Source organism: Halocatena pleomorpha, from assembly GCF_003862495.1.
GTDB classification, from domain to species: Archaea; Halobacteriota; Halobacteria; order Halobacteriales; family Haloarculaceae; genus Halocatena; species Halocatena pleomorpha.
In genome coordinates, this window is record NZ_RRCH01000022.1 from 110,218 (window position 1) to 161,765 (window position 51,548).

General features: G+C 59.6%; 54 protein-coding genes and 1 tRNA gene (1 of these 55 running past the window's edge). 27 read left to right on the forward strand and 28 right to left on the reverse strand.

The window, feature by feature from the left end:
* Positions 1-2,343, forward strand: partial view of a dihydropteroate synthase gene (gene folP / locus EIK79_RS10465; protein WP_124955068.1) — the 3' portion only. It extends 81 nt beyond the left edge of the window; 2,343 of the gene's 2,424 nt are visible here — the last part of the coding sequence; its start codon lies beyond the left edge, outside the window; it ends in the stop codon at positions 2,341-2,343.
* A gap of 36 nt (positions 2,344-2,379) precedes the next feature.
* On the opposite strand, the gene EIK79_RS10470 is transcribed toward folP, so the two are convergent.
* A complete protein-coding gene (locus tag EIK79_RS10470; RefSeq protein WP_124955069.1) occupies positions 2,380-3,798 on the reverse strand; it encodes an aryl-sulfate sulfotransferase in 1,419 nt (472 codons plus the stop codon).
* A 163-nt stretch (positions 3,799-3,961) separates the two neighbouring features.
* Between EIK79_RS10470 and EIK79_RS10475 the strand changes: the two genes are divergently transcribed.
* Positions 3,962-4,975, forward strand: coding sequence for a lysylphosphatidylglycerol synthase transmembrane domain-containing protein (locus EIK79_RS10475; RefSeq protein ID WP_124955070.1), 1,014 nt, complete (start codon positions 3,962-3,964; stop codon positions 4,973-4,975).
* Between the two features lie 4 nt (positions 4,976-4,979).
* Here the strand turns inward: EIK79_RS10475 and EIK79_RS10480 are convergent, their stop codons facing one another.
* Positions 4,980-5,969, reverse strand: coding sequence for a TackOD1 domain-containing metal-binding protein (locus tag EIK79_RS10480; protein ID WP_124955071.1), 990 nt, complete (start codon positions 5,967-5,969; stop codon positions 4,980-4,982).
* 154 nt (positions 5,970-6,123) lie between these two features.
* On the opposite strand from EIK79_RS10480, the gene EIK79_RS10485 reads away from it, so the two are divergent.
* Complete coding sequence (locus tag EIK79_RS10485) at positions 6,124-7,125, forward strand: glycosyltransferase (protein ID WP_233738092.1); 1,002 nt, start codon at positions 6,124-6,126, stop codon at positions 7,123-7,125.
* 11 nt (positions 7,126-7,136) lie between these two features.
* Here EIK79_RS10485 and EIK79_RS10490 read toward each other — a convergent pair whose 3' ends face one another.
* The gene (locus tag EIK79_RS10490) at positions 7,137-8,348 is read right to left on the reverse strand and encodes a glycosyltransferase family 4 protein (RefSeq protein ID WP_124955073.1); all 1,212 of its coding nucleotides are present in this window, start codon (positions 8,346-8,348) and stop codon (positions 7,137-7,139) included.
* On the opposite strand from EIK79_RS10490, the gene EIK79_RS10495 reads away from it, so the two are divergent.
* The 4 genes from EIK79_RS10495 to EIK79_RS10510 all read left to right on the forward strand — a co-directional run bounded on the left by EIK79_RS10495 (position 8,239) and on the right by EIK79_RS10510 (position 16,065).
* Entirely contained in the window at positions 8,239-9,774 is a 1,536-nt protein-coding gene (locus tag EIK79_RS10495) for a flippase (RefSeq protein ID WP_124955074.1), read from the forward strand. The two genes, EIK79_RS10490 and EIK79_RS10495, sit on opposite strands and share 110 nt — an antisense overlap.
* Before the next feature lie 50 nt (positions 9,775-9,824).
* A complete protein-coding gene (locus EIK79_RS10500; protein ID WP_124955075.1) occupies positions 9,825-10,856 on the forward strand; it encodes an AIR synthase family protein in 1,032 nt (343 codons plus the stop codon).
* A complete protein-coding gene (gene thiD, locus EIK79_RS10505) occupies positions 10,853-12,220 on the forward strand; it encodes a bifunctional hydroxymethylpyrimidine kinase/phosphomethylpyrimidine kinase (RefSeq protein ID WP_124955076.1) in 1,368 nt (455 codons plus the stop codon). The genes EIK79_RS10500 and thiD overlap by 4 nt, the downstream gene beginning before the upstream one ends.
* Before the next feature lie 281 nt (positions 12,221-12,501).
* Positions 12,502-16,065 carry a HEAT repeat domain-containing protein gene (locus tag EIK79_RS10510; protein ID WP_185715587.1) on the forward strand — a complete coding sequence of 1,188 codons (3,564 nt, stop codon included), beginning with the start codon at positions 12,502-12,504 and terminating at the stop codon, positions 16,063-16,065.
* A 49-nt stretch (positions 16,066-16,114) separates the two neighbouring features.
* On the opposite strand, the gene psmB is transcribed toward EIK79_RS10510, so the two are convergent.
* Positions 16,115-16,846, reverse strand: a complete 732-nt coding sequence (psmB, locus tag EIK79_RS10515) for an archaeal proteasome endopeptidase complex subunit beta (RefSeq protein WP_124955078.1) — start codon at positions 16,844-16,846, stop codon at positions 16,115-16,117.
* 50 nt (positions 16,847-16,896) lie between these two features.
* Positions 16,897-17,118, reverse strand: coding sequence for a hypothetical protein (locus EIK79_RS10520; protein ID WP_124955079.1), 222 nt, complete (start codon positions 17,116-17,118; stop codon positions 16,897-16,899).
* A gap of 365 nt (positions 17,119-17,483) precedes the next feature.
* Between EIK79_RS10520 and EIK79_RS10525 the strand changes: the two genes are divergently transcribed.
* Positions 17,484-17,852, forward strand: coding sequence for a DUF555 domain-containing protein (locus EIK79_RS10525; protein WP_124955080.1), 369 nt, complete (start codon positions 17,484-17,486; stop codon positions 17,850-17,852).
* 53 nt (positions 17,853-17,905) lie between these two features.
* The gene (locus EIK79_RS10530) at positions 17,906-18,451 is read left to right on the forward strand and encodes a CBS domain-containing protein (RefSeq protein ID WP_124955081.1); all 546 of its coding nucleotides are present in this window, start codon (positions 17,906-17,908) and stop codon (positions 18,449-18,451) included.
* A gap of 37 nt (positions 18,452-18,488) precedes the next feature.
* Here EIK79_RS10530 and purM read toward each other — a convergent pair whose 3' ends face one another.
* From purM to EIK79_RS10550, 4 genes are all read right to left on the reverse strand, one after another.
* A complete protein-coding gene (gene purM / locus EIK79_RS10535; RefSeq protein ID WP_124955082.1) occupies positions 18,489-19,502 on the reverse strand; it encodes a phosphoribosylformylglycinamidine cyclo-ligase in 1,014 nt (337 codons plus the stop codon).
* A 138-nt stretch (positions 19,503-19,640) separates the two neighbouring features.
* Positions 19,641-20,297, reverse strand: a complete 657-nt coding sequence (locus EIK79_RS10540; RefSeq protein WP_185715588.1) for a zinc metalloprotease — start codon at positions 20,295-20,297, stop codon at positions 19,641-19,643.
* A complete protein-coding gene (locus tag EIK79_RS10545; RefSeq protein WP_233738094.1) occupies positions 20,297-21,778 on the reverse strand; it encodes a TraB/GumN family protein in 1,482 nt (493 codons plus the stop codon). The genes EIK79_RS10540 and EIK79_RS10545 overlap by 1 nt, the downstream gene beginning before the upstream one ends.
* 171 nt (positions 21,779-21,949) lie before the next feature.
* Entirely contained in the window at positions 21,950-23,236 is a 1,287-nt protein-coding gene (locus EIK79_RS10550; protein ID WP_233738100.1) for a hemolysin family protein, read from the reverse strand.
* A gap of 191 nt (positions 23,237-23,427) precedes the next feature.
* Between EIK79_RS10550 and EIK79_RS10555 the strand changes: the two genes are divergently transcribed.
* From EIK79_RS10555 to EIK79_RS10565, 3 genes are read left to right on the forward strand one after another with little or no spacing between them, the layout of a single operon-like run.
* Positions 23,428-23,697 (forward strand): glutathione S-transferase N-terminal domain-containing protein, encoded by a 270-nt coding sequence (locus EIK79_RS10555; RefSeq protein WP_124955084.1) that lies wholly within the window; start codon positions 23,428-23,430, stop codon positions 23,695-23,697.
* Positions 23,698-23,699: 2 nt separating this feature from the next.
* A complete protein-coding gene (locus EIK79_RS10560; RefSeq protein WP_124955085.1) occupies positions 23,700-24,212 on the forward strand; it encodes a peroxiredoxin family protein in 513 nt (170 codons plus the stop codon).
* Positions 24,209-24,796 (forward strand): L-threonylcarbamoyladenylate synthase, encoded by a 588-nt coding sequence (locus EIK79_RS10565; protein ID WP_124955086.1) that lies wholly within the window; start codon positions 24,209-24,211, stop codon positions 24,794-24,796. The genes EIK79_RS10560 and EIK79_RS10565 overlap by 4 nt, the downstream gene beginning before the upstream one ends.
* On the opposite strand, the gene EIK79_RS10570 is transcribed toward EIK79_RS10565, so the two are convergent.
* The 4 genes from EIK79_RS10570 to EIK79_RS10585 form a co-directional block, all read right to left on the reverse strand.
* The gene (locus tag EIK79_RS10570; protein ID WP_124955087.1) at positions 24,779-25,429 is read right to left on the reverse strand and encodes a CRISPR-associated protein Cas4; all 651 of its coding nucleotides are present in this window, start codon (positions 25,427-25,429) and stop codon (positions 24,779-24,781) included. The genes EIK79_RS10565 and EIK79_RS10570 overlap by 18 nt on opposite strands.
* A gap of 58 nt (positions 25,430-25,487) precedes the next feature.
* Positions 25,488-25,784, reverse strand: a complete 297-nt coding sequence (locus tag EIK79_RS10575) for a hypothetical protein (protein WP_124955088.1) — start codon at positions 25,782-25,784, stop codon at positions 25,488-25,490.
* A gap of 77 nt (positions 25,785-25,861) precedes the next feature.
* Positions 25,862-26,458 carry a helix-turn-helix domain-containing protein gene (locus EIK79_RS10580; RefSeq protein WP_124955089.1) on the reverse strand — a complete coding sequence of 199 codons (597 nt, stop codon included), beginning with the start codon at positions 26,456-26,458 and terminating at the stop codon, positions 25,862-25,864.
* A gap of 142 nt (positions 26,459-26,600) precedes the next feature.
* Complete coding sequence (locus EIK79_RS10585) at positions 26,601-26,795, reverse strand: hypothetical protein (RefSeq protein WP_124955090.1); 195 nt, start codon at positions 26,793-26,795, stop codon at positions 26,601-26,603.
* Between the two features lie 62 nt (positions 26,796-26,857).
* On the opposite strand from EIK79_RS10585, the gene EIK79_RS10590 reads away from it, so the two are divergent.
* The 3 genes from EIK79_RS10590 to EIK79_RS10600 all read left to right on the forward strand — a co-directional run bounded on the left by EIK79_RS10590 (position 26,858) and on the right by EIK79_RS10600 (position 30,309).
* Positions 26,858-27,535, forward strand: a complete 678-nt coding sequence (locus EIK79_RS10590) for a helix-turn-helix domain-containing protein (protein WP_124955091.1) — start codon at positions 26,858-26,860, stop codon at positions 27,533-27,535.
* A gap of 93 nt (positions 27,536-27,628) precedes the next feature.
* A complete protein-coding gene (locus EIK79_RS10595; RefSeq protein WP_124955092.1) occupies positions 27,629-29,770 on the forward strand; it encodes a heterodisulfide reductase-related iron-sulfur binding cluster in 2,142 nt (713 codons plus the stop codon).
* Positions 29,771-29,883: 113 nt separating this feature from the next.
* A complete protein-coding gene (locus tag EIK79_RS10600; RefSeq protein WP_124955093.1) occupies positions 29,884-30,309 on the forward strand; it encodes a hypothetical protein in 426 nt (141 codons plus the stop codon).
* Here EIK79_RS10600 and EIK79_RS10605 read toward each other — a convergent pair whose 3' ends face one another.
* Positions 30,310-31,137 (reverse strand): sulfurtransferase, encoded by an 828-nt coding sequence (locus EIK79_RS10605; protein WP_124955094.1) that lies wholly within the window; start codon positions 31,135-31,137, stop codon positions 30,310-30,312.
* Between the two features lie 240 nt (positions 31,138-31,377).
* On the opposite strand from EIK79_RS10605, the gene EIK79_RS10610 reads away from it, so the two are divergent.
* On the forward strand, positions 31,378-32,232 hold the full coding sequence (locus EIK79_RS10610) for a sulfurtransferase (protein ID WP_124955095.1): 855 nt from the start codon (positions 31,378-31,380) through the stop codon (positions 32,230-32,232).
* Positions 32,233-32,289: 57 nt separating this feature from the next.
* Here the strand turns inward: EIK79_RS10610 and EIK79_RS10615 are convergent, their stop codons facing one another.
* The gene (locus tag EIK79_RS10615; protein ID WP_124955096.1) at positions 32,290-32,940 is read right to left on the reverse strand and encodes a DUF7095 family protein; all 651 of its coding nucleotides are present in this window, start codon (positions 32,938-32,940) and stop codon (positions 32,290-32,292) included.
* A gap of 157 nt (positions 32,941-33,097) precedes the next feature.
* Here EIK79_RS10615 and tuf point away from each other — a divergent pair, with 157 nt between their 5' ends.
* Positions 33,098-34,363 (forward strand): translation elongation factor EF-1 subunit alpha, encoded by a 1,266-nt coding sequence (gene tuf / locus EIK79_RS10620; RefSeq protein WP_124955097.1) that lies wholly within the window; start codon positions 33,098-33,100, stop codon positions 34,361-34,363.
* Between the two features lie 57 nt (positions 34,364-34,420).
* On the opposite strand, the gene gdhB is transcribed toward tuf, so the two are convergent.
* Positions 34,421-35,713 carry a glutamate dehydrogenase GdhB gene (gene gdhB, locus EIK79_RS10625; protein WP_124955098.1) on the reverse strand — a complete coding sequence of 431 codons (1,293 nt, stop codon included), beginning with the start codon at positions 35,711-35,713 and terminating at the stop codon, positions 34,421-34,423.
* A 2-nt stretch (positions 35,714-35,715) separates the two neighbouring features.
* Complete coding sequence (locus tag EIK79_RS10630; RefSeq protein WP_124955099.1) at positions 35,716-35,859, reverse strand: rubrerythrin-like domain-containing protein; 144 nt, start codon at positions 35,857-35,859, stop codon at positions 35,716-35,718.
* 238 nt (positions 35,860-36,097) lie between these two features.
* On the opposite strand from EIK79_RS10630, the gene EIK79_RS10635 reads away from it, so the two are divergent.
* Positions 36,098-36,385: a DUF5779 family protein gene (locus tag EIK79_RS10635; protein WP_124955100.1), complete on the forward strand. Its 288-nt coding sequence runs from the start codon at positions 36,098-36,100 to the stop codon at positions 36,383-36,385.
* 97 nt (positions 36,386-36,482) lie between these two features.
* Here the strand turns inward: EIK79_RS10635 and EIK79_RS10640 are convergent, their stop codons facing one another.
* Both EIK79_RS10640 and EIK79_RS10645 read right to left on the reverse strand, forming a co-directional pair.
* The gene (locus EIK79_RS10640; protein ID WP_124955101.1) at positions 36,483-37,169 is read right to left on the reverse strand and encodes a VOC family protein; all 687 of its coding nucleotides are present in this window, start codon (positions 37,167-37,169) and stop codon (positions 36,483-36,485) included.
* A gap of 312 nt (positions 37,170-37,481) precedes the next feature.
* Positions 37,482-38,186, reverse strand: a complete 705-nt coding sequence (locus EIK79_RS10645) for an SOS response-associated peptidase (RefSeq protein ID WP_124955102.1) — start codon at positions 38,184-38,186, stop codon at positions 37,482-37,484.
* A gap of 121 nt (positions 38,187-38,307) precedes the next feature.
* On the opposite strand from EIK79_RS10645, the gene EIK79_RS10650 reads away from it, so the two are divergent.
* The 3 genes from EIK79_RS10650 (at position 38,308) to EIK79_RS10660 (ending at position 40,970) form a co-directional block, all read left to right on the forward strand.
* Positions 38,308-38,682: a hypothetical protein gene (locus tag EIK79_RS10650; protein WP_124955103.1), complete on the forward strand. Its 375-nt coding sequence runs from the start codon at positions 38,308-38,310 to the stop codon at positions 38,680-38,682.
* 82 nt (positions 38,683-38,764) lie between these two features.
* Positions 38,765-40,003 carry an ornithine cyclodeaminase gene (locus EIK79_RS10655; protein WP_124955104.1) on the forward strand — a complete coding sequence of 413 codons (1,239 nt, stop codon included), beginning with the start codon at positions 38,765-38,767 and terminating at the stop codon, positions 40,001-40,003.
* A 103-nt stretch (positions 40,004-40,106) separates the two neighbouring features.
* Positions 40,107-40,970 carry a ZIP family metal transporter gene (locus EIK79_RS10660; RefSeq protein ID WP_124955105.1) on the forward strand — a complete coding sequence of 288 codons (864 nt, stop codon included), beginning with the start codon at positions 40,107-40,109 and terminating at the stop codon, positions 40,968-40,970.
* 40 nt (positions 40,971-41,010) lie between these two features.
* Here EIK79_RS10660 and EIK79_RS10665 read toward each other — a convergent pair whose 3' ends face one another.
* The 8 genes from EIK79_RS10665 to EIK79_RS10700 all read right to left on the reverse strand — a co-directional run bounded on the left by EIK79_RS10665 (position 41,011) and on the right by EIK79_RS10700 (position 46,561).
* Complete coding sequence (locus EIK79_RS10665; protein ID WP_124955106.1) at positions 41,011-41,520, reverse strand: hypothetical protein; 510 nt, start codon at positions 41,518-41,520, stop codon at positions 41,011-41,013.
* Positions 41,521-41,575: 55 nt separating this feature from the next.
* Entirely contained in the window at positions 41,576-41,902 is a 327-nt protein-coding gene (locus tag EIK79_RS10670; protein ID WP_124955107.1) for a transcription factor S, read from the reverse strand.
* A 43-nt stretch (positions 41,903-41,945) separates the two neighbouring features.
* The gene (locus tag EIK79_RS10675; RefSeq protein WP_124955108.1) at positions 41,946-42,905 is read right to left on the reverse strand and encodes a beta-ribofuranosylaminobenzene 5'-phosphate synthase family protein; all 960 of its coding nucleotides are present in this window, start codon (positions 42,903-42,905) and stop codon (positions 41,946-41,948) included.
* 87 nt (positions 42,906-42,992) lie between these two features.
* Positions 42,993-43,196 carry a hypothetical protein gene (locus EIK79_RS10680; protein ID WP_124955109.1) on the reverse strand — a complete coding sequence of 68 codons (204 nt, stop codon included), beginning with the start codon at positions 43,194-43,196 and terminating at the stop codon, positions 42,993-42,995.
* A complete protein-coding gene (locus EIK79_RS10685; protein ID WP_124955110.1) occupies positions 43,193-44,725 on the reverse strand; it encodes a TrkH family potassium uptake protein in 1,533 nt (510 codons plus the stop codon). The genes EIK79_RS10680 and EIK79_RS10685 overlap by 4 nt, the downstream gene beginning before the upstream one ends.
* 103 nt (positions 44,726-44,828) lie before the next feature.
* Entirely contained in the window at positions 44,829-45,530 is a 702-nt protein-coding gene (locus EIK79_RS10690) for a potassium channel family protein (RefSeq protein WP_124955111.1), read from the reverse strand.
* 38 nt (positions 45,531-45,568) lie between these two features.
* Positions 45,569-45,940 (reverse strand): hypothetical protein, encoded by a 372-nt coding sequence (locus EIK79_RS10695; protein ID WP_124955112.1) that lies wholly within the window; start codon positions 45,938-45,940, stop codon positions 45,569-45,571.
* Positions 45,941-45,976: 36 nt separating this feature from the next.
* Entirely contained in the window at positions 45,977-46,561 is a 585-nt protein-coding gene (locus EIK79_RS10700) for a class I SAM-dependent methyltransferase (protein WP_124955113.1), read from the reverse strand.
* 72 nt (positions 46,562-46,633) lie between these two features.
* On the opposite strand from EIK79_RS10700, the gene EIK79_RS10705 reads away from it, so the two are divergent.
* From EIK79_RS10705 to EIK79_RS10730, 6 genes are all read left to right on the forward strand, one after another.
* A complete protein-coding gene (locus tag EIK79_RS10705; RefSeq protein WP_124955114.1) occupies positions 46,634-47,275 on the forward strand; it encodes an adenylate kinase in 642 nt (213 codons plus the stop codon).
* A 103-nt stretch (positions 47,276-47,378) separates the two neighbouring features.
* Positions 47,379-48,293: a DUF106 domain-containing protein gene (locus EIK79_RS10710; RefSeq protein ID WP_124955115.1), complete on the forward strand. Its 915-nt coding sequence runs from the start codon at positions 47,379-47,381 to the stop codon at positions 48,291-48,293.
* A 39-nt stretch (positions 48,294-48,332) separates the two neighbouring features.
* Positions 48,333-48,911 carry a (d)CMP kinase gene (cmk, locus tag EIK79_RS10715; protein WP_124955116.1) on the forward strand — a complete coding sequence of 193 codons (579 nt, stop codon included), beginning with the start codon at positions 48,333-48,335 and terminating at the stop codon, positions 48,909-48,911.
* A gap of 4 nt (positions 48,912-48,915) precedes the next feature.
* A complete protein-coding gene (locus EIK79_RS10720) occupies positions 48,916-49,773 on the forward strand; it encodes an RNA-guided pseudouridylation complex pseudouridine synthase subunit Cbf5 (protein WP_124955117.1) in 858 nt (285 codons plus the stop codon).
* 88 nt (positions 49,774-49,861) lie between these two features.
* Positions 49,862-49,932: transfer RNA gene (locus EIK79_RS10725), tRNA-Pro, on the forward strand.
* Positions 49,933-50,350: 418 nt separating this feature from the next.
* Positions 50,351-50,635, forward strand: a complete 285-nt coding sequence (locus EIK79_RS10730) for a hypothetical protein (RefSeq protein WP_124955118.1) — start codon at positions 50,351-50,353, stop codon at positions 50,633-50,635.
* Between the two features lie 491 nt (positions 50,636-51,126).
* Here EIK79_RS10730 and EIK79_RS10735 read toward each other — a convergent pair whose 3' ends face one another.
* A complete protein-coding gene (locus tag EIK79_RS10735) occupies positions 51,127-51,309 on the reverse strand; it encodes a hypothetical protein (RefSeq protein ID WP_124955119.1) in 183 nt (60 codons plus the stop codon).
* Positions 51,310-51,548: the final 239 nt, after the last annotated feature.

A 51,548-nucleotide genomic window follows, 5' to 3' on the forward strand; every position in this document is an offset into this window, starting at 1 on the left:
CTGTTGGCCGCGATGGACGATCCCCACGAGGAACTCACGTGCGTACAGATCGCGGGATCGAACGGGAAGGGGAGCACCGCACGGATGGTCGAGCGAGTGCTCCGGGAAGCCGGTCTTTCGGTCGGTCTGTTCACGTCGCCGCACCTCACCGACGTGCGAGAGCGGGTCCGGGTGAACGGTCGCAAGATCAGAAAACAGGCGGTTACGGCGTTCGTTTCGGAGATCCGCGAATACGTCCTCGATGCTTCAAGCCAAGGAGCGGCACCGACGTTTTTTGAGACACAGACGGCGCTGGCGTTATGGGAATTCGCCCGCCAAGACGTGGACATCGCCGTATTGGAGGTTGGTATCGGTGGCCACCACGACGCGACGAGCGTCGTCGATCCCCTGACCAGTGCCGTCACGTCGGTGACGCTCGAACACACAGCGCTGCTCGGTGACACGCGGGCGGAAATCGCCCGTGACAAGGCCCACGTCGCTGGTGAGTTGCCCCTCGTAACCGGTGAATCGGAGGAAACACTAGCGGCGATACGGTCGGTCGCGGGCGAGGTCCACACCGTCGGCTCAGGAAGCGACACCGATGTTCAGGCGCGGTATGAGGGACGGGATGGACTGACCGGAACCGTGACGCTCACCGGATCAGACTGGTCGGTTGCGGCGTCGTTGCCCCAGCTTGGCGCGCATCAGGCAGTGAACGCCGGGATTGCCGCAGCACTGTGTCGGCAGGTGGCCGACGTCACCGAGCAGGCGATCGTTCGCGGACTGGAAACAGCGTACTGGCCGGGACGGTTCGAGATCATGAGTCAGGAGCCACTCCTCGTGTTAGACGGGGCGCACAATCCCGGGAGCTGTGCGACGACGGCCGAGACGCTCGACTCGTTCGACTACGACGAGCTTCATCTCGTGTTCGGGGCGCTGAGTGATAAGGACCACAGGGGAATGGCCGAGACGCTCCCGGAGGCGGCGACGGTGTACGCCTGCGAGCCGTCGATCGATCGCGCGGAGGACGCCGACGCGCTCGTCCGTGCGTTTGATACCGATAGCACCCGCGTTGTTCGATCGGTCGTTTCCGCGGTTGAATCCGCGCTTGACGCCGCTGCTCCCGAGGACTGCGTACTCGTGGTGGGATCGCTGTACACCGTATCGGAAGCCCGCCAGCGGTGGGTGGGAACCCAAACGCCAAAGCGCGTCTCCAGCATCGCAGACGCACGCGCTGCGCTCACCGAAGCGGATGTCACACAGGCCGGCGTCTGGCGAATGCGAGGCAAAGGCGTCCACCGAGTCGTGAAGCTACGGCTGCAGCCGCGTCAGGCCCGGTTTCTCAAAGAGGAGTTACTCAGTCTCGGCGGTGAGTGTGCGATCTCGGGCTGTTCCTCGCACACGCACGAACCACGGTATTTGGACGTGGTTGCGATGGGGACGCTCGCGCAGTTCAAGCGACTCATCGAGAAACTCGACGGACAGCCCCACGGACTGGCAGTAGTCGGGGACGATCTCAAACAGACGCTCGACATCGGGACCGCCCCCGAGAAACATGGGTATCCGTGGGATGACCGAGTGGCGGTGATGGGAATCGTCAACGTCACTCCAGACAGCTTCCACGACGGTGGTGCGTACGACACAGTCGAGGCTGCTGTCGCCCGTGCTGAGGAGCTAATCGAGGACGGGGCGGATATCCTTGATATCGGTGGGGAGAGCACTCGCCCCGGCGCGGATCCCGTTCCGACTGAGACCGAAATCGAACGCGTCGTTCCGGTGATTGAGCGACTCGCTGATCGCAACGCACTGGTGTCGGTTGACACGCGCAAGGCAGCGGTGGCGCGTGCAGCACTCGAAGCCGGCGCGGACATACTCAACGACGTTTCGGGACTGGCCGATCCCGATATGCGTCATGTGGCGGCCGACTACAACGTGCCGACTGTCGTTATGCACAGTATCGAGGCACCGGTCGATCCTGAAACCGATGTGACGTACGACGACGTGGTCTCGGACACGATCGACGAACTCGCTGAGCGCGTACTGCTCGCGGAAAAAGCCGGGCTTGACCGTGACCAGATTATCGTCGATCCCGGGATCGGGTTCGGGACATCGGCAACAGAAAGCTTCGAACTCCTCGGTCGCGTCGGGGAATTCCACGCGCTCGGCTGTCCCGTGCTCGTCGGCCACTCCCACAAATCGATGTACGACCGCGTCGACCGCGCTGCCGGGGAGCGACTCCATGCGACCGTTGCCGCGACCGCCATCGCGGCCGAACGCGGCGCAGACATCGTCCGCGTTCACGACGTGAAAGAGAACGTTGCCGCCGTTCGGACCCAACGAGCGGCGTCCGATCCGGACGCCTGAACGCGTCGAACGACGATCACCTTCCACTGCTCGTTTCTAATACAGCCGATCGCCCCGGAGCCACCCGATAACGAACTGCCAGAGCAACCCGAGACTGGCGAGACTGCCACACAGGATTGCGATCAGTTCCTCCAGCCGTACCCACCCCGGAAAGACGAAGCCTGCCCACGATTCGAGCGACTGGATCCGGTTGATGAGCGGGTGTGTCCGATCGATAGTGGTGTTGTTTCGGTGCGTGAGATCCCTGACCGATTCTTCCGGAACGCCGAGCCGATCGGCCTCGTATACGATCCCACGGCTGTCGCGGAGTGAATATCGCCACACGATCGTTCCGTTGGGGTTGATTTCGAGGACGCGGAAGTTCCGAGAATCAGTGACGAGGGTGTTTCCGTTCGGGAGCCGATCTGCGTCCCGTGGCCATTGGAGTCCGCGATCGGCCGGTCCGTCGTACAGCCAGTGAATCTCTTCGGTGTCAGTATCGAGTTCAATCACGCGGTTGTTCTCGCTGTCAGCGACGAGCATCGTATCGTTGTCGAGGCGCTGGGGATTGTGTTGCTGGTTGAGAAGATCGGTGTTGCCGGGCTTGCCGATAACATCTACGATGTCGTTCGTTCGGGGATCGACTTCGAGTACTGCGTCGAAGTTCCGTATCGAGAGTTGGAAATTGCCGTTCGGACGCTTGTCGATGTCGTTCATGTGGGTCCAATCCGCCTCCGGATGCTCCTGAGGCGGTCCCCCATACTGTTCTTGGAACGCGCTTCCAGCACTGAGATGATCAGTTGCGTTCCACGACCACGTGATGTCACCGTCCTGATCGACCGTGAACGCACGACTGTTCCCCATATCGATGATCGCTGTCTGGCCGTCGTCGAGTCGATCCGCGTCGTGGACTTCGTGATGAGCGATGAACGCGTCGTACCAGTCGTACTCCCACACGACGGTGTTGTCCGCTGGATCCAACTCGACGACGCGGTTGTGAACACAGCTTTCCTCGGCACCGGATCGGTAGGCTTCTGGACAGTCATCACCGGTCACTTCTGTCGCAACCGACATGAGCACCGTATCGTTGTCCGTCACCTCCCCGTCGAACACCCGGGAATTCGGCTGATCGTACGTCCACACCGTCGTCCCGTTCGGAGCGACGATCCGCGCCGCGCCGCTGTTCGAACCGAACCAGTCGTGTGTCTGGATAGTGATCAGCGTGTTTCCAGGCGACAGTATCCCGGTCGTGTCGTTGTCAAAGGCGTAGCCGATGTCAGTGTCGGTGTTGCCAAGGGACGCGTTCGCCTCTCCCGGCGGTGAGGGTGATCGCTCACCACTAACAGCTCCGAGAACGACGACGACCGCACAGAGGAGAATGATCGTTCCGAGTAAAACCATGCGCGGGCGGCGGTCAACGGGCTCCGACGACGGATCGGGGCGTCCGCGACTGGGCAACAAACGTTTCGGCTCCATACCAGAGATCGACCAGTGTCAGCACCTTCCTTATTTCGACGGTAGAGACAGAGAAACGTAAAGTGTGGTACTATTACACTGGATCCTCACTTGTTCGAGCGAGGCGTGAAGAGGGACTAGAGACCGAGATGTTCATTGGTGTGGTCTGGATCTGTATAGTCGTATGCTCAGGGAGAACGCCCGGTCGATCATCGCTGGATTCGTTGGTTCACTGCTTGTGCTCGCAGCGATATACTGGTTCGTCGGTATCAACCAGACCGTCTCGAAGCTCTCGATGGCCGACACCGGGGTTCTTGTGCTCGTGTTTGTGGGTGCGGTCTGTTGGATCGTTTCGTGGGGGTTAGCGCTCCGAACCGTGCTCGGAGTGCTCGGCTCGACGATTTCGCCATTGAAGGCGACAGCGATCTTCTCGGGCGTCCTGTTTGCGAACAACGTAACGCCGTTCGGGCAGGCGGGTGGAGAACCGATCAGCGGGCTGTTGATCTCGCGAGCCACTGATCGACGCTACGAAACGGGGCTTGCGGCCATTGCAAGCGTTGATGCGCTCAATTTCATTCCGTCGATCGTCCTTGCGGTGTGTGGCGTGGGCTATTTCTTCGTGACCACGACGTTCGTCGGAGATCTCCGGTACGCCGCAGGCACGGTAGTCGTGCTGGCGCTGCTGGTTCCGATGGGGTTCTATCTGGGGTGGCAGCATCGATATCGACTCGAACGCGCTACTGTCGGCGCTCTCACGCCGGTCGTGCGGTTCGTCCGGCACACGCTGCTACGGCGCGAACCGCTCGGACAAGCGGCGATCGAGCGCCGCATCGAGGGGTTTTTCACCGCCATCGAGCGCGTCGGCTCGACCCCCCGGAAACTGGCGCTCGCACTCGGCCTGTCCGCACTCGGCTGGCTTGCCCAAGCCGCCTGTCTGTGGCTGTCGCTGTTCGCACTCGACCACTCCGTTTCTCTGAGCGTTGTGCTCATCGCTGTCCCGCTCGGCGCGATCGCTGGCGTCACACCCCTTCCCGGCGGACTCGGTGGTGTTGACCTCGTGCTCATCGGAGTCATTAGCGCGCTCGTTACAATCAACCAACCGACTATTGTGGCTGCGGTTCTCATCCACCGGGCTGCGGTCTATCTGTTTCCGACGATCGTCGGCGGCGGTATCACGGCTGCGATCGCAAGTCGGTGAGCGATCAGTTGAGCTGCCGTCGGACGCTGGATGTGAGACGCTGAAGCATAGAAGATGAGTGTTCGGTGCGCGTCGCCGTGGTGTACTCCCGCTCCAGAGAGCCATCCTGTTGGTAGCTCAACAGTCCGATGTCGTGGTTCTGGGCGAGTTCTTCGGCTTGTTTGGTGACCGTTCCAGATGTCGAGACGAGTACGGATCTGGCATCTACCGCCGCTGCGGCCGTGTGGAGCCGCTCAACGTCTTCTTGCTCCGGTCGTTCGTGAACGGCACCAATGACGCGGTCGCCCAACAGGTCGTCCTCTCCGTACAGATGGACCGGCGTCTCCGTGCTGTCGTTTCGAATGTACGCGTCCACTTCCACCGTGAATCCTCGCTCGTCGAGCATCTCCGCCAGTGCCTGACGTGCCGACAGTTGTGTCGTGAGCCATTGCCGTCCGTACTGTTCGAAGCCGTAGCTGTAAAGCACCCACTCGATCGCTTTGTGTGGCTCGCACACCGACAGACACTCCCGACACCGGAGCGCTCCCACTGAACCGGCCGCAGACTCGCCACACGTCTGACAAACGTGTTGCTGTAACACTTCCATCTGTTCCGGACGGACGGCGAGCTGACAGTCCGGACAGGCGTATTCGCCCTCGCCCACCCGAAACTGCTCTTCTGGCGCAAGACAACCGCACTCGACGTGTTTGTACAGTTCCTGCTCGATCGTGTTCTGTGAACCGCACTCTGCGCAGACGGTCGTATACCGCATCCCGTCGCGCCCACACTCGGGGCAGACGTAGGCTTTCTCTCGAAACTCTCGATACAGTATGTCTCGTCGCGCCAGCGATTCTAACACTGAATAGGCATCTGGATCATTCGCGTCGAGGTGTTGCTCCACGTCCGGATAGCTCACCTCCCCCTCCTCGTTGATTACTGGTGAAAACTCCTCGACTGTCCCGTCTGCCAACGTCTCCAACAGACGAAGTACCCCTGGTGTGGCCATGCGTTTCATTATTCGATAGCTCTCCAACCTATTAACTCCTATTCCATGTCCGTTGGTAGAATTTTACGACCCTTCTAGAGCGGGATTGATGCTATCACTGCGGGTGTGAAACGGCTTCGAGCTATCGGCGGGTTTTCCTTACCTGCGCTCGACGCGAGTGATGATGGGGGACGAAAGTAGGGCACGAGTGCTTTGGTTCACTCCAGACAAGCCCGAACATATCAGTGTCGGTCGTCGTCGGATCGCGCAGCGTCTCGAAGCGGATGGCTACCGGGTAACGGTGTGTGGGACGACGCTCGGGACAGTGCGGTCGGCAGTAGGCCACCGGAAGCGGTACGACGCGGTGATCGGAACGACGCGAGCGGGTGCCGTGGCAGGGATGTTTCTGTCGGCTCTCGGTGGGCCGCCACTCGTCGTCGACCACGTTGATCCGATCGAACAGTTTGAGACCACCCATCCGTGGTGGGTAGCCGTTCCCGTACGGTGGCTCGAACGGGTTGCGTTCGCCGTCGCCGCCCATGTGCTGTACGTGTACAGCGAGGAGCGCGAGCGGGTGCGTCGATCGTCTGAATCGGTTTCGAACACCGATCTTCCGGTCGATTACGATCGCTTTGCTGATCCGTCCCAAGAGCGCGTCGCAGTCGCTCATGAGCGGCTTTCGTCGCTCGACGCGGAGCGAACCCTCATCTACGTCGGTGGTCTCGAACCCATCTACCACATCTCTGCGTTACTCGACGCGATGTCGTCGCTGCCGGCATGGACGCTCGTCGTGCTCGGAACCGGTTCGCTCGAACCCGAGGTTCGACGCGCGGCAACCGAACGGTCGAACGTCGTGTATCTCGGCACCGTTCCCCACGAAGACGTACCGGGCTATCTCCACGCCGCCGATGTCGGCGTCTGTCTGGTCGACGATCCACACACGCTGAAGGTGCTCGAATACGGGGCTGCTGGCCTGCCAGTCGTCCAGCTTGCTGGACGAGCGGAGTCGCGTCTGGATGGGCTGGTTACCTTCTGTGAACCCACGCCGGCGGACATCGCGCGCGCTGTTCAGTCCGCCGCTGATACTCCCCGATCAGGGGCGCTGCAGACGTTCGTCCGACAGTTCGACGTGGAGACCGTCGCTGACGACTACGCGAACGCACTCGAAACGGTGATCACGGCGTAATGTCGACCGATTCATCGGTTCAGGAGATCGTCCCACGCGTCGAGATACTGCTGGGCCGCACGCTCGGTGTAGTCAGTCATCCGCTCCCTACTCGCGATCGAACGGGCGGCTCGGTGGCGTGGCTCTGAGAGCAGTTCACTCACAGCGTCTTCGATTCCGGCCGGCGTCGGCGGACAGAGCTGTCCCGCGGTTCCGACCGCCTCGGCGGGACCGCCTGTCGCCCCACAGACGACCGGTAACCCAGCGGCCTCTGCTTCGAGGACGGCCATCGGCAGCGCGTCGAGGTAGCTGACGTAGACGAACAGATCGGCGCTCCCGAGCAGTTGCGGAACGTCGTCCCGGTGTCCCAGCAGCTCGACACGATCGCGGTGAGGGTACGACGCGACGAAATCAGCGACCGTGTCGAACTCCTGTCCGTCGCCAGCGATCACGTACCGGAGATCGTCGATCGTCTCAAAGACGGCGCGCAACCCTGCTAGAATCGTCGTAACGCCCCTAGCTTTCTGTGGATATCTAAGATTCGTAACTGTCAGTATCGTCGTCTCCGAATCGTCTGCGGACGTGGTGTTACGAAATCGCGCTACGTCGAACGGTCGATCGACCACCCGATTCGGACCGATGGCGTAGTGCCGACGCATCGCTTCCCGACAGGTCCGGCTCACAAACAAGGTACAGTCCGCATTGCCAATCACCTGCCTCGTGCGGTGTTTGATCGACTGGTGTTCGATCCAGCTGTGCTGGCCGTGTGCGTTCGTGTAATCATCCCACCCTCGGATGCAGACCACCAACGGCGTTCCGTACACTCGTTTCGTGAGCAGGCCCAGCAGTCCGTTCCGTACCGTCTCGTCGGCTTGGAGCAGATCGTACCGACCAGACAGCGTCCGGGCCACGCGGCTCGGAACCGATCGTGATTGTGAGAGCACATCAATCTCGTAGGCGGGATCGAGTCGCTCGGCGGTCGCCGCGAGCGCCGCCGCAAAATCCTGTTGGGCGTGGAGCAAGGCGATCCGTGGCATTGCTCGGGTATGGGCTGTTCGTCGTGAAACGACCACCGGTTCACCTGATCGCAACGGATCCACAACGACTACCACAGGGTGGTGCCTATCGACGGTCGTGTCTTCGGATTCGGACGATGCGCTCACACGGGTGGCTTCTGGTGGGGGGATCGTACTACTCGGTGTGGTTCTGGAGCTTGGGATCTCCTTTCTCGCCAAACTCCTCATCGCCCGCGTCCTCGGTCCGGTCAACTACGGCGTGGTTTCGCTGGGCGTCACCACGATGGTCGTCGTCTCGACGCTCGTGTTGCTCGGGTTGCACACGGGGGTTGGTCGGTATCTCCCCCGGTTCGAGGGTACCGCCGACCGTAGGGGGGTGGTGGTATCGGCGTTCCAGACTGCGGTGCCCCTTGCCGTCGCTGCCGGTGGCCTTGTCTATGTGTTCGCACCGGTAATCGCCACTGCCGGATTCAGTGATCCCGCAGTGACGCCGGTTCTCCGCGTGTTCGGGCTGGTGATCCCGCTCGCTGCCGTGATGAAACTCGCCATCGGAACCAGTCGCGGACTACAGCAGGTGTTTCCGAAGGTGTCCATCCGGAACATCGTGCTGCCAGTCGTGCGGTTCACGGCGGTGATCGTCGTTCTGTGGCTCGGGTTCGACGCGCTCGGGGTGGCGTGGGCCTACGCGATCGCCTATACGGGAGCGATGGGTGTCGGTCTCTACTTCCTGTGGCGAGACACCGATCTGTTCGCGTGGGGATCTCCGGCCACGCCTGTGCGTCGGGAACTGTTGGCGTTCTCCGCGCCGTTAGTGATCTCCACAGCGATGACGTTCGTGTTCTCTGATATTGACACGTTCATGCTCGGGTACTTCTCTTCGACAGGCGACGTCGGTATCTACAACACGGTGTATCCGCTCGCCCATCTGCTCGCCGTTCCGATGAGTTCGTTCGGATTCATCGTGATGCCCGTCGTCTCCAAACTCCACGAACGCGGCGAGCACGGCACCGTGCGACAGCTCTACCAGACCACTTCGAAGTGGATCTTCCTCGCGTCGTTTCCAGTGTTCGCCGTCATCGTGCTCTTTCCAACACACGCAATCAGCCTCACGTTCGGTCCGGCGTACGCGGACGGCTCACTCGCACTCGTCGTGCTTGCCGGCGCGTTTTTCACGCACGCGATCGCCGGTCCCAACTTCGATCTGCTCACGTCGATCGGCCGAACGCGGCTCATCATGTACGATGACACGTTCGTCGCGCTTCTTAACGTCGGTCTCAATCTCCTGTTGATCCCCCGGTATTCATTTCTCGGCGCGGCGATCGCAACCACGATCGCGTACGTCCTGATGAACGTCCTGTACAGTCTCCAACTGTACTTCGAAACCGGCATTCAGCCGCTCACACCGGCACTCCTCCGAACCGCACTCCTCGGCACGACGACGATTGCAGTTCTGTACGGGATCGTCCAAACCCTGTTTACGGTGACAGTGTCCGTCTTCCTCGGAACGGTCGTCGTGTTCGGTCTGGTGTACCTCATCGTCGTCGTCCGTGTTGCGATCGAACCACAAGAGGTCGAACTCCTGTTGGACTTCGAAGAACGGTTCGATCTGAATCTCGGCGTGTTCAAACAACTCGTGAGTCGGCTCCGGAGCTGAGCCACCCGTCAAACCGTCCCACCTAATACCACTCGGTCATACAACCGGGTATGGCCGAGTTTGGAAAGATCGATCGGTCGTTTTTCGACGCGTACATCCAGCCGAACCTCGGAGCTGAGCGCGAGGACGTGACGCTCTGGCCCGACCACGGGGTGGATTTCGGAGTGATCGACGTTGATGGGACGGCTGTCGTCATGGCGACTGATCCCGTCTTCATCATGCCGTCGCTGGGCATGGAGCGCGCGGCGTGGTTCGCGTTTCACATCCTCATGAGCGACGTAGCGGTCTCGGGACTCCCACCGAGCCATCTGAGCATCGATTTTAACCTCCCGTCCGACATCACTGATGAGGCGTTTGAGACGGTATGGACGACGATGGACGCCGAGGCGACCGAGTTGGGAGTGAGCGTCGTCACCGGTCACACCGCTCGGTATGAGGGCTGTAACTACCCGATGATCGGCGGCGGAACGACTGTCGCAGTCGGTGATCACGACGACGTGATCCGCCCTGACGGCGCGCAGGTCGGTGACCGCGTCGTGATCACCAACGGTCCCGCTATCGAAGCGACGGGACTGCTATCGGTCCAGTTCGAGTCGCGGATGCGCGCGGAGCTGGACGAAACGACCGTTGACAAGGCGAACGAGCGGTTTTACGACATGAGTCCCGTCCGTGACGCGCTGACGGCGGCTGACGCGGGACCGGTGACCGCGATGCACGACGCGACCGAGTGCGGCGTGTACGGCGGACTGTACGAATTCGCGCGTGCAGCGGGCGTCGGACTCGATGTCGATCGGAGCGCTATTCCGGTGGCTCCGGGCGTCGAGGAGACGTGTGCCTTCTTCGATATCGATCCGTGGTCAGCGATCAGTGAGGGCACACTCATCGCGTCGGTGCGCCCCGACGGCGTCGACGACGTGCTCGGCGCGCTCGAAGCCGACGGTATTCCGGCCGCTGTCGTCGGCAGCGTCGTCGAGGACAGCGGCGTCGTCGTGGACGGCGAGCCGATCGACCACCCCGGAAAGGATCCGTTCTGGGCGGCGATGGCGGAGTACGCCGCGAAAGAGGAGGCGAGCAACGAATGAGCCGAACGGACGCGCCGACTACCCTGCCAGTCACGCTGACGATCGCCGGAAGCGATTCCGGTGGTGGGGCAGGGATTCAAGCCGATCTCAAGACGATGGCCGCGTGTGGGACGTTCGGGACCTCGGTCCTCACGGCGGTGACCGCCCAGAACACCCAGGGAGTCAACTCCTCCTTCGCCGTCCCCACAGCGGAAATCGACGCCCAGCTCCGGGCCATCCGCTCGGATTTCGATATCGCTGCTATCAAAACAGGGATGTTGGCGACGGCCGAGACCGTCGACCTCGTCGCCGAACACGCGCGTTCGTTCGACTGCCCGCTCGTCGTCGATCCGGTGATGGTCGCAACGTCGGGCGACCGCCTGCTGGCCGAGAACGCGATGGACGCCTACGACGATCTTATTGCGCACGCAACGCTCGTCACGCCCAACACCGACGAGGTGGCGATGCTCACGGGAATCGAGCCGGAGAACGAGCGCGACATGCGCGACGCTGGCGAGCGACTGCTTGACCGTGGATGTGACGCTGCCCTCCTCACTGGAGGCCATCTCCCGACAGACGACGTGCGCGACGTGCTTGTTACGCTTGAACACGTTCACACTGTCACCCACTCGCGGATCGACACGGTGGCGACACACGGTGCGGGCTGTACGCTCTCCAGTGCTATCACTGCCTACCTCGGACGGCAGTCCGACGGCGACGATGGAGATCTCCGCACAGCAGTCGAGGCGTCCACCGCGTTCCTCGAACGGGCGATCCGGTACCACCACGACGTGGGGGCAGGACCGGGAGCCGTCCACCACGCGGTCTCACTGCGCGAACGCGCAGCCAGACAGCCCGTACAAGAAGCAATCGCGGCGCTTGTCGACTCGCTCACTGCGGAAAACGTTCGGGCATTGGTTCCGGAAGTCGGGATGAACGTCGTCGGAGCCACGCCCTACGCAGAGACGACCGACGAAATCGCTGCTGTCGAAGGTCGGATCACGAAAACGATCGATGGGATGCAACCGAACCGAGGCGTGCGCTTCGGTGCGTCGAGTCACATGGCCCGATTCCTGCTCTCGTTGCGCGAACACGATCCCACCGTCCGTTTCGGTGTGAACTGTCGGCTCGGAGACGACACCGACGCCGCGCTCGACACGCTTCAGTGGCCTGTCGGTGCGTACGATCGGAGCGAGGAACCCACTGCCGACGTGGAGGACTCGACTATGGGGTGGGGCGCACAGCAGGCGTTCAACTCCGTCGCTGGGACACCCGTCGCCGTCGTTGATGGCGGTGCGCACGGCAAAGAGCCGATCGTGAAACTCCTCGCCCGCGATCCAGAGACGCTGCTCGATAGGATCACGACGCTCCACGACAAACTGTGATAAAAATGGGGGAACAGCACGTGGTGGGATACACCATCTCCGGTCTGTACGACAGCGCCGGGGATATCAGTGTGGGTATGCGAGTGTGATACGTCAGCCGCTCCCCCGTTTGCACTACGATGGATGACAGTAAGTGCCTTCTGGTATATAGACAAAATATTGATAACATCATCTCTAGTATGCGTCATGAAATGTTATCGGATGGACGCATCTCCCGACAATGCTTACTCCGTTCGGGCCGTTTCCCAAACGGTTATCACATGTCTCTAATAGTAGGATGTATGGATCCGGAATCCCACTCCGGTGAATTCGACATCTCCCTCGATCAGATTTACGCCGACCCAGACGATATTGCAGATACGGAAATTCCCTCCCTCGTCTCGGTTCTCGACGGCGAAACGGAGATGGAACGGCCCGTGAGTGAGACCGGACACACAGCACAGCTGCTCGACACCGATCCTGAAGAAACGGATCCCGAGCGGCTTATTGCTGCTTCGCGCTTGCGACTGTTCGTCAGTGCTGGTTACCGGGACGCCGTTGCGACGCACGCGGAGACGATCATCGCCGGGATGACTGCGGACAGCAACAGTGTTTCCCTCCGACAACAGGCCGCCCACATCGTGATCACGATCTTTGCGGACGAGCGCGTGGACATTTCACCGGTGTCGAACGAGTTCATCGAACACACAGACGCACTCATCGAACTTCTGGAGGCTGATCTTCCGCGTGTTCGTCGGGCAGCAGTGTACGCGATCGCAGCGGTCGCAAAACAGTCGCCGGGATCCGCCGCTCCCGCCGTAGACGCGCTCATCCCGCTGTTGGACGAGGGGTCGTCCGATCTCGATCAGAGGATCGTAGCGGCACTCACTGCGATCGCGGAGAGTTCACCGACGGCCGCTGTCCCTGCCATCGGTCCACTCATGTCACTCCTTGAAGCCGACACGCAGACGACTCGGGTGCGAGCCGAGTACGCGATCAAGCTCCTCATCGAAAACGCACCATCAGCGCCCGAAACAGCCGTCGACCACCTCATTCCACTGCTCGACAGCGACAGTTCGTTCGCTCAAAACGCCGCACTGGAGGTACTCGCCGGAATCACGCTCACTACTCCGGAATCCGTGGCGTCCGTGGTCGAGGAGATCACACCGTTTCTCACTGGAGACACCTATCAGCAAAAGATCGCGGTGTGTACGCTCTGTGAGATCGCTGAAGCGTCGCCGGCGGCGGTCGTTCCTGCTGTCGATGACATCGTTCCGCTGCTCGATGCTGAGGATCAGATCGTCAAAAGCGCGGCGGTGCATACCATCGTCGCCATCGCAGAGGAGTCACCGTCGGATGTCACCGAGGCGTACGATTCGCTGTTTTCCCTTCTTAACGCCAAAGAGACGAATGTACAGAAGGCTGCCATCCACGCTATTATCGTTATCACGAGCAACGTCCCGGAAACAGTCGGTCCCGTCATCGAGTCGTTGCTTTCCCCCCTCGATACCGATGAATCGTTCGTCCGCGAACAGGCTGCGCGCACGATTGCAGCGCTCACCCAAGGTGAGACACAGCCGGCCGTTCCCGCTGTCGACGCGCTCACGACGCTTTTGAACGCCGACGAATCCGTGGGGCGAAAGCTGGCAGTGCGCTCGATCGTCGAGATCGCGTCCGACGTTCCCGACACCGCTGTGCCGGCAGTCGATCCATTGTTGTTTCTTCTCGATTCGGATCAACCAGTAGTTCAAAAGTACGTGGCGGCAGCGATCATGGTCGTCGCTGCTTCCTCTCCACAGGCAGCAGCACCCGCAGTCAGGCCTCTCATTTCGTTGCTCGGGCAGGACAACGACGTTGACGGTCTCGTCGCGCGCTCGCTCGCTGAAATAAGCGTCGATGATCCCGATGCGGTGGTCCCTGCCGCCCAAGCGATGATTCCGTTGCTCGACGCCGAACGGATGTCCGTCCGAACGAATGCGGTGCGCGTGCTCGCTAGCGTCGCTGAAGTGGACCCGACCGCCGTGGTACCGGCAGTCGACTCGCTCAGTCGACTGCTCGACAGCGATGAGCGTCTCATCCGGTGGAAAGCGGCGTGTGCGCTTTGTGATGTTGCCCTCGAATCCCCGCGAGCGGTCGCCCCCGCGATCGAAGCACTCACGCCGCTGCTCGACAGCGAGTGGACGTCTCTCCGGAAGAAAACCGTTAGCATCGCCGCTGAGGTCGCTCGCGTTTCACCGTCCGCAGTGGCTCCTGCCGTGGAACCGCTTTCGATGTGCTTGGACGCAGACGAGGCGGCGATCCGACGGTACGGGGCGTGTGCGCTCGCGGAGTTAGCGAGCGAGCACCCCGAGAGGGCAACCCCCGCAGTGGATCGGTTGGTGGCCCAACTCGCCGGAGAGACAGACCAACAGTACGTCCAGGAGTGTGCAGTGCAGGCACTCGCAGAGATCGCCACGACGACACCGAGGGAAGTAGTACCGGCGATCGACACGTTGGCCGATCTGTACGACGCCGACTCGGTCACACTCAAAGAGAACGCGCTGTACGCAACCGCCGAGATCGCCACCTCCATGCCTGAATCCGTGGTTCCGGTCGTCGACTCGCTCCTCCCTCACCTCACCGCCGAAACGGTTCCTGTTCAAAAAGCCGCGATCCGATCGGTCGTGTTAGTTGCAAAACACCTTCCGCCGACGATGGTTCCGGGTATCGACTCGCTGCTTCCCCGTTTTGGGGCCGATGAGATCCGTGACCAGCGGACGACCGTGGAGGCACTCACTGCGATCGCCTCGATTCCGCCGGAGAACGAGGACCAGCGCGTCGAGACCGAGCGTGAGAACGCCGTCGCTACCCTTGGTCGGTTGCTTGAGACCGGTGACACGCTCGGACGGAAGTTCGCGGTGACTGCGTTGGCAGTGATCGCTGAGAGTGCGCCCACGGCTGCTGGGACCGCGATCGACTCGCTCGTTCCCCTGTTGAATGACGACGATCCGTACGCCAAAGAGCTGGCAGTGCAAGCGACTGTGCTGATCGCGTACGGTTCGCCCGCGTCAGCCATGCCTGCCGTGGACGAACTGATCACCCTGCTTGAAGACGACAACGTCTATCTCCAGCACGGGGCGGTGATCGGTATCGGCTGGATCGCCAAAGGCTCGCCAGCGGCAGCAGTTCCGGCTACTGACGCCCTCGTTTCCTTTCTGTACAGTCACGAGAAACTCGTCCGGAAGACCGCGGTGTACGCGATCGCACAGATTGCAGACAACGATCCGGAGGCGGCACTGCCAGCCACAGACGCGCTGGAACACTGTCTTACTGCGGACGATTCGTACGTCCGCACGCACGCTGTCGGAGCACTCGAATCGATCGCGCTCGCTCCCGCCGGTGACACGATGCCACCGATCTGTTCGCTGGCGGCACTCGTTGACGACACCGATCACGCTATCCAGAAACAGGCTGCGCGCGCAACCGCCGCGATCGCAACGACCCAACCGGGAACTGCCGCCCCCGCGGTTGACGTGCTCGTGGGGCATCTCGACGCCGACCGAACCACACAGGAGCTTGCAGTCCGGACGATCATGGAGATCACGAAACACGCGCCCAATGCGGCGGTGTCGGCCGTCGATCCGCTCGTTTCGTTGCTCGAAACCGGCGATCAGATCATCCAAAAGAACGCCGTGGCTGCTATCGCTGCGGTCGCTGAGGCCGCACCGAACGCGGTCGCAGACGCGGTTGAGCAGCTCGTTCCGCTGCTCGATACTGACGATGAGTTCCTCAGAGCGACAACCATGCGAGCGATCATGCCAAATACTGACGCGACTCGAAAGCGCTTGAGCGTCGGTCATCCGAGACCGAGTGAACGAGCCTTGTGACCACACAATTAGCCCCACGATCGAGCAACAGAAAACAGTCCGGAGCAGGTTACAGAACGTCGTCGAACTCTTTGTGGCCTTGGATCGCAACGCCGTCCTCGGAGATCTCAGCGAGGAACACGCCGTTGCCCGAGCCAGTATCACGCTCGACAGCAGCCTTGATGCCGCTCGCAGCGACGGATTTGGCCTCTTCGATCGAGAGATCGTCGCTGTACTCCCGTTCGAGCGTGCCGTACGCCACGGTGAGTCCCGAGCCAGTAACCGTGTAGTCGTCTTCCATCACGCCACCGGCGGGGTCGATGGAGTAGACGTGTGTGCCCTCTTCGTCGATGCCGCCGAGAACGGGATTGATAGCGAAAAACGGACCGCCGCGGGCGTAGTTACCCGCGATGGTCGAGAGCGCGTGAATCGACATCTCTTCGTCACGGCGCACTTCGTACAGGTTCACTTCCGCGCGAATGTTGCGGATGAACGACTGGGCGCCGCCGACGCTGCCGACGAGCGTCATAGCGGCTCGTGGGTGGATCTGTTCGACCTTCTGAACGTTCTTGTTCGACACGAACCGGCCACCGAGACTCGCACGCATATCCGTCGCGATGACGACGCCGTCCTCGGCCGTGATGCCGATCGTGGTCGTCCCCGTCTTGTTGACCTGCTCTACGTCGGCCTCCGACACGTCCGGCAACGATCCGAGCTCCGGCTCGTAGATCGGTGGTTCGTAATCGCGCCGGTCATGGACCGATCCACGCCCCACGCCCTGTGTGAACTGTTGTTCGCGCATTACCACGAGGTACCCGCCGTGTGCTGATAAAAGCACCCCTTCGAACACCGCTACTCCTCATGGGAGGGAGCAACCCGACCGAGCGCCCGGTGGAACGGAAACGGAATCCCGACCGCCTGCGCGAGCATCCCGACTGGTAACAGCAGGATTCCCGCAACGATGAGCACCTGATACAGCGCGAATAGGACTTTCGACCGAAGCCGTTCAAACATGTCCTTATTGCTCGCAAGCCGATCGCACGTATATATGCGTTTCGTCGTCTCTGCATTCACGATCAGGCTTCCGTCATGCGGTTTTCTGTTGAATACCGCCAACCGGGACGGTGATCCAGTTGCTCCAGCGTGACCGAATCAATCGTGGATGAATCACGAGAGCGATAGAACTGATCGAAATAACGTATGCACCCCATCGGTGTGACGTGCGCGCTCCCGTCTGCTATTACGGGATACGCACTGGTTACTATCAGTTACTAACCAAACGCATGATATTACAGATAGATATCTACTATATCATTACCATATCAGTATTGTTTACATATATACCCGGATGGAATGATATCCAATATCCTCAATCAAGTCAGAATCAAATCACAATGTCGAACCACAAAGATGGATACGGTCGAATTCTAAGCGGGGGCATGAGCAACTATCTCGTCGCTGTCGAGGCAGCGTGGCTCGTGCGAGACGTGGAAAGTATCGACGACGCGATCGGTGTGGCAGTCAGTGAAGCTGGGAAGCGTCTCAACGAGACCGATATGGATTACGTGGAAGTGGAGATCGGCGCAACGGAGTGTCCGGTGTGCGGTGAACCGTTCGACTCGGCGTACATCGCTGCCGACACTGCGCTCGTGGGGTTGGTCCTCGAAATGGACGTGTTCAACGTCGACAGCAAACAGCACGCACAGCGCGTCGCAAAGAGCGAGATCGGCGGTGCGCTCAGGAACGTCCCGCTCAAAGTAATCCACACCGTCGAGTTAGAATCCGACTCCGATGAAAACACCCAATGAGACGACAACATCCCATCGACAACACTTTTGAATAACTAGTGGTTATCTCGGGTATGGAACTTCCGACGCCGGAGGACCTCCGAGAATACCGCAACGACTTGGATCTCACCCAGAGTGAACTCGCTGACATGGCAGAGGTGTCCCAGCCGCTCATCGCCCGCATCGAGGGGGGTGATGTCGATCCGCGGCTCTCGACGCTCGGGCGGATCGTTACGGCTCTCAACGAGGCAGGGGGATCGCTCCGCCGGGCAGAAGACATCATGCACAGCCCGGTCGTGGGGATCGCGCCCGACGACAGTGTCCGAGAGTCGATCGAGCGGATGAGCGAGGAGGGTTATTCACAGCTCCCCGTGATCCGCGACGGCTACCCGGTTGGCATCGTCAGCAACACCGATATTCGGCGCATCGGTGATGACGCCTCACCCGGTGATCTCCCAATCGCGGACGTGATGCGCGAGTCGATCACGACCGTCACGACCGACGCGACGCTCAACGAGATCGACACGCACCTCAATCATCACGACGCGATCATCGTCATCGATAACGGCGAGATGGCCGGTATCATTACCGAAGCCGACATCGCCGTTCACATGTCGTAGTCGGTTTGCGTACCACTACCGTTCAGCTGTGGACGAATCAGGAGTTGTTTTCTTCTATCGTCAGCCCACGAATCTCAACACTGCCAGTTTCCGTATTGTCTTCCTCGATGTGGCCAATGATCCGTCCGTCGGTGTTCTCGACAATCGACTCGGCGTCGTCGGAAGGGAGCGCGGCGACGAACCCGGTGCCCATGTTGAACGTGCGGTGCATCTCCTCGTCGGTGACGTTGCCTTCCGTTTGGATGAGTTCGAAGATCGGCTGGCACTCGAAGGGAGCAGTGATGACGTATCGGAACGCTCCCATCCGGAGGAGATTCGTCCAGCCGCCGCCGGTAACGTGTGCAGCCGCGTGGGTGTCGTGGCTCCACAACGGTTCGAGTAGATCGGTGTAGATCCGTGTCGGCTCTAATAATTCCTCTCCGATCGTGCGCGAGTCGTCACTACCGGGGAACGGATCTGTGTAGTCGTGTCGCTTCGTGAGGGCTTTTCGGGCGAGCGTCAACCCGTTCGAGTGAATCCCGTCGGACGGAAAGCCGACGAGTGCGTCACCAGCCGCCGCGTTGCCGGAGAACACCGTGTCTTTGGGTGCGAGACCAGCACAGGTGCCTGCGAGATCGAGTCCGCTGACAACCTCGGGCATTACTGCGGTTTCTCCACCAACAAGTGCGACACCCGCCGTTCGTGCTCCATCAGCCAGCCCTGTCCCGAGCTGTTCGGCTGTCGCGTCGTCGGGTTCATCGATAGCGAGATAATCCACGAACGCGACCGGTTCGACGCCCGCCGCCACGAGATCGTTCGCGTTCATTGCGATACAGTCGATGCCGACCGTCGAATAATCGCCTAGCGCCTCCGCCACGAGGAGTTTCGTCCCGACGCCGTCGGTCGCCAGCGCGAGATACTGGTCTCCGATGTCGATCAGCCCCGCGTAATCGCTGTCTTCTGTCTGACCATCGGTCTCTCCGACTGCACCGAGCAACGCTGCTGTGGCCGCTTCGCTGTCAGCGATGTCCACGCCGGCGTCCGAATACGTCATCCCCTCGTCCTCAGTCATATGGCTGAGTGAGAGAGGAGCACCGAGAAAAACACTGTGATCTTCATTTTTCCGACCGAATGCCCCTTGTCCAAAAGAAGGAAGGGGGCGGTCAGCGGCACCCAACTTCATGAACGGCGATCGATCAGAACGATGGTCTCACAGTCCGAAGCCGACGAACAGCACCGCCCAGACCGCAAGGGCGGCGGAAACGGTGAACACCAGCGCGAACACGATGATACTCCAACCGATCACCGTTCGGCCGTCGAGCGGACCGAACGGTAGCATGTTGAACGCCGCCAGGATCAGGTTGACAGAGACACCGAGCTGTCCAGCTTGTAACAACAACCCATCAGGAGCCACCACGACGAGGGGGAAGAAGACGGCCGCCAGCAGGAGGTTCGTGACTGGTCCAGCGACGGCGATCAACCCGTTCTGTCGGGATGTCACCTCCCGGCCCATGTGGTAAACTGCACCGGGGGCGGCGAACAGAAAGCCCGCAAGCCCCAACCCGATAGCGAGCGCGAGCATCGTGTAATCCGCGCGGAACTCCGCAACGCGACCGAACCGGATTGCAACGACCTTGTGAGCGAGTTCATGGAGCAGGAACCCGACGCCGACGGTGCCCATGCTCATCAACAGCGTTACAATTGCGGTGTCGAGCGGGAACTGGCCGGTGGCACCAAGCAACCCGAACGCCACATCACGCCGGAAGAAGAACGTGAACGCGACACCGAGCGCGAGCCACGCAGCACCGAGATCACGGATTTCACGCCCGCTGAACCGTATCTCTCCGCTTTTCTGTTGTTGATACATCACAGCACACCCCCTACTCCGTTCATGAGTATCTCAAAACTCCGTTGGGCCCCCTCGACCATCAGTTGTACGACCGACACGTCTCCAACGATGTAGGGAACCGCTACCACGAACAGCCAGGTTCCGATGATGCTTCCGACGTTCGTCAGGCCGACCACGAGGATGAGTTTGAACAGCGGTACATCTCGCATCCGGGCGAAGAGGTCCATCAGTGGACTTTCTTCATCGTCGAGGATCTCGTTCAACGTGGCGATATCGGTGACGTTCACCGACGTGTACCGCAACTCCACGTAGCCCGCGAACCAGCCGGGCGCGAGCATCGGATTGAGCGAGGTCAGCCACGCCAGCGCACCGCCGACGGCCGCACTCGACCAGTGAGCACCACCCAGCCGCGAGAGCGCGAACGTCCATACTCCGTTGAACAGAAACCACGCGCCGACGAGCTTGAGAAAGAACTCGCTCCTGACGCCCGCCATCGCTATCAGGACGAAAAAGGCCAGAAACACGAGCGTGAAGAGATACCCTACGAGTTTGTACCACGAAAAGCGCGATCCCTGTTGTTCTCCGGCGAGCGATTCCATTGGTGGGAGGGTTTTCGGCGCGTTGAGATACCCTTCGATTCCGGCTCGGTGCCCAGCACCCACGACCGCGACCACGTCTTTGCCTGACGCCTGAAGCGCCACCAGCTTATGAGCGATGTACGCATCACGCTCGTCGATGAGCGCCTCAGCACCGCCCGGAGAAAACCGACGGAACTCCTCCATCATGGCGGTCACGACATCCCCATCGGTTAGCTCTGCCAGATCGAACTCCTCGATCGCTTCGGCGTCGTCCGGATCGCCCCACGCGCTGAGCAGTAGGGTAATCGCCAGTCCGATCACTGACCCCGTGGCAAGCGTGACGATAATCGTGTCGAACACGCTCACGAGAGATCCTGTCCCGAGCGGGGTGAGAACGAACGGACCAGCCAACGATTCCGCGATGACGGAACCGAGCAGGCCGAGCGAAAGGCCGATATACAGGCCGATGACTGGTCCACCGGCCAAACTGTACCCCAACTCGACGACCAGTTGGAGCTTTTCACGTACTGACAGCCGCGCCCAAAACCGTTGGATCGTGACCTGAATGTCCCGGTCGACGAGCGCGACGCCGAGTCCGAGTTCTTCTGCAGTATCGACGGCGGCCATCATCTCCGCACCGGGATCGATGTCGAACTCGTCTCCGAGTTGGGTCTGAACGTACGACAACATCCAATACGCTAGAAACTGGAAAACTGTGTTCCCGTGGAGCAGATCGCCCGCATTGAGGTCGTCGGGCTGTTCGCCTTTCATCTGTCGATACCGTCCTTCGTCTAGCTCCACGGCGACGACATCCGGGCGTTCCTCCTCAATGACCTCTTCGACCTCCGCAACGCTTCGTTCGGAAACGTGGGCTGTGCCCACGACCCGAACCGATCCATCCTCCGTAGCCCGCGAACTCATTGGAAGCGCTACTTGCTCAGGATCCATCAATATTTCGAGACCAACACCGATCGATCGCGTGTTTGCCAACCGAACGCTTGATACCTACCAGCCCCGTCACGGCAGCATCGTCCCGTCACTACAACACCATCGCCTGCACGCCAGAATACCATCACTATGGTGTTATTTATCTCATTCTGTTTGATGGGGATCAGATGCCGCCGTTTTGGCGTGGTTTGGATCACGAACGATCCGGGCTTTTATGATGCGTGTGTTGTCGACTTGTTCGACGTGAATCGTGATACCGTCGTACTCGATCGATTCTCCGGGTTCGACAAGCCGTCCCGCTCGGTTGAAAACGAATCCAGCGATGGTTTCGAACTCTTCACCTTCGGGAAGATCGATGTCGAGTTCCTCGTTCACCATCTCGATGTTCACCTCACCTCGGACAAGCGCCGTGTCGTCGTCGATGAACTCGACTGGCTCGTCTTCTTCGCCTTCGAGGATTTCGCCCACGATCTCCTCGACCGCATCCTCCATGGTGAGAAGTCCCTCCGTGGTGCCGAACTCGTCGATAACGACGACCATGTGCATTCGGTTTTCGCGCATCTCGCCCAGGAGTTCGTCGACGTTTTTTGATTCGGGGACGTGCAGTACGGGCTGGATGAGGTCGTCCAGTTCGAGATCATCCGACGCTCCATAGTTGCGATCACGGACGAGATCACGGATGTGAACCACGCCGATGATGTTGTCGAGTCCACCTTCGTACACGGGAAGCCGAGCGTGACCGCTCTGGATACACCGCTCGATCCCCTCCTCGACGCTGGCGTCTTTCGACAGCGCGGTCATATCGAGGCGCGGCGTCATCACTTCTTTTGCGATAGTGTCGTTGAACCGAAGCGTTCGTTGGAGGATGTCTCGCTCTTCTTCGTCGAGCACTCCTTCACGCTCGCCGGTTTCGATGATGTCGATGATTTCCTGTCGGGTGACGTAGGACGTTTCGATGGCAGCACGTCCCCCTGTTACCCTGTTCACCAGTCGGGTAAGGAAATCGAATGTGATGACGAGGGGTAACAACACGTATTCCGCTAGTTTTAGCGGCCTCGACACGCGCAAGGCCCACGATTCGGTGTTTTCAATGGCGTACGATTTGGGTGCGCTTTCACCGAACAGGAGCACGAGCGCGGTAATTCCAATCGTGGCAACGGTGACGGCGACGCTCTGAGAGACGTACTGAGCGAGCAGTCCCGTCGCAAGCGATGACATCGCGATGTTTACGAGGTTGTTCCCAACGAGAATCGTCACAAGGAGTCGGTGAGGGTCCGTTTTGAGCTGCTGTAGCGTTCGGCCTGCGGCGTGCTCTTGAGCGAGTGCTTCGATCCGGTGGGAGGCGAGCGAGAACATGGCGATTTCGGAAGAGGAGAAAAACGCTGACACTCCGAGGAGAATGAGGATGCTCACGGCACCAAGTATGGCCATGAGGTCAGGTCCGAGTGTGAACCCACCGAGGAGGTTTAGCTGTGCTCCGACGATATCGGCGTCTGGCGGCACGGTAGCGGCATGCACGGCTGCTGGAATATGGCCCATTCCCGGCAACCCTTCACGGTCTGGAAAATTAAGCGTTGTCATGGAAGGCGAAGCGTTTAGTCCGGGTCGTCCGAATTTGAGGTATGAGCGAATCGGAACCGCCGATCACGATCTATCGGTTGCAAGCGTGTCCGTTCTGTGAGCGTGTTGTCCGGACGCTCACCGAACTGGATATCGATTACCGTTCTCGGTATATCGAACCGATGCATTCTGAGCGCAACGTCGTCAAGCGCGTGACTGGCGTGCGCACTGTACCAGCCATCGTCGATCGGAACACGGGCGTCACGATGGCCGAAAGCGCAAACATCGTCGAGTATCTTGAACAAACGTACGGCGACCACGGAGGGCAGTAGATATGGTGGAATTCGATGTCGTCGATCTCGGGCCGGCCGACCACCCTACTGACGGCGATCACGCACCGGATTTCACCCGACCGCTTGTGAACACGGAGTTTTGGGAGAACGTATCCCTCTCGACGTTGTACGAGGACGCCCCCGTTTTACTGTTGTTTCATCCGATGGACGGCGCGTTTCCGGCAACGTATCTCTGGAACGAACTCCGAGAGCGTGATATCGACGACCGCGATCGGATTCAGACGGTTGGTCTCTCGATCTCAACGCCGTACGCGCACAAACAGCTCATTGAGTCCCGAGACATCGACGCGCGGTTGTTCTCCGATCCCTCGAATGAAGTAGCTGAACAGTACGGGATTGCTCACGATCTCGACGGCATGGCCGGAATTTCGGAGCCTCGACCCGCGACGTTTCTCATTGACGAAGCCGGTGTCATCCGGCACGCGTGGGTCGGGTCGGAGTGGCCATCATTTCCCGATTACGACGAAATCGAAGCGGCGATCGAAGCACTATGACTGTTGCTCAGGCTGCCCAGATTCTCCGTGACCGCACAACGGCGTGCGTCATCTATCCGACTGAAACCGTCTACGGTCTCGCAGCCGACGCACTCACTCCCGCCGCCGTCGAACGGGTGTTCGAGCTGAAAGGTCGGGCACGCGACCGACCCATCTCGCTCGCGGTTCCGAATCTCGATGCCGTCGATGAGTACGCCCGGCCGACCGACCGGGAACGCGCGTTCATGGCGGAGTTCCTCCCTGGCCCGGTTACCGTCGTGGTCGAACGCAGAGACGTGGTTCCTGACGTGTTGACAGCTGGTGCCGATCGGGTCGGCATCCGAATTCCGGACCATCCCACTGCGCTCGCTCTCCTCGACCGAGTCGCACCCCTGACGGCCACGAGCGCGAACCGTAGCGGGGCGGGGAGCGCTCGCCGCGTCGAGGCAGTTGCCGCGAGCGTTCGGGACGCCGCCGACTTCGTCTTGGATGAGGGAACCACTCCGGGTACCGAAAGCACTGTGGTCGATGTCACAGCGGGGACGATTCACCGTCGCGGAGCGCTTGCCGAGGAGATCGAAGCGTGGCTAGCGGCCGCCGAGTAGCGATCGCAACGACCGCGTTCGGACCCCACACTCCGCGCGATACTCACACGATTCGCATTTGTCTGTGTTTCGCGTTCGAGGCGGCGGTCCGTCGATGCTCGCCGCCGTCCGCAGCGCACGACGATACTGTCCGACGCGGCGTGGCGTCAGTTCGATCTTTCGAATCACGCCGTGAGTCGCGTACTCCACGAACGCCTGTTGCACGCTCGTTTTGCGTTCCCACGCGAGCGCTTTCGCCGCCGCGACGGCGCGTACCGCGTGTGGCTCCCACACACCAGTATCCGGTGGTTCACCCACGGAAACGATCGATGGCGCGAGTGGCTCCACAAGCACCTTGTGAGCGATTCCTCGGGTCTGACGACCTGTGAGAAACGCCTCCCGCTTCGTCGGCTCACACAGCGCCTCGAACGCCCTCAGGCGTGCCCGCGAACAGTTCAGGTTCTGGCGATACGTCACTGGCGTGACCGCGATGGGTTCGGTGTCCAACGCAGTTTCTGGATCGAGCAACGACGGATACCGAAAGGCGAGTTCGAAACCAGCGTGCTCGGGCGGGGCATACGCATCCTCACGTCGACGATAGTACAATTTTCGTGGGCAGTACGCCGCTAGTGCGACATCCGTGAACGCGTGCATATGGGCGGGGTGGTTGTCTTTCCGTATTTGAACGTTCGGACGAGACCATTGATCGCAGTCACGACGCGACCAGTATCCCGATCCCCGATGACAGCATGAACAGCGTACGGCCGATAACTCGATCCCAGACGGAAACGTTCGATAGCCGGCCGCGTGTGGTCCACCGCCGCAACCGAGGAATACCCATACAACCACCACAAACGAGCAACAGTCCTCCTACGATCCAGTCGGTGCGGACATCATTGACCCCCCAGACCACGTACACCACCCCGCCTACAAACGCCATCGCCCCCATGAGGTTCATGGCCTGATGATTCTCGTAATCGTGCCACGAAACGTATCCTTTTTTCTTCATACTACACGTTCGAAAGTCGACTACAATAGTTGTTTTCACACGACAGTAGTCGGCTCACGGCCGAAGCGGACGGACGATCACATCGAAACGTCGGTTTCCATCCCCTCGGTCGCCTCGTCGAGGCCGGTTTCGGTCACATCCTCCGTACGCTCCCGGAGATCGGCGTCGGTGAGTAACTCCTCGAACTCGTCAGTGTATCGGCTGTTGACCCGGCGTCGCTCGTCTTCGATCTCGACGACGCGCCGGTAGTCCGCGACGGTTGCTGCTGTCACGTCGAGTCGGTCAGCGATCTCCTCGTCAGTGTGTCCCTCGGTCAGCAATCTCCGAAACGCGTCCGTGTCGAACGCTACATCGGTTTCCTGATCGCGGAGGAGATGGAGATCGGAGCGCGCCCGGACCACGGTCTCCCGATCGCGGTCAATGCGATCAGCGAGCGCGGTATCACCCGCTCCGTCGTAGAATCCACGAACGATCGTTTCGTAGGTATCGACGGAAAGGTCCGTCTCGAACGTCAGCCGATCGCTCATTCGCCCGATCGCGTCCCGTAGTTTCGTTCGGATCTCCCTGTCGTCTTCGGTGAGCGATCCCCTGGTCTCCGCTTGCTCTTCAGTTATCGTGTCGTCGTCGGTCACATCGATGAAGATGTCTCGGAGTTCGGCGGTTTTTTCGTTCATTAAGAGTATTCACAGAGCACACGACTATTTGAATCTGTCCCCCCACCTTTTTTCCGCTCGGGTGAGCTTCGCTCACCCTCACGCAAAAAAGATGGGGCAAAAAGCCGCTCACTCCTCTCCGTTCCGTTCGCGGGGAGTACACTTACCGCTCCGCGACCGCTCTCTGATCTTGCCTGTGTTTATGTCCCACTTTTTTCGCTTGGGTGAGAAAGCTCACCGCCCCGCCGCGGCCGCTCTCTGGAACGTAGTGGCTGGCATTGTGAACATCGGTGTCTGTCTCCTCACGGCGGGCTCCTGTAACGGACTCGCGTCCTCGTGCCAGGTGCGTTCCGTTCAAAGACGCGACTGCTGGTGAGTGTGCTACGTCACTTATACTTATTCGAACAGAACGTTCCAACGATGAAGTACGTCCGTTGTGCGCTGCGATTTTCAGAGTCGATGATCCATCCAATCCATCGGTTTATCGAAGACCATGACGCAATGGTGAAAGACCAGCTGCTGTACGGAAACAGGACGAACGCAGTGGACTCGTTTCTGTTCTACGGGGAGGGGAAAATGGACGCGTACGCGAGCGCACTCGATCGCGTGCCACAGATCAGGGATTACGAGGTGACACCGATCAGTACCACTGAATCGGATGTAGAGACGTTCTACGCCTACGTCAAGCAAGGACCGAATGAAACCGACGAACGACTGTTCGGTGCGTTCACGCGCGACGGCGTCATCACCGCGTCGCCGGTCGAGTTTCTTGCGGACGGATCGGCCCGGCTCACCGTTGTCGGGGGATCTACCGCGCTTTCGAGCGCGCTCGATGCGGTTCCGGACGGCGTACACGTCGATATCGACCGGATCGGTGAGTACGATCGGTACGAAGGAGTGTTCGATCCGAACCTCACTGACCGCCAGTATAATGCGCTCCTAACGGCGTTCGAAACCGGCTACTACGAGTTGCCTCGTCAGGGCTCGATCGCAGAGATCGCTGATAAAATGGACTGCTCGACTGCCACAGCCTCAGAACACATCCGGAAAGCCGAACGGAAGATCATCGAACGGTTCGTGGCTCACACCACCCGGTAAGTGGTAATATTGTCTCCAAATCGCCGGAAACAACTCTATACTCCGCATACACTGTTGATAAGACTTAACCTTCTGCTTCTACGCTCATAATCCATGATACACCTGCTGCAGGCAGATACCCCGACACGGGAAACGTTCTGGCTCATCGGGCCGATCGGCGAGGCGGTGTTTTACTACCTCGCGGTTGTCACCCTCCTCGTGTTCGGAGCGCTCGCGTATCGTCGGTTCGCGCGGTACGCCCAAGGGAGCGAAGACTCGTTCGCGCGCCTCGACGAGTTGGGAACGCGCGTCGTTCGTGCGGCGAAAATCGTCGGATCGAACGAACAGCAGTTCAACCGGGATTTCGTCGGTGGACTCATGCACGCCTTCATCTTCTGGGGCTTTCTGACGCTGTTCATCGGAACGACGATCCTGGCGATCGACATGGACATCTATCAGAAGGTGACAGCAGCGTTCGGAACCAAACAGTCGTTCTTCGAAGGCGCGTTCTACCTATCGTACTCCTTGGTGATGGACGCGATGGGGCTGTTGTTCGTTGTCGGACTTGGCGTCGCGCTCTACCGGCGATACGTCACGCGCAACGAACGCCTCTGGGATCGCCACACGGGAGTTGAAGACGCCTATCTGGTCTGGATGCTGTTTTTGCTGGGCGTCGGCGGCTACCTCGTTGAAGGGATCCGCATCCTCGGAACGGGCTTTCCGGCGTTCGAGACGGTGAGCTTCGTCGGCTGGTTCGTTGCAGACGTGTTCGAAATCGCTGGCGTGACCGAATCGATGGCGCGCTCCGTGTATCCTGTGGCGTGGTGGTCCCACGCGCTGCTCGCGTTCGTGTTCATCGCTTCGATCCCGCTCGGCAAACCGTTCCACATGATCTCCAGCTTCGCAAACGTCGTTACGCGCGACGAGAAAGCGGGCGTCAGGCTGCCACGCGTTCCGGACGACGCCTCACCGGACGAGATCGGTGCGAGCGACATCGACGATTTCTCGTGGAAACAGTTGCTTGATCACGACGCCTGTACGAAATGTGGGCGCTGTTCATCGGTCTGTCCGGCGAAAGCCTCCGGACGGCCGCTTGATCCGCGCAACGTCATCCTTGATCTCAAGCAGTACCGAATGGATCTCGACGCTGGACGCACTGAGGAACAGCCGATCATCGCGGACGGCGGGACGAGCGTCATCGACAGCGAAACGATGGATTCGTGTATGGCGTGCATGGCCTGCATGGACGCCTGTCCGGTCGACATCGAACACGTGACCCAGTTCACGGAGATGAACCGGCGGCTGACTGAATCCGGCCAGATGGAAGAGACCGTTCAGGAAGCGATGATGAACGTGTTCCAGAACGGCAACACGTTCGGTGATCCTGAGCGCAAACGACCCGACTGGGTTGACGACCTCGATTTCGAGGTGCCCGACGCCCGCGAGGAGTCCGTCGAGTACCTCTGGTACGTCGGTGATTACCCCAGCTACGACGAGCGCAACCAGCAGATCGCCAAATCACTCGCAACGCTGTTCCACCACGCCGACGTGAGCTACGGGATTCTGTACGACGATGAGCAAAACGACGGCAACGATGTCCGACGCGTCGGTGAAGAAGGGCTGTACGAGATGTTGGTCGAGGACAACGTGGCGCTGTTCGAAGAGTGTGAATTCGACCACATCGTCTGTACCGATCCGCACAGCTACAACACGTTCAAAAACGAGTATCCGGAGTTCGGCTGGAACGAGAACGGCGAGATCGACGTGTCTCACTACACGCAGGTCGTTCAAGAACTCGTCCCTCGACTCGGGCTGTCCGGCACTGAACTCGATTACACGGTCACCTACCACGACCCGTGTCATCTCGGTCGGTTTAACGACGAGTATGAGGCACCCCGTGCGCTCGTGCGCGAAACGGGCTGTGACCTGCACGAGATGCCCCGCAACCGTGCCAATTCCTTCTGCTGTGGCGGCGGTGGCGGCGGTCTCTGGATGGATCTCGAAGAGGAAACGAAACCCAGCGAGGAACGCCTGCGAGAGGCGCTTGAGGACACCGACGCTGGCAGTGCCGTCGAGAAGTTCGTCGTCGCCTGCCCGATGTGCATGACGATGTATGAGGACGGCCGGAAAACTGGCGGCTTCGAAGCGGAAATCGAGATCGTCGGTCTTTCCGAACTGCTCGCAGAAGCCGTCACCACCGACTCGGCCGTTGCCGCGTCAGATAACGCGTCATCGGCGACACCGGCCGACGACTGAATATCAGGCTCACGCTGAATTGCCGTGGCGCAGCTACTACTCCGAGACCCCATGAGAGTAGTAGCAACGACACGAGACGACACTGGCTTTGTGATGGGTCAAAAAGCCTCGATATGGATTCTCACCGACAGCGACTCCGCCGTCTCGGCCGAGTCGGCAACGAACTCCGCGAGCGGTACGATCCACAGGAGTGGTGTCACCAGCGTCGCGTGATCCGTGGCGGGCTGGTGGTGTTCGCCCTCGGCGCGTGTGCCATCCTGCTGTGGCAGCCGGCGTTCATCGCTGATTTCCCGCTCGACCAGTTCTTGGACGGGTATGTCGTCTCCGGGCTGCTCGTACTCGGGATTGCAGCTGCCGGCTGTGGGACGCCGATCGACGCGCTCACGTTCGGGCTGTACGCGCTCGGCTATGGGATCCTCGTCGCTCCATCGTTGTCCACCGAAATCGCCGTGCTCGGCGCGATCTCGTGTTTCTCGCTCACAGCGTTGCTCGCTGACACCCGGCGAACGAAAGACGGGGCCGACGTTGACGGTCGGTGATCACTCCGAACCGGTGGCGAGCGGTCCGCCCTCTCGTTTCCATTCGGTGAGGCTCCCTTCGTAAAACGCGAGCTGCTCGTATCCAAGATGGCGGAGTACGGTGTACGTATGGCTGATGCGTCGAGCAGTGTTACAGTACAACACGATGGACTGATCGGGCGTGATTCCGCGCGTTTGAAGCGTCGATCGGAGTTCTGACTCAGGCTGTACCCCCCGCTCCGTTTCATCGACGAGTTCCATCCAGTCGAGTCGGACCGATCCGGGGATGTGGCCCGCTTCGAATTCCGATTGCTCTCGCGTGTCAACGAGCACCGCCTCAGAATCGTCCATCGCCTGCTCGACCGTTTCCAACCCGACAAGCGGTCCCGACTCGACGAATGTCCCTTCATACTCCGTCGGTGTCGGATTCGGCTCGTCGTTGCTCACCGAGTGCTGGCGGCTCCACGCGCTGTAGTCTCCGTTCAACAGCTGTAACCGATCGCGCGGATGACCGTACAGCTCACAGGTGACTAAAAACCGTGCAGCGAACACGCCGTGCATGTCGTCGTATGCAACGATCTGATCGGTCGCTTCGATCCCGACCTCGCTCAGGAGCGACGAAAACACATCCGCGCCCGGGAGCATCCCGGTTTCGCCCGCGTCTTCGGAACGGAACGAATCAAACGGAACGTTCACTGCGCCCGGTAGATGCCCGATCCCGTCGAACTCCCAGGCGTCCCGAACGTCAACGATCCGGAGTGCACCCTCAGCATTGCCTGTCTCAGCTCCAGTCGAGCGTTCCCCATCCAAGCGAGCAGCGACCCACTCCGGCTTTACGAGCACATCCATGCCGGGCGCTATGTGGCCCTGACTTGAAATCTTCACTATCAGAGGTGCTCGGAGCTTCGGGCAAATATAACCGCAATATATCCTCTAAGGGCGTACTTCTACTCGATCTGTGGCCACCTGAGATGTTAGCAATATATATTCATCATTCAATGGGAAAAATTTTCCGGTAAAGGCAATGAGCGGCGAAACGAGCCGACAGTAATACGGATATATCGATTGAGCGTTGAGTAGAACTGTACCATGAGCGACTACGCGAAGGACGTGCTTGTTTCTGCTGATTGGGTGGAAGATAATCTAGCTGCGTTTCAGGACGACGACCCGGCGTATCGGCTCGTCGAAGTGGACGTAGACACCGAGGCCTACAGCGGCGGTCACGCGCCGGGCGCGATCGGGTTCAACTGGGAGACCCAACTGCAAGATCAGACGCGCCGAGATTTACTGTCGACGGAGGATTTCGAGTCGTTGCTCGGTAACCACGGGATCAGCAACGATTCGACGGTCGTTCTGTACGGCGATAACTCCAACTGGTTTGCGGCGTACACGTACTGGCAGTTCAAATACTACGGTCACGACGATGTCCGCTTGCTCGACGGCGGTCGGGACTTCTGGCTCGACAACGATTACCCCTTGACCGAGGACGAACCGGACTTCCCAGAACAGGACTACACTGCGAGCGAGCCGGACGAATCGATTCGTGCGTACAGATCCGATGTTGAGGCAGCACTCGACGACAGCGTTCCGCTGGTCGACGTTCGCTCCCCCGAGGAGTTCAGCGGTGAGATCCTCGCCCCGGCCGGGCTGCAGGAGACCGCCCAGCGCGGGGGTCACATCCCCGGTGCGAGTAACGTTTCGTGGGCGGCTGTAGTGCAAGACGACGGCCGGTTCAAAAGCGCCGAGGAACTGCGTGAACTGTACGCTGAAGAAGACATCGAAGACGAGGAGATCATCGCCTACTGCCGGATCGGTGAGCGGTCCTCGATCGCGTGGTTCGCGCTCCATGAGCTGCTCGGCTACGATGAGGCCGTCAACTACGACGGCTCGTGGACGGAATGGGGCAACCTTGTTGACGCGCCCATCGAACAGGGCAGGGCGTAAACCTGCCACTCTCCGCTCTGCTGTAAGGCAGTCGTTTGAGCATGGCTGTGGGTGTACTCACACGATGTCGCCCCGAACCGTCGTGCCAGTTTGGTGCTCGCGGTAGCGGGTCACCGCGTCGGCTGCTTCGGGGGCGGCTTCGGGCTCCATTCCGAGTGTTTCAAGAGCGTCCGAAAGCGTCGGAAACACTAACTCTCCGTTTCGGAGCTTCTCGAACGCGGTATCGCTGCGCGTGCCCGCGACCCAGAGACAGACGCCTCGGGGATCGAGGATCTGTTCATAATTCTCGCGCGCGATCGCTCCTTTCAACCGTTGGGTAACGTTCTGCTCGAAGCCGGTGTTACACACTTCGAGGTGGATCGGCTCCGAATCAATGAGGTGGGCAGCCAAACATCGTTCGGGGGCAGCGTAGCCGTTCGCGTTCGCGCGGAGAGCTTCGGGGTGGGTCTCAGCCCACTCGGCGCTGACGGTTTTGCCGACGCCTTCAATCCCGTGTGATTCGACGAACTCCGCCTCGCGGCTCTCATCTCCACCGAGTAAGAGATCTTTAGTCAGATAGACGTTGAGCCGTTCAATGGGATCGACACCGAGCGCGAGATCTCCATACACCCATACCTCCCGTATTGGCACAGGCGTCGGCTCCCGTTCGACCGTCTCGATGAGGCGTTCGAGGCGGTCGACGGCTTCCGACCGCGTGAACTGTGACATACGTTTCGTACCGTCCGGACGTGGAAAACTCGCTCGCACCTGTCCCGTCTGTGTCTCTGATCTTGCTTATCTCGCTGGCATAACTGTTTTAGTCAATAGGTACCTATTAACACACCTGTATCGGCAAACGAACGGCGACCGAAGGGAGGAAACACACATGGCAGACAAACCACACCAGAACTTAGCGATCATCGGTCACGTCGACCACGGCAAAAGCACGCTCGTCGGTCGGTTGCTGTTCGAGACAGGGAGTGTTCCCGAACACGTGATCGAACAGTATCGGGACGAGGCAGAGGAGAAAGGCAAAGGTGGCTTCGAATTTGCGTACGTGATGGACAACCTTGCCGAAGAGCGCGAGCGAGGACTGACGATCGACATCGCTCACCAGGAGTTCGACACGGACGAGTACTACTTCACGATCGTGGACACGCCGGGTCACCGGGATTTCGTGAAGAACATGATCACGGGCGCGAGCCAAGCCGACAACGCCGTGCTCGTCGTCGCCGCTGACGACGGTGTTCAGCCACAGACACAAGAGCACGTCTTCCTCTCACGGACACTCGGTATTGGCGAACTCGTCATCGCCATCAACAAAATGGACCTCGTGGATTATGAGGAATCCCGGTACCAAACCGTGATCGAAGAGGTAAAACAGCTCCTCGAACAGGTCCAGTTCGCCGCTGCTGATACGAGTTTTATTCCGATTTCCGCGTTCGAGGGTGACAACGTGGCGGAACTGTCGGACAACACCCCGTGGTACGACGGACAGACGATTCTGGAGGCGCTCAACGACCTACCGGAAGTCGAACCGCCGACGGACGCCCCGCTTCGGCTCCCCGTACAGGACGTGTACACGATTTCGGGGATCGGAACGGTGCCGGTCGGCCGCGTCGAAACCGGTGTTCTCGAACCTGACACGAACGTCACGTTCCAGCCCAGCGACGCAGGTGGTGAGGTAAAAACCGTCGAAATGCACCACGAAGAGGTGCCCAGGGCCGAACCTGGCGACAACGTCGGGTTCAACGTTCGGGGCATCGGCAAAGACGACATCCGCCGCGGCGACGTTTGTGGCCCAGCCGACGATCCTCCATCCGTCGCTGACACCTTCCAGGCACAGGTCGTCGTCATGCAACACCCCAGCGTGATCACGCCTGGATACACACCGGTTATCCACGCCCACACGGCACAGGTCGCGTGTACGTTCGAATCGCTCGACACGAAACTCGATCCGGCGAGCGGTGACGTCCAAGAAGACGCCCCAGATTACATTCAAAGTGGGGACGCAGCGGTCGTAACGCTTCGTCCACAAAAACCACTGTCACTCGAACCGTCCTCAGAGATCCCCGAACTCGGGAGCTTCGCTGTCCGCGACATGGGTCAGACCATCGCCGCAGGTAAGGTCCTAGAGGTCGAAGAGAAGTGATCCCTGCTTGATGTTGGACTCTCCCGTAGGGGGTGGAACGAAAACTGTAACAGCGAGCTACGGCCACAGTCCGCGCACGTTGTGCGCCTCCGCAATCCGTGAGAGGGCTACGATGTATGCGGCGTCCCGCCACGAAACAGATCGAGACTCGAATTCGTCACGGACGGCCGTCCACGCAGTTTGCATCTCCCGTTCGAGTTCCTCGTTGACCCGTTTGCGGGCCCATGATTGGCGGTTGATGTCTTGCAGCCATTCGAAGTAGCTCACGGTAACACCGCCTGCGTTCGCGAGAATATCCGGGATTACCGGAATATCACGCTCGTTGAGAATTGAATCAGCAGTTGAGGTCGTTGGACCGTTTGCTCCCTCCACTACGATGTCCGCACGAACGGCGTTCGCGTTCGTTTCCGTGATGACGTTGCCCAGTGCTGCAGGGATGAGCACATCCACGTCGAGTGTGAGAAGCTCTTCGTTCGTGATCGTCTCGTCAGCATATCTCGTGACGGCTTCCGGTTCTTCGTCGTGGGATGGAACTGAATGCGTATCGATCCCAGTCGGATCGTACATCGCTCCGTTCACATCGCTGACAGCGACAATGTTCGCTCCCCGGTCATCGAGTAACCGGGCTGCGTTCGCACCGACGCTACCGTATCCCTGAATCGCGACCGCCGTGTCTTCGAGTACACGATCGTAATACTCACAGACGGCTTGGGCAATGACGGCGACACTGCGGCCGGGGGCTTCCTGCCGGCCCTGACTTCCACCGATAACCGGTGGCTTCCCGGTGACGACACCCGGTATCGTTTCGCCTTCCTGCATCGAATACGCGTCCATCAGCCACGCCATGGTTTGGGGATCTGTCCCCATATCAGGGGCTGGAATGTCCTGCATCGGCCCGATCACGTCGCGCATCTCCTGCGTGAACCGACGCGTCAGCCGCTCCTTTTCGTTCGCGCTCAACTCCTTGGGATTGACTGCAACGCCCCCTTTGGCACCACCGAACGGGAGATCCATAACCGCACATTTCCACGTCATCCACATGGAAAGCCCGACGCATTCGTCTCTGCTCACGTCGGGATGGTACCGCAGTCCACCTTTGTACGGTCCCCTGACGCTATCGTGCTGGGCACGATACCCGGTGAAAACCTCGACTGTCCCATCGTCCCGTTCGATTGGGAGTGTCACTTCGTGGACTTTCGCCGGGTGTCGTAACCGCCGAACAATGTTCGGATCGATCGCAAGCTGTTCAGCTGCGTGGCGAAGTTGGCGGCGTGCCGTCTGAAGCGCCGATTCAGTACTGTTTGCCGGTGGAGTGTCGTCACTGTCTCCCGTGATCTGGTGGGAACTCATGGTTACTCGATCGGATACCGGCGATTCCGCAACTGCCCGCCGCAGTCCGGACATAAACCGGGATGAGCGATCGACGTGACGATGTTTCCACACTCGAAGCACTCATACGGGCGTTCCTCGGTCGGATCGTAGGCTGGCTCTTTCATGTCAGATCAGAGAGTACCTGGTCCGTAACGAACTCTCTACTAACACATCAAAGGAGTATAAGGGTATATCCTGTAGTTGAGCAACTAAGCACTCCGGGGCATTGCTTGTTTATTATTCAACCACCGGTATGAGATCGAGGATTTCCTGTCGGGAGCACTCAATCTGCGTGACCCGTGCGTTGCGCTGGCCGGTGAACAAGGGGGTGTGTTTTTTACCTCGGAATCGTGAGCGATGGGTATGGACACATTTGATCTCGATCTGTTGGCCGCTGAGGATCAGTTGGATGATGAGAACGCCGAAAAGCGGATCATTCTCGGAATACTCGATGGAACAACTCCGCCGAGCGAGTGGATCGGTTCCGTTCGGGACGGATACGTTCTCATCCTCGCCATCGATGGCGATCTAAACGAACTCGCTGCCGATTTCGCTCGCACGATCAAAGACATGGGTGGTCATCTCGTCCATTTCCGCGAGTTTCTCATCATCACTCCGCCGGGGATTCATGTAGACACTGACCGGCTGTGAGTCGCGTCGCCTGCGTCCCCTCGGTGTGACGCTTCCGCTTTCTTCACCCAATCCCTCGGCTCTCAGTGGAGATGGTCCTCTCGTTTCAATCGGTAGCTCACAGGAGTGTGAGGCGGTGTCCGTCCGGGTCAGTCACGCGAACGCCGTTCTCAAGTTGTTCAGTGTCGACAACGGAATCCACTCGGTTGAGCACCGCCGTCGGTGACTGGTCGTCGCTTTCGATCCCGAAATCCACGTGGACGCCTCCGCGTGCGTCAGCGATCCCGAGTTGTGGCTCCCAGAGTTCGATATCGAACGTCCCCACGGAAAGACGGGTCCGCTGTCGATCGTCCCCGCGGTCGACGACTGTAAATCCGATTGCTTCATAAAAGGATTCAGCGCGATCTAGCTCTTCGACTTCTAGCACAATCTCGAACACACCGGTGATCCCGTCACCGGTGTCGTCGGTCGATTGTCCGATTTCAACGCAGTTTCCATCAGGATCATAGAAGTACAACGACTTCCCGGTCGGGAATTCGGCTTCTGTGAGATCGAACTGTGCAGAGAGCCGCTCCCACCAGTCGTTGTACTCGGTGGCCGGCGTTGAGACGGCGAAATGCGTGTGCAGTCCGCCTCTGGGGATGTCTGTTGGCCGTCGAAAAACGAGATCGGTCGTTCCTGCCCCGAGAATGATCTCATCCTCGTGTTCGCTGTGAACGGGAAGATCTAGATAACGCTGGTAGAACGCCGCTGATCGGTCGAGACGCTTGACTTCGAGCGCGAGCCACCGTAATGACCACGACATAGTTGGTGTATGTATTGAAAGAACATATACTAATGGAACGAAACACCGGGAAAACGATCGACTGCGACCGATCGCATAAACAGTAGGTCCTGTTGCTCGCTATGGTGCAACTCGGATCGGTGGGACTGTTCGTCGGGTTTTCTGCGACGGTAGCAGCAACATGCGCGCTTGGGGGTACGGAGTCGCGATTGAGTCGGTTCCTGAACAGTCGAAAAACACGTGTCATAAACAGGATGTCGCTATATCGAGCAGTTTTACCGTCTGGCCTACTACTGGTACCGAAGAAAGCCAGCACTTCCCACCGGAACACAGCTACGAACCAGAAAGCTCGATCGGTTCGACGACGACCGGAGAATCGTTCGAGGGATTGTTCACGGCCGACGACACCGGGTAGCCCCGGAGCGCGTCCTCGGGCGTCGGATCGAGCGCATCGATTCCGACGCCGTCCAACCATCCCGTCTCTTCGCGTTCGGAGAGGATGACCGGCATCCGATCGTGGTATTCACTCACGGTGTCGTTCGGTTCCCGTGTCAAGACGGTAAACGACACCAGCGGCTCTGAGGCGTCCACCCCATCGCCACCGTTCGAAAAGTCGCCCAACGCCGCTTGGGAATTGGGAGGATTCCACGTCTCCCACAGGCCCGCCAGCGCAAACGGTCGATCGTCCGTGCTCGTGATCCGGTGGGGCTGTTTTTGCCCATCGTTCGTGTCGACCCACTCATAAAACCCGTCGATCGGGACGAGACACCGACGGTTCCAGTACGCGTCCTGAAACGCTTGCGTTTGGGTGACCGTCTCGGACCGGGCGTTGATCAACTCCGTGCTCGGTTCGTCCGCCCACGAGGGCACTAATCCCCATTGTGCTCGCGTGACCGACGTACGGGTGTCATCGCGGACGATCGGAAGCTGCTGTCCGGGAGCGGCGTTGTATCGCGGCTCGAAATCAAATGCCACCCGCGCACCGAATCGTTCCTCGATCGTCTCTGGATCGACGAACAGGCTGTATCGACCACACATACGCTTGATAAACCGCCGCACGGCATAAAGCCACCACGATGTATCGAATATCTATGGCTGAGAAAATAATACATCAACGAATATGCAATAATTTAAATTGTGTGGCGAACAACGCCTATTCGTGGCTGACGATCCGATGTTCGAGATTCCAGCTCATCCCGAGCGGCGGTACACCAACCGAACGGTGTACTATGAGGGCGACGTTGCGTTCATGCTCACACCGATGGACGGACGAGCCGGACGGCTAGAGCCGTTGCTCACCGACGTACTCGACACCGGTCCGTATCGATACGGTGACTGGTTCGATCTCCCGATAGCGGTGTTCCTCGTCCACGACGAGGAGACCAGCGACACGTTCCGCGTGTCGATCCGTGACGGCGCAGTCAGACTCCACGTTCTCCCTGACACGACGCCGGCTGGACTCCGAGCGATCTACGACCGCCTCGTCCAGAAGAGCACATGCCGGTGGACTGTGGATCGACGCGTAGACGTGTGACACCCTAGCCGACGGACAGATCCACTACGCTTGACACGACCCGAGACGCAACCGATATTGGCCGCCTCGTCAATCGGGAGGTATGACAGTCTCTCGCTCGGTCGAACTAGCGGGTCACATCATTGACTCGGGGATGTTGCAGTCGTGTTTCGGCGTGATAATGGATTTAGGCGGATCGTTCGAAGTCGAGGAGTTCGATATCGGACGGTCGAAAACGCAAGAGTCCTACGCCCGACTGGTCGTGAGCGCCGACACCGACGACGACCTTCAAACGATCATTCACGAACTCCATCAGAACGGTGCAACCCCCACCGATCCACGGGACGCAACGGTCGAACCCGCGCCAGCCGATCACGTCGTCCCGCCCGGATTTTATTCGACGACCAACCACCCCACGGACATCAAGATCGAAGGGGATTGGTTGTCTGTCGAACAGATCGAGATGGACTGTGCAGTCGTCGTCGAGCGAAACGGCAACGGTCAGCCAGCCCACGCTCAGGCGAAGGTGTTAAACGCCATCGAGGAGGATGATCTCGTCGTCACTGGTGAGCGGGGGATCCGGGTCCGTCCACCTGAACGTCCCCGTGAGCGTTCAGGAGCGTTCGGGTTCATGCAGGGCGGCGTTTCGAGTGAGCGTCCGTCCGAATCAACGATCGAGAAGATCGCGGAGGCGATCACACAGACGAAGGCTGAGGACGGGTCCATACTCGCGGTGTGTGGTCCAGCACTCATCCATTCTGGGGCACGCGAGGACCTCGCCCGACTCGTTCGAGAGGGATACATCGACATGTTGTCAGCCGGTAACGGGTTTGCCGTCCACGACATCGAGCGGGATCTGTACGGTACCTCGCTGGGTATGAACACCGAGACGCTCGATCACCCACGCCGAGGACACAAACACCACATCTACGCGCTGAGCGAAGTGATCCGCGCGGGCAGCATCGAGAACGCCGTCGAAGACGATCTCATCACCTCCGGCGTAATGTACGAATGCGTGGCCAACGACGTTCCCTTCGTTCTTGCGGGATCGATCCGAGACGACGGACCACTCCCCGACACGATCACCGATACTATCGAAGCCCAGAACGCCATCCGCGAACAGGCACACGAAGCCGACATGGTTCTCATGCTCTCGACGCTGCTCCACTCCGTTGCCGTCGGTAACTGCCTTCCATCGACAACCCGCGTCGTCTGTGTCGATATCAATCCCGCGACCGTCACCCAACTGTTGGATCGGGGCAGCGCTCAAGCCGTCGGGATGGTCACTGATATCGGCACCTTCGTCCCGATGCTCGCGGATACGATCCTCGATAGCCAGTAACTGGCCCTCGTTTCTGACGTCCGTTTCGCTGTCCGCGAAGCGTCTGGTATCGAACTGATCGGAGCGCCAGATTAATAACATTTGAGCGTATTTTATTAATAAGATGGGAATCACGGATTCGATGGAGTTCGACAACCAGCTCAGACGATCGTCACAGGGTGGGATCGTTGCGGTCATCGCGCTTGTCTGTCTGTCTGGGATCGGGATCGCAAACGATCAGTGGAAGGTGTTCATCATCTCTTGGATCGGGTTCGCAGCGATGGCGGGGGCAGCCATTCCGGGATCGCGTGCGGAGGCGACGAACGCAGGTCAGTTGGTGTGGGGATATGGGCTTGCCAGCGGTGCGATGATAGCGAGTGCTTCGATCTTTCTCATCCCTCAAGCCATCGGGTTTTCCGCTACAGCCGGTGGAATCGGGATCGCTATCGGAGTTCTTCTCGGATATGGGGCACACACGATCGGTCACCGGCTTTCGCACGTCGAATCGTTCGGCACGGTCGCCGTCCAGCTCAGCGCGCACTCTCTCGCTGGGGGAGCGATCATCGGTCTCGTGTACGCGGCGCTTCCGGATCTAGGCCTGTTGCTCGGACTCAGTATCGTTTCGCACAAGGGACCGGCGGGGTATGCCGCTGCGCGCCGTCTCTCTCGTCGCGGTCACGACCCGTCCGTGTTGCTCGTTCCGGCCGCTGCGGTCGGGGTGGCTGCGCTGCCTGCGTCCATGCTAAATCTTCCCGTTTCGATGGCAGGAAACGCCGTCATCTCCGGCATTGCCACTGGTATTTTCCTCCACATCGCGATGGACTTTCTGCCGCAGTGTGATACTGGAAGCGAAATCGGGCAAGCGGTCGGCCACGATGAGAGCGCCGCCGTTCATGCCGAACTCGACCGGCTCCGGGTTCACGCCGTCGTGAGTACAGTCCTCGGCTCGGGAGCGGTCGTGCTCGCGTGGACAGTACTCGCCCGGTGATCCGTCATTTTCATCGACCGGTGTCGAGTCGTGCGTGCGGTTACAGTTCGATTTTGGTTGTCGGGTCGTCGAGTTCCCAGAGGAGGCGCGGAAGAAACGCGTTGAGGTGATCAACGAGACGGCGTTCAGAGACATCCAGTCCCTCACAGTGCGCGTGTGCTTCCTCTCGGATGCTCACGTGGATGTCGTCGTGCTCAACGTGGACTTCGAGCGGAAACACGGAACACCGGGTCGGTTTCCAGTCGTGTTCGGCGTGCAGCGCACAGAGACCGTCGTCGCGGAGGAAATAGCAGGCGCGATCGTCGATGTCGACGTGTTCATCGCGGTCTTTCTCCTCACGCCGGACGAAATCCCGACTCCGGAGCTGCTTGACGGCGTCGTTGAGCGGCTCTCGCTGGGCGAGTTCGCGGAGATCCTCACCGTAGAGGAGCACCCCGTGGTGACAACACCACGTACAGTCAGGAACGCATTCGAACGTGAGCTCCGGATCGAACTCCACGACCGCCTCACAGTCAGGATGAACTTCGATTCGGGTGGGTTCGATCACGATAGTGACTCAGGGTTCGTGGTGGCATACGTCCTTCGTCAGAGGCGTTCGATCGAATTCAACTGTATCCTCGCCAGCGGTGGCCACACTCAGTGCATTTGAAAAAGCGCGTCGGTGGCTCGTCGGCAGCGCCGGTCTGTTTGATCGTGTACCACGCCGTATCGTTGCCACACTCCTCGCAGGTGACATCGGCGGTGGGCTTGCCCTCGTCGGCGTCGCCCTCTTCGGTTTCGATCACGTCGTCGAACGTCTGGCTTTCGGTGCTGACGAATTCGGCCGCGCGTTCTTCGTCTTTGGTGGTGCGCGCGCCACAACTCGAACAGACCATGTCGTCAGTGTCTGGATCTGTGTGCATCAACGAACCGCACTCCTCACAGAACTGCATACACAACGTATCCACTCGACGCCTAAAAGCGGCTCCCTGCCGGTCACTCGTATCGTGCGCCGTGGTTTCTGGGCTTGCTCACGAGCACCTCACCGTCGGTGTCGATCGCCGCCAACGCATCAGTGGCTGCCGTGCGGGCCGCATCGATCCGATCACTGTCTGTGAGTCCATACACGACGGGTCCCCACGACGACTGTCCAACGCCAGTGACGGCGGATGCGTCGCGCAGTCGTTCAATGAGATCGCCGGCGGGTGGTCGGTACACGCCACCCTGTTCGTCGGCGTACCATGCGCCGTTGAGCCGTCCAACGGTGTCGATTGCACGACCGAACTGTTCGATGTTCTCCTCGGCAACGGCGGGGAGCAACTGGTGAGTGAGGACGACAGCGAGTTCCGCTCCGATAGTCGGATCGGCTCGTTCAACGACCGATCGCATCTGTCGATCCTCGCGCTCGCCGTGCTCACCCGTGATCCCCGCCGGAATCACGAGGACGAACCGCCAGTTTTCCGGGAGGGAATACCGTGCGAGAATGGATGGAACGGTCCACTCCCCCGGCTCGGGCGGTGCGGTGGTGAACAGTTCGGTTGGGTGACCTGTGTCGACAACGAACCCACCGGTCTCGAACGTCCCGACACCGACGCCACTCCGTCCGCCCCGTCCGAGCACTGGAGCGTGCTCTCGAACAGGAGCATCGATCTCGTACGCGCGAGCGATGGCCCCAAACGTGGCGAGAGCGTGCTGCGTGCCGCTGCCGAGACCGACGTGGCGCGGTAGTGCGCGTCGTAGCCGCACGCGAGCACCGGACACACCGAGCAACGACACGGCCCGCTCCGTTGCGGTCTGAACGACTGGATCGGCGTCAATGGTGTCGGCACGATGGGCCGTAAGGACGACACGTGGCTCTTCGAGCGCCACACCGACGCCGCCGTAAAGGCGTTCATGAGCCAACGAGAGGTTCTGAAAACCAATATGGAGCCGCGCTCCGGTTCGTACCGTCGCCATATCCGTTCCTGTCGAGGCGCGACCATGCGGGTTTCGACACCGGAGAGAGCTACCACCGCACCAGAGATACCGAGACGAGAACGCGACTCAGGATGTGACTCCGATCCACACGAGATACAGCACAAACGCGAGGATATAGCCCATAGCCAATGCGGTCGTCACCATTGAGCGACCTAACAGGGCAATCACGCCGATCACCACCGGACCACTCAGGATGAGCAACTCGTAGCCACGGTCGCCGTCTCCCGACAACGCCCGAACGAGTGGCACAGTCGAAGGGAGTTGACTCATGGTCGGTCACCCCGCACGAGGGCGGCACGGAGCAACACGAGCACGGGAATGATCTCTAGGCGACCGATCCACATGTTGAAGATGAGGAGGATCTTCGCCAGAACGGGCATTGTCGCACTAGTGATACCGGTCGAAAGCCCAACGTTCCCTTGAGCGCTTGCAACCTCGAACACGACGTTTGCGAGGGTAAATCCTTCCGCCGGTGGAATGAGTAACAACAAGGATATGATGCCGACGGCGAGGAAGACGAGCCAGAGGAGCGTAATGATGCCTGCTTCCTCGAATTCACGGGTAAGCTCGATATCCGAGAGGATCCGGCCGTCGATCTCGAATCGACGGATTGCAGACGACGGATAGAAGACATCACTGATCCGGTGTGCCATCCCTTTTCCGATGGTGAGCAACCGGATGAGCTTGATTCCCCCGACAGTCGATCCTGCTGACGCTCCGACAAACATCCCGAACGCGACGGTCAACTGGGACAGCGGTGACCACGTCTCACCGATCCCTGCGGTCTGGAAGCCAGTGCAAGAAGCCGCCGAAACGAACTGAAACAGGCCGAACCGAACTGACTGAAAGAGAGAATCGTACGTGCCGTACTGCTGCAACAGGCCGATAAGACCGACGCTTCCGACTGTGAAATAGATGAACACCCACCGGGTTTGGAGATCTCGATAAACGTTGTGTAGGTCACCCCGTAACATGAGGTAGTGGATCGGAAACGCGATGCTGCCTAAGATCATGACGGGAATGAGCGCGAATTCGATGACGGGGCTTTGGTAGGTTGCGATACTGTTGTCCGTGACGGAGAACCCGCCCGTCGACAGCCCGGTCATGGCGTGGTTGATGGCGTCCCAGATGGGCATGCCAGCCAGCCAAAGCAACGAGATCGAGAGAAACGTGAACAACAGGAAGATCCACCAGATCGTTCGAACGGTTGAGACGACGCTGGGGTGGATCTTCTTCGAGCGCGCTTCACTCTCATAGAGGGTGAGTGAGCCGCTGCCCGGTCGGGAAAGGATCGCCGTTGTGAGAACGATCACCCCGACACCGCCGATCCATTCGGTAAACGAACGCCACCATTGGAGCGTGTGTGGAAGTTTGTTCTCGTGGGCAGTCATGGTAAGTCCGGTTCCTGTGAATCCGCTCATACTCTCAAAGACGCTGTTGATCGGATTCCGGAATGCTGCCAGCGTCGCCGTATCAACGGTTGCCGGAACTACCCACGACGGCGCGAGCTGTACCGTCCACGCAACGGATAGAAACGGGACCGATCCGAACAGCGCCACGAGAAACCATCCCAGCGCGGCGATCATCATCCCGTGGAGTTTGCCCAGTTCCGCTCGCTCGCCAACGCGAGTGAACAACAGCCCAACACCGAGTGACAGTCCGCCAGAAAGTAAGATACCCGGAATGACGTAATATTCTTCCCAGACGATCGGTATGACAACGGAAAGAAGCATCATTCCGGACAGCGCCTGTAACATGCGGCCCAGATCTGAAACGACGGTGCGTAACCGAGAAGTCATCTATTACCCCGGTATCCCCGACGGGACCAAATATCTCGTGTTTCTCCTGCTCGGTTGTCGACACCGGGGCGGGGCGGAAGCAGGCCAGAAGCGGGGCGAGTGATTACGGCCGATTGTTCGCTCGATCGTGGTCACCGAAATGACCGAACAGGTCGGTGATTTCTGGTGTCGCACCCCGTTCGGAGTAGACGGTCACGAGATCCCCGGATTCGATGTGGGTATCACCACGTGGCGTGATGGGGTTGTCACCGTCCTCTCGTTCGATCGCAACGACGAGCGTATCGTCGGGGATGATCCCTTCGTTGGCTGCTGTCGACAGCGTTTTGCCGGCGACCGACGCCTCTTCACCGACGCGGATCTCGAACACTTCGGCGGTGTCTCCGACGTGCATGTAATCGACCACGGACGGGCGTTCGACCGACCGAAACAGGTTTTCAGCGATTAGCCGTTGGGGGTTTTGCAGCGTGTTCGCACCGACGCGCTCGAAGACGTTCATGTGATCGGGATCGTGGACAACCGAGACGATGTTCGGAACGTCGAACTCCTCAGCAAGCAAACAGACCATGACGTTGGTCGCGTCCCTGTCGGTCGTCGAAATGACCGCGTCTGCGCGCTCGACTCCGGCATCGATCAGGGTGTCCTGCACGGTCGCGTCGTCGTTGAGAACGAGACAGTCGAACGCGTTGGCGGCGGTCTCGGCCCGTTTCCGATCGCGTTCCACCACGACGACCTCATTACCGGATTGGGTAGCGATATCGATGAGTTGTGTTCCGATGTCCCCTGCACCAACGACGATGAGATACATGGAAACACTACGACAAAATCGGAGGAAAGCTTGTCGTTCTACGCACGAAGCTCATACCCCGGCCCGTGCTGGTACACTTCTCGAAAGATCCGTTCGATGAAGTCAGCAATGTGTTTGGGATCCGCGATTGCAGCGACGTGAACGGTTCCTGTCGGTGCTTTCCGGGTAGCCGGTTGCTCAATCTTGAACACTGGAAACGACGCCAGCACGTCGTTGAGTCGGTCCTGTGCCCCGTCGCTGACATCGAGCGTGATCGTTCGATCGGCGTACTCCACCCGTGCGGTGTCGGTTTTGAACACGACGCGGTCGCTGTCGCGCTTGCGGTGAGCCGCGATCGTCTCGGTGATAAGCGCGAGCCGGTCGCGTCCGGTGTGTGCCTCGCTGGACATGATCTGATCGATGGTGGCCATGGTGAAAAGCTGGCGTCCTCCGTCTGGCGGAAATAGTCAGGCGAGCGCGACGCACTGAATCCAGTTGTCGTCGACAGTCATGTATTCGATCGTGAATCCGGCTTCGGTCACGCGGTCGGTGATTTCCTCGCGAGTGTAGAGGGTGAATCGTCTGGTGTCGTCCACGTAGGTGGTGCCAACCATTGTTCCCTCGCCTCGCTTGACGGCCAGCGCGAGCGGTCCCGATCGCAGGGCTCGGTGGAACTCCGCGAGCGTCGCGGGCGCGTCCGACCGTGGGATGTGGAGAAACGACGCACACGCCCACAGTCCATCGATCGAGCCGTCCATGACACCCAACTGTCGCATGTCCATCCGGGCAAACCGTCCGGTCGCCGTCTGTTCGTTCGCCAGTCGGAGAAACGCCGGTGTGAGATCGACACCGATCGGATCGTAGCCCCGCTGTGCGAACGTCTCGGTCTCCCAGCCCGGCCCACAACCGACATCGAGCACGCGGGCACCGGTAACCGCATCGAGAAACCGATCCAGCAGCGGCCGGATCGTGGTTCGATCGGCGTGGCGCTCACAGTACTGCTCGGCAACGGACCCGTAGGTGGCGATCGTCGACGCGATCGACTCGTCCATACTCCACTGACGTACCACACGTTTGAAAGCTGTTTCTTCAAGCTTTTAGGCGCGCGCGTCAGCATCGCATGTATGGACGAACATCCGCGAATCCTGCTGCTGGGTCCGCCGGGAGCCGGTAAGGGTACACAGAGCGAGCATCTCGTCGACGCGTATGACATTGAGCACGTCACGACGGGCGACGCGTTGCGCGCGAACAAGGATATGGAGACCGAATACGGCACCCCACGAGAGTTCATGGACGCCGGCGAACTCGTTCCCGATCCGGTCGTCAACGAGATCGTCGCGGAGGCGGTGTCGAACGCCGAAGGGTTCGTGCTGGACGGCTATCCCCGAAACCTCTCACAAGCGGAGTATCTCGACGACATTACCGATCTCGACTGCGTGTTGTTTCTCGCCGTCGACCGCGATGAGCTACTCCGTCGGTTGACGGGCCGGCGTGTCTGTCCGGGGTGTAATAAGACGTACCACGTGGAGTTCAATCCCCCCGAGACGGAGGGCGTCTGCGACGATTGTGGATCCGAATTGACCCAACGCGACGACGACACCGAAGCCGTCGTGAGCGAACGTCTCGACGTGTACGAAGAGAACACAGAACCGGTCGTGGAGTTCTATCGGGATCGAGGCGATCTGATCGAGGTTGATGGCGAAGGGTCACCAGAAGACGTTTGGGAGAACCTTCACCGCCAGGTCGAGACGGTCGTCTCGGAATAACGGTTCATCCCCACATCGGCCGACGTGAATTCCCTCCGTGTTGATGCGCCACACGCTCCCGTAGAAAGCAGGGTTGATAATGCGGGATATCCTAAGGCCGGTAATGGCACGTGCAGAACAGAAGGTGAACGATCTCCTCGCGGAAGATTCCAGCATGAGCGATGCACTCTCCGCCGTTCTCGCTCAGGCTGATGCGAACGGCGGTACGGTGGAGTGGTCTGATGTCAATGGGGAGTTAACGAGCGGTCAGTGGGGGCGCATCATTGAAAAAGGGTTGCTACAAAGCGCCAACGGAAACGGGTTCGCCGTCCAAAACCCCGAAACGGTACGTGCCGCGCTCAACGGTGGAGCGAAATCGGGATCGGAATCGGAGTCCATTACCGGCCAAGTAGATGACGATGACGAATCCAGTTGGACGACGTATGACAAGCTAGCCGGCATCGGGGCACTCGGACTGATGGTCGGCTACTGGTTCCCACCCGTCCTTAACACGATCGGATCCACGCTCCACACCGCGATCGCTCCGCTCTACCAGTTCCTCCCGTTTTATATCATTGTTCTCCTCTTGGCAGTGCTCACCGGCCTGTACTCGACGGTGCTCCGGTCGAAGCTCGTCGACACCGAGAAAATGGGGGAGTATCAACAACAGATGCGTGATCTTCAGGATCGCCAGAAGAAGGCCAGAGAACGCGGTGACGACGAAGCACTCCAGCAACTCCAACAGGAACAGATGGAAGCCATGGGCGATCAGTTGGGAATGTTCAAAGAACAGTTCCGACCGATGGTGTGGGTCATGCTGCTCACGATCCCGGTGTTCCTCTGGCTGCGCTGGATGACTGGAGCCGGACCGCTGCCAGGAACGGCTCGTGTGATCATGCCGTTCGTCGGAGAAGTCGGCTGGAACGACACCGTCCTCATCATGCCCGCGTGGATCATGTGGTATATGATCTGCTCGTTCGGTTCCACGCAGGTCATCATGAAAGGTCTCGATCTCCAGATGACACCGTCCACGAACTAATAAGACAACCTCTTTTAGGGCTACTGCCGGAGATAGAGCATGTTGATCACGGTTTCCGGCCCTGCTGGTGTCGGTAAAAGCACGACTGCCACCGCACTCGCAGACGCCCTTGAGTACGATCACGTAAGTGGTGGGGATATTTTTCGATCGCTTGCCGATGAACGAGGGGTGAGTCTGCTTGAATTCAACCAACTCGCAGAAGAAGACGATCAGATCGACCGGGATCTCGATCGTCGACTCCGTGAACTCGCACGCGACCGCGATGCCCTCGTGATCGAATCCCGACTCGCCGGCTGGATGGCAGGAGAACACGCCGACCTCCGGGTGTGGCTCGATGCCCCCTCCACCGTCCGTGCGGCTCGGATCGCTGACCGAGAGGGAAAGAGCGTCGAACAGGCTCGCTCCGAGACCCAAACCCGAGCGGAAAGCGAGGCGCTCCGGTATCAGGAGATTTACGGCATCGATATCGAAGATCGCTCGATCTACGATCTCTCGATCAACACTGCACGGCTGGAGCCATCGGGGATCGTCGAGACCATCGTGACGTTCATCGAAACGTACAGTCCCGCCGGAGACGAGGGCAAAGCCCCGATTGAGGGCGTCACGTACGATTTCTGAACCGATGCGCACAGCACCCCAGAACCGCGATGTCGACGAACTCCTCTCGTTCGGCGTCGTGAACCTCGACAAGCCGCCCGGTCCCTCCGCCCATCAGGTGGTGGCGTGGCTTCGTGATCGGTTGGGCGTCGGTCGGGCCGCCCACGCGGGGACGCTCGATCCGAAGGTGACGGGCTGTCTGCCGGTGTTGACTGGAGATGCGACGCGGATGGCACAGGTGTTCGACGCGAGCGATAAAGCCTACATTGCGGTGCTTGAACTCCACGGACACGCCGAGGATCTTGATGTGCTGTCGGCGTTCGAGGGCCCGATTCTTCAGAAACCGCCGCGAAAGAGCGCTGTCAAACGTCGGCTCCGAACGAGAACGATCCACCGGTTGGACGTGCTCGAACGCGATGAACGGCGCGCATTACTTCGGGTCGAGTGCGAGAGCGGGACATACGTTAGAAAGCTCTGTCACGATCTCGGGTTGGCTGTCGGCACGGGCGCGCACATGGGCGATCTTCGCCGGGCAGAGACGGTGCCGTTCGACGACACCGATCTGGTGACGATGCACGATCTCACCGACGCGATGGCGTTCTACGAAGACGGTGACGAGGACCCGATACGGGAGGTCGTCGCCCCCGCTGAGCGAGCGTTGACTCACCTGCCGAGCGTGACGATTGCTCCGAACGCCGCCCGCGAGGTCGCAAACGGCGCGCCGGTGTACGCCCCCGGCGTGATCGACGCCGCGGACGCCGAACAGGGCGCACTCATCGCGTGCTACACGCCCAACGGGTCGGCTGTCTGTCTCGGTCGGCTGGTCGGTGATCCCGACGCGGGGTCGGGAACGGTGGTCGACACTGAGCGCGTGCTCGTCTAACAGTATGAATGGCGCGGAGAAACTGGCCCACAACGGAAGCAAAGCGAAGGGCTTAATCCCCGATGGATCATTTATCCATGTACGGCGCGGGACCGTGGGGTAGTGGTATCCTCTGCGCATGGGGTGCGTTGGACCTGAGTTCGAATCTCAGCGGTCCCATTTTCTGTGGCTCGAAACGAGTAGTAGTCCGTTGGTGTGTCAGGGCGTTGGTCTCTTCGTGGACTGTTATAAAATCCTTTCAACTGTGCCAGTGGCGACGGAGGCATCGAAACCAGCAATAGCATTTCTCGCGGGGCATTTCGACTCACAATGATCGCCAATCCCATCAACACGCGGTCACGACACAGCCTACCCGGCGAACCTGATTACTCACGTATCCATTGCCACTGGTGGCCGTCGCTCCAACGCGGAGTACACGGACCAATCCAACGACACGACCGACACCATAGCCTAGAGTTTTATATCATAACGGGGCAACGATGTGATCGGAGGCCGACCGCGTTACAGTCCCACACGGATCGTGTGGGTCCGGGTGCTGATCCCACCCGGCAAAGGTCTCCATAACGACCAGAAGACCATGTTCGATTCTGATCCAAACGACCTTGAAGGTACCGACGTGCTCACAGACAGAGAGGAACGACGTTCCGCAAGCAGACGGCCAACGGCCGTCGATGACATCGAAGAGACGATCCTGCGCTACTGCTGGACGAAAACCGACGAATGCCCGGCGTGTGGCTGTGAGACCCCGCTTCGCGTCGGCGTCGAAACAGAGGGTGAGGAGATCGTGAGTGCTCCAGACTGCCAGTTGTGTGACGCCGTACTCACGGCGGTCACCGACGGTGTGGAGTTCGACCTCATCTGACCGGATCCGGACAGTGTTGCTGGGTCCCTTCGTGGACCTTTTTATGATCTGTGTACAGGGGGGGTCCACGAAGATAGGTGGTGCTGAGACCGATGGAGAAAGCTTTATTGGAGTTCTCCACGGATTTTCACCCCCTCTTTCAACTGTGCCAGCGGCGACGAAGGCATTGAAACTTCGGAAGGATATAGAGAACATAGATGGCCGAAGCGCTTTCAACTGTGCCAGCGGCGACGAAGGCATTGAAACAGTTTTTCTCTCATTGTTGGATTCCCTCAGCGGATCTTTCAACTGTGCCAGCGGCCAAGAAGGCATTGAAACTATCCTCAAATCTGTTCCGGCGTCGTGTTTGGTCTTGTTCAATTGCGCCAGCGGCGACCGAGGCATCGAGATTTGCCGATCACACCCGATAAACGAGCCCACACGTTCAGATATCAGACACTGGAAACACGGCCCGAAGAGACAGCCTACGAGCCGGACGAGACGCACTGCTGTCATATCCACCGTACCGGGATTTCAACAAGACCGAGCAGGCCAGCGCGAACCGGCAATCCATCGGAAATCATCGACATGCTTGCGACCGGATCAACGCCGTCGGTAAAGCCGACGCGTCGAGCAGCGACGAATGAGTATCCACCGCCGCGGCGCTCACCGAGCCGCGAACAGTCCCGAAACACAGCGTTGCCAGCAACAGCGACGAACCATACGAGCCATTGACCTCCTCCCGCGCCTAAAGTCGCGTGAATCCCACCATAGGATTTCGGGCCAGTCGAACCAACCCTAAGGTTTCAAGACGCATACGTTCCAAGCGTCATCTGCTAGGTGGCAGCATCGTCTTGGCTGTCTTGTGGAGCGGTCAAAGGCTCCCCATCCTCAGCCGAGTCATCGCTATTCGTGTCTTCTCTGGAACATGTCT

Excerpts from the sequence above, each read along its gene's own strand:
- EIK79_RS10540 (WP_185715588.1), bottom strand. The coding sequence starts at position 20,297 with ATGTATCAACAACAGAAAAGCGGAGAGATACGGTTCAGCGGGCGTGAA.
- EIK79_RS10530 (WP_124955081.1), top strand. The coding sequence starts at position 17,906 with ATGGAACTTCCGACGCCGGAGGACCTCCGAGAATACCGCAACGACTTG.
- EIK79_RS10580 (WP_124955089.1), bottom strand. The coding sequence starts at position 26,458 with ATGAACGAAAAAACCGCCGAACTCCGAGACATCTTCATCGATGTGACC.
- gdhB (WP_124955098.1), bottom strand. The coding sequence starts at position 35,713 with ATGAGTTCCCACCAGATCACGGGAGACAGTGACGACACTCCACCGGCA.
- EIK79_RS10545 (WP_233738094.1), bottom strand. The coding sequence starts at position 21,778 with ATGAGTTCGCGGGCTACGGAGGATGGATCGGTTCGGGTCGTGGGCACA.
- EIK79_RS10590 (WP_124955091.1), top strand. The coding sequence starts at position 26,858 with ATGAAGTACGTCCGTTGTGCGCTGCGATTTTCAGAGTCGATGATCCAT.
- EIK79_RS10480 (WP_124955071.1), bottom strand. The coding sequence starts at position 5,969 with ATGAAACGCATGGCCACACCAGGGGTACTTCGTCTGTTGGAGACGTTG.
- EIK79_RS10640 (WP_124955101.1), bottom strand. The coding sequence starts at position 37,169 with ATGTCGTGGTCATTACGGTGGCTCGCGCTCGAAGTCAAGCGTCTCGAC.
- EIK79_RS10635 (WP_124955100.1), top strand. The coding sequence starts at position 36,098 with ATGGACACATTTGATCTCGATCTGTTGGCCGCTGAGGATCAGTTGGAT.
- EIK79_RS10675 (WP_124955108.1), bottom strand. The coding sequence starts at position 42,905 with ATGGCGACGGTACGAACCGGAGCGCGGCTCCATATTGGTTTTCAGAAC.
- EIK79_RS10730 (WP_124955118.1), top strand. The coding sequence starts at position 50,351 with ATGTTCGATTCTGATCCAAACGACCTTGAAGGTACCGACGTGCTCACA.
- EIK79_RS10685 (WP_124955110.1), bottom strand. The coding sequence starts at position 44,725 with ATGACTTCTCGGTTACGCACCGTCGTTTCAGATCTGGGCCGCATGTTA.
- EIK79_RS10595 (WP_124955092.1), top strand. The coding sequence starts at position 27,629 with ATGATACACCTGCTGCAGGCAGATACCCCGACACGGGAAACGTTCTGG.
- EIK79_RS10700 (WP_124955113.1), bottom strand. The coding sequence starts at position 46,561 with ATGGACGAGTCGATCGCGTCGACGATCGCCACCTACGGGTCCGTTGCC.
- EIK79_RS10690 (WP_124955111.1), bottom strand. The coding sequence starts at position 45,530 with ATGTATCTCATCGTCGTTGGTGCAGGGGACATCGGAACACAACTCATC.
- EIK79_RS10565 (WP_124955086.1), top strand. The coding sequence starts at position 24,209 with ATGACTGTTGCTCAGGCTGCCCAGATTCTCCGTGACCGCACAACGGCG.
- EIK79_RS10525 (WP_124955080.1), top strand. The coding sequence starts at position 17,484 with ATGAGCAACTATCTCGTCGCTGTCGAGGCAGCGTGGCTCGTGCGAGAC.
- cmk (WP_124955116.1), top strand. The coding sequence starts at position 48,333 with ATGTTGATCACGGTTTCCGGCCCTGCTGGTGTCGGTAAAAGCACGACT.
- EIK79_RS10630 (WP_124955099.1), bottom strand. The coding sequence starts at position 35,859 with ATGAAAGAGCCAGCCTACGATCCGACCGAGGAACGCCCGTATGAGTGC.
- purM (WP_124955082.1), bottom strand. The coding sequence starts at position 19,502 with ATGACTGAGGACGAGGGGATGACGTATTCGGACGCCGGCGTGGACATC.
- EIK79_RS10485 (WP_233738092.1), top strand. The coding sequence starts at position 6,124 with ATGGGGGACGAAAGTAGGGCACGAGTGCTTTGGTTCACTCCAGACAAG.
- EIK79_RS10510 (WP_185715587.1), top strand. The coding sequence starts at position 12,502 with ATGGATCCGGAATCCCACTCCGGTGAATTCGACATCTCCCTCGATCAG.
- EIK79_RS10660 (WP_124955105.1), top strand. The coding sequence starts at position 40,107 with ATGGGAATCACGGATTCGATGGAGTTCGACAACCAGCTCAGACGATCG.
- psmB (WP_124955078.1), bottom strand. The coding sequence starts at position 16,846 with ATGCGCGAACAACAGTTCACACAGGGCGTGGGGCGTGGATCGGTCCAT.
- EIK79_RS10655 (WP_124955104.1), top strand. The coding sequence starts at position 38,765 with ATGACAGTCTCTCGCTCGGTCGAACTAGCGGGTCACATCATTGACTCG.
- EIK79_RS10695 (WP_124955112.1), bottom strand. The coding sequence starts at position 45,940 with ATGGCCACCATCGATCAGATCATGTCCAGCGAGGCACACACCGGACGC.
- EIK79_RS10680 (WP_124955109.1), bottom strand. The coding sequence starts at position 43,196 with ATGAGTCAACTCCCTTCGACTGTGCCACTCGTTCGGGCGTTGTCGGGA.
- EIK79_RS10610 (WP_124955095.1), top strand. The coding sequence starts at position 31,378 with ATGAGCGACTACGCGAAGGACGTGCTTGTTTCTGCTGATTGGGTGGAA.
- EIK79_RS10705 (WP_124955114.1), top strand. The coding sequence starts at position 46,634 with ATGGACGAACATCCGCGAATCCTGCTGCTGGGTCCGCCGGGAGCCGGT.
- EIK79_RS10570 (WP_124955087.1), bottom strand. The coding sequence starts at position 25,429 with ATGCACGCGTTCACGGATGTCGCACTAGCGGCGTACTGCCCACGAAAA.
- EIK79_RS10490 (WP_124955073.1), bottom strand. The coding sequence starts at position 8,348 with ATGAGGAGTTTGGCGAGAAAGGAGATCCCAAGCTCCAGAACCACACCG.
- EIK79_RS10475 (WP_124955070.1), top strand. The coding sequence starts at position 3,962 with ATGCTCAGGGAGAACGCCCGGTCGATCATCGCTGGATTCGTTGGTTCA.
- EIK79_RS10645 (WP_124955102.1), bottom strand. The coding sequence starts at position 38,186 with ATGTGTGGTCGATACAGCCTGTTCGTCGATCCAGAGACGATCGAGGAA.
- tuf (WP_124955097.1), top strand. The coding sequence starts at position 33,098 with ATGGCAGACAAACCACACCAGAACTTAGCGATCATCGGTCACGTCGAC.
- thiD (WP_124955076.1), top strand. The coding sequence starts at position 10,853 with ATGAGCCGAACGGACGCGCCGACTACCCTGCCAGTCACGCTGACGATC.
- EIK79_RS10600 (WP_124955093.1), top strand. The coding sequence starts at position 29,884 with ATGGATTCTCACCGACAGCGACTCCGCCGTCTCGGCCGAGTCGGCAAC.
- EIK79_RS10560 (WP_124955085.1), top strand. The coding sequence starts at position 23,700 with ATGGTGGAATTCGATGTCGTCGATCTCGGGCCGGCCGACCACCCTACT.
- EIK79_RS10555 (WP_124955084.1), top strand. The coding sequence starts at position 23,428 with ATGAGCGAATCGGAACCGCCGATCACGATCTATCGGTTGCAAGCGTGT.
- EIK79_RS10500 (WP_124955075.1), top strand. The coding sequence starts at position 9,825 with ATGGCCGAGTTTGGAAAGATCGATCGGTCGTTTTTCGACGCGTACATC.
- EIK79_RS10605 (WP_124955094.1), bottom strand. The coding sequence starts at position 31,137 with ATGGATGTGCTCGTAAAGCCGGAGTGGGTCGCTGCTCGCTTGGATGGG.
- EIK79_RS10710 (WP_124955115.1), top strand. The coding sequence starts at position 47,379 with ATGGCACGTGCAGAACAGAAGGTGAACGATCTCCTCGCGGAAGATTCC.
- EIK79_RS10720 (WP_124955117.1), top strand. The coding sequence starts at position 48,916 with ATGCGCACAGCACCCCAGAACCGCGATGTCGACGAACTCCTCTCGTTC.
- EIK79_RS10615 (WP_124955096.1), bottom strand. The coding sequence starts at position 32,940 with ATGTCACAGTTCACGCGGTCGGAAGCCGTCGACCGCCTCGAACGCCTC.
- EIK79_RS10470 (WP_124955069.1), bottom strand. The coding sequence starts at position 3,798 with ATGGAGCCGAAACGTTTGTTGCCCAGTCGCGGACGCCCCGATCCGTCG.
- EIK79_RS10670 (WP_124955107.1), bottom strand. The coding sequence starts at position 41,902 with ATGCAGTTCTGTGAGGAGTGCGGTTCGTTGATGCACACAGATCCAGAC.
- EIK79_RS10575 (WP_124955088.1), bottom strand. The coding sequence starts at position 25,784 with ATGAAGAAAAAAGGATACGTTTCGTGGCACGATTACGAGAATCATCAG.
- EIK79_RS10550 (WP_233738100.1), bottom strand. The coding sequence starts at position 23,236 with ATGGCCATACTTGGTGCCGTGAGCATCCTCATTCTCCTCGGAGTGTCA.